Here is a 56821-nt window from a genome sequence, read left to right as displayed (position 1 = left end):
GCTCAGCAGCGACCTCCGGCTCGTGCTCCTGACCGGGGTCTGCGGCGGCCTGACGACGTTCAGCACCTGGAGCGTCGAGACGATCGACCTCGCACTCAAGGGCCGCTGGCGCTCGGCCGTGCTCAACCTCGTCGGCACCCTGCTTCTCGGCATCGCGGTCTGCGCCGCCGGCTACCTCCTCGCCCGCTGACCCTGCCCCCTCCCGACTCCCGCCCACGTCGCACCCGCCGTCAGGGAGGGTGCTCCGGGGCGAGCAGGAGGGCGGGTCAGAGCAGGGCGACGACCTGGCGGGCGATCACCCGGCCGGCCCGGTGCGCGCCGACCGTGCTCGCCTGCGGCCCGTACCCGGCGAGGAAGATCCTCGGGTCGGTCCAGCTCGCCCCTGATCCGACGACGAGCCCGCCGCCCTTGGCGCGGAGTTTCAGCGGGGCCAGGTGCCGCACCTCCGGACGGAACCCGGTCGCCCAGATGATCACGTCCGCTTCCGTGAAGCTGCCATCGGCCCAGCGCACCCCGGTCGGCTCGATGCTCGCGAACATCGGCCGGGCGGTGAGCACCCCGCGCTCGATCCCCGCGGCGATCCGGCGACTCACGGGCACGCCGGTCCCGCTCACGATGCTCGGCAGCGCGCGACCGGACCGGGCGGCCTCGTCCTGGGCGGCGACCGCGGCCGACGCCCCCTCGAGGTCGAGCTGATCGGTGTGCACCCAGTCGATCGGGCGCCGTGAGGCCCAGGTCAGTTCGGCGGCGACGTGTTCGAGCTCGAGCAGGAACCCGATGGCGGATGTCCCGCCGCCGACGACGACGACCCTCCGGCCGGCGAAATCCTCGGCCGCCCGGTAGCCCGAGGTGTGCAGCTGCTGTCCGGCGAAACTCGCTGCTCCCGGATAGTGCGGCACGAACGGGGCGCCCCAGGTTCCTGAGGCGTTGACGAGCAGGCGGGCGGTCGTCTCGTGGTCGCCGAACCCAGGCGACGCGCTTCGGATCACGAGGTCGGCACTGCGATTGAACACGGCGGTGACAGTGACGGGTCGAACGACCCTGAGGTCGAAGTGCTCCTCGTACCTGCGGTAGTACTCGGTGACGACGTCCCTGGCGGGGCGGTCACGGTCAGCCGTCGCAAAGCTCAGGCCGAGTTCGCTCATGCCGGGCAGGTCGTTCACCCGGTGCGCCGACCCGAGACGGAGTCCCGCCCAGCGGTGCTGCCACGCGCCGCCCGCGTCCGGGCCGCGGTCGAAGAGCACGAAGTCGCGCCCCGGGATCAGCTCGAATTTGCGCAGGTAGTAGGCGACCGCGAGGCCGGCTTGCCCCGCTCCGACGATGACGACGGGAACGCTCGCGTCACTCGACATCGCGTCCCCCCTCTTCACCAGCGTACGTCCGGCGTAAGATCACTGTGTGCGCCGCGGTTCGCCCTCCGAGCCACAAGCGGGCCTTCAGGCCCACCATGCTAAACTAGCGCCTAGTTTTCACCATTCCGTTCGGCAACTCCCGGGTGACTCATTCCTCACCTGGCCTGGCATCGTTAGGGGGTCTCGCATGGGGCGCGGCCGTCAAAAAGCAAAGCACACCAAGGTCGCCCGTGAGCTGAAGTATTTCAGCCCGGACACCAACTACAACGCGCTCGAACGCGAGCTCACGGGGCATCCCGTGGACGACGAGCGTCTCGACGAGGATCTGGCCAAGTGGCCGGAGTACGAGCCGGGTACCTCCGAGGAACCCGACCGATACGTCGACACCTACGCGACCGAAGACGAGCAGAAGCGCGCCTGACCGCCGTTCCCTGTACCGGGCGCCACTCTCGGCGCCCGTTTTGTCTGTGCAGGCATCCGCACCGCGCTGACCGCGCGGTACCCAGCGAGTTGGCAGCATTCGCTCATAGGCGCTGCGCGAAAGTGACCTTTCCGGTCGAGATTTCCCGGTCTACCGGTCGCTCTCGACCGGAAAGGTAACCCTCGGCACCGGCGGATGCCGCGGCGGATGCCGCGGCGCGGGCGCGTCAGGCCGCGTAGCCGCCGACCAGGCGCACAGCGCCGCCGTTGACGCCCTTGGCACCCTGCACGAAGCCGGTGAGGTCGTGCGGGGCCGTGGACACGCGTCCGGCGACCCAGGCCGGGATGCCGTCGGCCGCGAGGCTCGCGATGACCGAGGACGCGGCATCCGCTGCGACGACGGCGAACATGCCGACGCCGAGGTTCCAGGTGCCTTCAGAACTCTCCAGGGTGCTGCCCGCGAAGGCGCTCAGCACCCGGAACACGGGGGCGGGCGACCAGGTCGACCTGTCCACTTCGACCCACGCGCCGATCGGGAGGACCCTGGCGAGGTTCGCGGCGATGCCGCCGCCCGTGACGTGGCTGAGCGAGTGCACCGCGCCGGCGAGTTCGGGGTCGGCGAGCACGCTCAGCAGCGGTCCGGTGTAGAGCCGGGTCGGCTCGAGGAGTACTTCGCCGACGACCCCGCCGAGTTCGTCGGACGTGTCGGTGTAGCCGATGCCCCGTTCGGCGAGGATGTGCCGGACGAGCGAGAAGCCGTTGGAGTGCAGGCCGGAGGAAGCGAGCGCGACGACGACGTCACCCGCGCGAACGCGCTCGGCGCCGAGCACCTGGTCGCCCTCGACGACCCCGGTGGCCGCTCCCGCGACGTCGTAGTCGTCGGGGCCGAGGAGCCCCGGGTGCTCCGCCGTCTCTCCGCCGATGAGGGCGGTGCCGGTCTCGGCGCAGGCGCGGGCGATGCCGCCGACGATCTCGGCGATGCGCTCGGGCACGACCCGGCCGCAGGCGATGTAGTCGGTCATGAAGAGCGGGCGGGCGCCGACCACGACGATGTCGTCGACGACCATGCCGACGAGGTCCTGGCCGATGGTGTCGTGCTTGTCGATGGCCTGGGCGATCGCGACCTTGGTGCCGACGCCGTCGGTCGAGGTCGCAAGCAACGGGCGCTTGTACGCGGTGAGGAACGAGGCGTCGTAGAGCCCGGCGAAACCGCCGAAACCGCCGAGCACCTCTGCGCCGTGGGTGCGCGAGACGGCCGCCTTCATCAACGAGACGGCGAGGTCACCCGCCTCGGTGTCGACTCCGGCTGCCGCGTACGATGCGTTGCTCATTCTTGTCTTCCTGGATCGCCGATCATGAACTGTCCCTGGGTGCCGCGCACGGGGGTTCGCGTGCTCGCCCGCATCGAAGCCGGGTCGAGGAGCGGTTCGTATTCCGCGTCGGGGCCCGGGTCGCATCCGTCTGATGTGCGGGAGGCCTCTGCTGCGGCGACGGATGCGTCGCTCGCGACAACCGGCGACCCTGCGGACGCCGTCGACCGCGTCGAATCGGTCGACCCGACCGGGGCGGTGCGCTCGAGCAGGTTCTTGCCGAGGTGCAGGGCGTCGGGCAGCGGGATCGGGTAGACGCCCGTGAAGCACGCGGTGCAGAGCCGCTCGCGCGGCTGCTCGGTCGCGGCGATCATGCCCTCAGGCGAGAGGTAGCCGAGGGAGTCGGCGCCGATGGCCTGGCGCACCTCGTCGACACCGAGGCCGGTCGCGATGAGTTCGGCCCGGGAGGCGAAGTCGATGCCGTAGAAGCACGGCCAGGTGATCGGCGGGCTCGAGATGCGCACGTGCACCTCGGCGGCGCCGGCCTCGCGGAGCATGCTGACCAGGGCGCGCTGGGTGTTGCCGCGCACGATCGAGTCGTCGACGACGATGAGGCGCTTGCCCTTGATCACGGCCTTGAGCGGGTTGAGCTTGAGCTTGATGCCACGCTGGCGGATCGTCTCTGACGGCTGGATGAACGTACGGCCGACGTAGGAGTTCTTGACGAGGCCCTGGCCGAACGGGATCCCGGATGCCTGGGCGTAGCCGATCGCGGCCGGGGTGCCGGACTCGGGGGTCGGGATCACGAGGTCGGCCTCGACGGGGTACTCGGCGGCGAGGCGGCGGCCCATCTCGACCCTGGCCTCGTGCACGCCGCGGCCGGCGATCGTGGTGTCCGGCCTGGCGAGGTAGACGTACTCGAAGACGCAGCCGGCGGGCTTGGACTCGGCGAACCGCTGCGAGCGGAGGCCGTTCTCGTCGATCGTGATGAGCTCGCCGGGTTCGACCTCGCGGACGAAGCTCGCCCCGACGATGTCGAGGGCAGCGGTCTCCGAGGCGACGACCCAGCCGCGCTCGAGCCGGCCGAGGACGAGCGGGCGCACGCCCTGGGGGTCGCGGGCGGCGTAGAGGGTGGTTTCGTCCATGAAGACGAGGCAGTAGGCGCCTCGCAGGCGCGGGAGCACCTCGAGCGCGGTGGCCTCGAGGGTGTGGTCGAGGTCCCCGGTGAAGAGGGCGGTGATGACGGCGGTGTCCGTGGTGTTGCCGCGGGCGAGTTCGCCCTCGACCTTCGGGTAGCGCTCGTGCACGAGCTGGAGCAGCTCGGCCGTGTTGGTCAGGTTGCCGTTGTGGCCGAGGGCGACGGTTCCGCTCGAGGTGCGGCCGAGGGTCGGCTGGGCGTTCTGCCAGCTCGAGGATCCCGTTGTCGAATAGCGGGTGTGCCCGACCGCGATGTGACCGATGAGGGTGCTCAGCGCCGCCTCGTTGAAGACCTGGGCGACGAGGCCCATGTCCTTGTAGATCAGGATCTTGCTGCCGTCGCTCGTCGCGATTCCGGCCGATTCCTGGCCGCGGTGCTGCAGGGCGTACAGCCCGAAGTAGCTGAGCTTGGCCACCTCTTCACCGGGAGCCCACACGCCGAAGACGCCACAGGCATCCTGTGGCCCCTTCTCGCCCTGCAAGAGATCGTGACCGAGAAGTCCGTCGCCACCAGCCAAATCGATGCCTCTTAACTATCTTTACAGCGTATTAGCGCTGGATGTTGGGGGGTCGTCTGCCTCGGAGGGAGCGTTCGTCTCGCTCACGCCGTAGACGCCCAGTCTATCGACGACGACCGTCTGGACCGAGCGAACGGTGAATCGGTCGATCACGATCGCCACGAGCGCACCGAGCGCGAGGCCTACGACGACCCCGACGAGGAGGAGGAATCCGAAGACCTGGAGGAGTCCGAATTCGGCCGTCTGGGGGAAGCCGACGGTGAGGATCAGCGCGGTGACCGCCCCGAGGACGGCGCCGACGATCATGAAGTTGAGGTAGCGCGGGGAGCGACGTACGGTCGCCGCGGCCTGGCCGACGAGGACTTCGGGGACGGCCGCGCCCGGGGCGGGCTGCACGGGGGCGATGTCGTTCCCTGGCTGCTCGGTTGCGCTCATGGGGACATTCTCGCACGCGCGCCCCGGGAGTGCGCCGGGAGCCGGCACGGGGCGGGACGTGGCGCGGGTGCGACACTGGACGGGTGAACAGGATTGCGGTGCTCGGAAGCGCGAACATGGACCTCGTCGTGCGCCAGCCGCGACTTCCCCGGCCGGGCGAGACGATCTTCGGCCACGACTTCGCCCTTGTGCCCGGGGGTAAGGGACTCAACCAGGCGGTCGCTGCCGCCCGGCAGGGTGGCGCTGTCGACTTCCTCGGCGCGGTCGGACGCGATGCCTACGGGACGGAACTCCGGGCGCTGCTCGTGGCCGAAGGCATCCGCGTGGACGGTCTCGACACAGTCGACGGGCCGACAGGCACCGCGCACATCACGGTGCTCGATTCCGGCGAGAACTCGATCGTCGTCGTCTCCGGCGCGAACGCCGCCGTGACGGTACTCGACCCGGGGCAGCGCGCGGTGATCGCGGCGGCGGACTTCCTCGTGCTGCAGTGCGAGCTTCCGGTGTCAGCGCTCGTTGAGGGGCTCGCGGTCGCTCGGGCGTCGGGCACGTTCACGGTTTTCACGCCCGCTCCGGTCGTGCCGCTGCCTGCGGCGTTCCTCGCGGGCGTCGACCTGGTCGTGGCCAACCGTCTCGAGGCCGAGGAGCTCACGGGTGAAGCGGATGCCGCGCGCGCGGCAGAATCCCTGAGCGCGCGCCGCGGCTGGGCGATCGTCACCCTCGGCGACGAGGGGTGCGTTGTCGCCCGCGGCGGCGTCGCACTCGGGCTCGCGCCGGCCCGGCCGGTGCGCCCCGTGGACACCACCGGGGCCGGGGACACCTTCGTCGGCGCGCTCGTCGCCCGGCTCGCCGAGGGTTCCAGGGGTGCTGTGGCTGCTGCAGGTGCTGAAGTGGCTCCGGATGCCGCGGTCACGGGCGCCGCGGAATCCGGTACCGGGGGTGCTCGCGTCGGGGTTTCGGAGGAGGCGATGATCGACGCCATCCGCTGGGCGACGGTCGCGGCATCCGTTTCGGTCACCCGGGCCGGCGCGACGGCATCGATGCCGACCCGGGCCGAGGTGGCCGCGATCCTCGCCTGACCCCCTCGCGAGAAACGCGGGAGGCGCGGTTACGGGGTGAGGCGCAGCGGCAGGTGCGCGGCGAGGTCGGCGCGCTGTCCGCTCGCGTGGATGCGCCCACTCGCGAGACCGTCGGACCAGGCGAGCTCGCCGGTCGCGAGGGCGAGCCAGGTCGCGGCATCTGTTTCGACGACGTTGGGCGGGGTGCCCCGGGTGTGCCGGGGGCCCGCGATGCACTGCACGGCGCCGAACGGCGGAACGCGCACCTCGAGGGTGTTGCCGTTGGCCTCTTCGGAGAGCAACTGCAGGGTGTAGCGCACGGCGAGCGCACGGATGTCCCTGCTCGCGCCCGCCGGGTCCGCCGCGTAGCCGCGCACCGCGGCGCGGCCCACCCCGTCGTCGATCCTCGCCTTGGCCATCCCCCCATTCTGCCGGTTTCCCGGCCAGGGACGCCCCGCGCCTAGTGGCCTAACTCCAGTGACCGGCATCCGGTAGCCTGAACCGGTGAGAATTCTGGTCCTCGGTTCCGGTGCCCGCGAGCACGCCATCATCACCGCGCTGCTCCGCGAGGAGCCCCGCCACGAGGTCGTCGCCGCGCCCGGCAACGCCGGCATCGCCGCCGCGGTGCCCGTCGTCGCCCTCGACCCGAACGTGCCCGGCGCCGTCACGGAGTACGCGATCGAGCACGGCGTCGACCTCGTCGTCATCGGCCCGGAGGCTCCCCTCGTCGCCGGCGTCGCCGATGCGCTGCGTGCGCAGGGCATCCCGGTGTTCGGCCCCGGCCGCGCCGCCGCGGCCCTCGAAGGCAGCAAGACCTTCGCCAAGCGCATCATGGACGAGGCCGGCGTCCCGACCGGCCGCGCCGAGCGCGCCGGCACCCTCGCCGAGGCGACCAGCGCCCTGGACGCCTTCGGGGCGCCCTACGTCGTCAAGGCCGACGGCCTCGCCGCCGGCAAGGGCGTGCTCGTCACCGAGGACCGCCTCGCCGCCCTCGCCCACGCAGAGTACTGGCTGCAGCACGGCGGCGTGCTCATCGAGGAGTTCCTCGCCGGCCAGGAGGTCTCCCTGTTCTTCCTGAGCGACGGCCACACCGTGCTGCCGCTCTCCCCCGCGCAGGACTACAAGCGCCTCGCCGACGGCGACCTCGGTCCGAACACCGGCGGCATGGGCGCATACTCGCCGCTGCCCTGGCTCGACGCCGGCTTCGGAAGCGAACAGGCCTTCGTCGACGAGGTCCTCGACACGATCGCCCTGCCGACCGTCCGCAGGCTCGCCGCCGAGGACACCCCCTTCATCGGGCTGCTCTACTGCGGGCTGATTCTGACGGATGCCGGCATCCGGGTCATCGAGTTCAACGCGCGTTTCGGTGACCCCGAGACCCAGGTCGTGCTGCCCCGGCTGGTGACCCCGCTCGCGGGGCTGCTGCTCGCGGCGTCCACCGGCGGGCTCGGCGGGATGGCGCGGCCGGTGTTCTCGGCAGAGTCCTGCGTGACCGTCGTGCTGGCGAGCGAGAACTACCCGGAGACCCCGGTCACGGGGCGGGCGATCACAGGGCTCGATGCCGCATCCGCCGTCGACGGCGTCACGGTCGCGCACGCCGCGACGGCCCTCGTCGACGGAAGACTCGTCTCCACCGGCGGCCGGGTGCTGAGCGTTGTCGCGCTCGGCGACGGGTTCGCCGAGGCCCGCACCCGCGTGTATGCCGCCCTCGCCGAGATCGCCCTCGAGGGTGCGCAGTTCCGCACGGACATCGCCGCCCGCGTCGTCGCCTGACCTGTCGCTCCGCGAGACGGCCTCCCCGCAGGCACGGCCGGAGGGGCGGGTTTGGCGCGCGGGCGGGCCGGTGCGGGAGAATGGGGCCGTGACCGCACTCGACCAGCCGACCGCATCCACCCCTCTCGACCTCCCGGGCTGGCGCCACGCCTATTCCGGCAAGGTCCGCGACCTGTACGTCCCGGCCGATCCGGCAGCGGATGCCGCAGCCCCCGACCTGAACGCCGCCTCCCGCGTGCTCGTGGTTGCGAGCGATCGCGTCAGCGCCTTCGACCACGTGCTCGAGCCCGGTATCCCGGGCAAGGGCGTGCTGCTCACGACGCTCAGCCTCTGGTGGTTCGGGCAGCTCGCCGGGATTCCCAACCACCTGCTGGCGAATACTGCCACCGCTGGTACAGACGACGCCGCGGGCATCCCGGCCGCCGCCGCGGGCCGCGCCATGCTCTGCAGGACCCTCGACATGTTCCCGATCGAGTGCGTCGTGCGCGGCTACCTCACCGGCTCGGGCTGGAAGGAATACCAGGCCAGCCAGACGGTCTGCGGCCTGCCGCTCCCGGCGGGGCTGCAGAACGGCGACCGCCTGCCCGAACCGATCTACACGCCCGCGTGGAAGGCCCCGATGGGCGAGCACGACGAGAACATCTCCTTCGAGCGCACCGTCGAGCTCGTCGGCGCCGACGTCGCCGCGGAGCTGCGCCGCCTCTCCCTCGAGACCTTCCGCCGGGCATCCGCCATCGCCGAACAGAACGGGGTGATCCTCGCAGACACAAAGTTCGAGTTCGGCGCCGACCGGGCGACCGGAGAGATCACCCTCGCCGACGAGGTGCTGACGAGCGACTCGAGCCGCTACTGGGACGCCGTACTCTGGCAGACCGGCACGACCCCCGAACAGCGGATGTCCAGCTTCGACAAGCAGATCGTCCGCGACTGGCTGAGCGCGCACTGGGACCAGACCGGCACACCCCCGGCGCTCCCGGAGGACATCATCGAGCGCACCGCCGCCCGCTACCGCGAACTGCTCACCCGGCTCGCCGGGGACACCCCTGTCGCCTGACCGACGCGCGCGGTCACAGGACTCGGCGCCCGGCGCCGCCGAATGTTACGCTCCCGACATGCGAATCAAGATGTGCAGCGTCCACGTGAAAGACCCCGCCACCGCGTTCGATTTCTACACGTCCGTCCTCGGATTCGAGAAGCTTCTGGCCATGCCGGAGCACCAGCTGTACATCGTCAAGTCCACGGAGGACCCGGACGGCGTCGGCCTCCTGCTCGAGCCGAGCGACAACAAGGTCGCCGCGAAGTACGCCCAGGGCATCCGTGCCCTCGGCCTGCCCGCGATCGTCTTCGGCAGCCCCGACGTCCGCGCCGAATACGAGCGCCTCGGCCGTCTCGGCGTGCAGTTCACGAGCGAACCGTACACGGATGCCTTCGGCACCTCCGTCCTCTTCGACGACACCTGCGGCAACCTGATCCAGCTGCACCAGGACTGACTTCCCCCGCCCGTCGTGGGCGGAATACCGGGGCGGGGGCATCCGTTGACGCAGGTGTGACCAGATCTGCATCAGAACTCCTCCCCGCGGCGACCGGAATGGGCGCCGTCACCCTGCGCGTCGGCAACCTCGACCGCATGATCGCGTACTACCGCGACGCCGTCACGCTGAGCCTGCTCAGCCAGGACGGCCCCCTTGCCGTGATGGGGCGCGGCACGACCCCGATCGTGATCCTCCAGCACGCGCCGGAACTCGCAGCCCCCGAGCCCCGCTCGAGCGGCCTGTTCCACACCGCGATCCTGTTCGAGACCCAGGCGCAGCTCGCCGCGGCGGTCTACTCGGTCGCAACGAAGCATCCGGGCACCTTCACCGGCAGCGCCGATCACCTCGTCAGCCAGGCGTTCTACTTCACCGACCCCGAGGGCAACGGTATCGAGCTCTACTGGGACCGCGACCGCACCGAGTGGAGCTGGGCCCACGGCCAGGTCGAGATGGCCACCCTCGCCCTCGACCCCAACGTCTTCATCGGCGAGCACCTCACCGAGGAGGGCGTGTCCGATCCCGGTGCAGGCAACGCCATCGTGGGTCACGTGCACCTCTCCGTCGGCGACGTGCCCACCGCCCGCGCCTTCTACGTCGACCGGCTCGGCTTCGAGGCGACCGCGAACTTCGGCCCGTCCGCGCTCTTCGTCTCGGCCGGCGGGTACCACCACCACATGGCGATGAACACCTGGAACAGCGCCGGCTCGGGCAGGCGCCGCCTCGCCCTCGGCCTCGGCGAGGTCGACATCGTGCTGCCCGGTGCCGACGGCCTCGGTGCGCTCACCGAGCGGATGTCCCACTTCGGCATCGCGACCCGGCACGACGGGCAGACCCTCGGCTTCGACGACCCCTGGGGCAACCAGATCGTGGTGCGCACGGCGCTCCCCGCCTGACGAAGGCGGGCGCGCGGCCTACTGCTGGGGCTCGACCGGCGGATGCGCGCGGTCGCGACCCCAGAACTCGTCGAGCAGGTCGGCGGTCGCCTCCGGATTCTCGAGCTGCGGCGAGTGCGCGGCCTCCGGGATGATCGCATACCGGGCATCGAGCAGGCCGGCCATGCTCGCCTGCCAGTCCTGCGGCCAGGCCGGGTCGTCGACTCCGTGCGCGACGAGGTTGTCGAGACCGGTCGCGAGCAGCTCGCCGGTGGTGTCGTTCTCGTCGCTGAGGATCGCTGCCGCACCGAGCAGCTGGTCGTCGCTCGTTGCCCCCATCCGCAGACGGCGGAACGCTTCGTCGGCGGTCAGGGCTGCGTCCGGAAGACCGACGGTGTGCGGGTTGTCCTCGTTCCACCACGCCGCCGAACCGCGCTCGCGGACGATCGCCGCCTCGCGCTCCATCCGCCCCGCCCAGCCGTGCGGACCGGAGCAGAGCAGGGTGACGTCGAGGAAAGCCTCCGGCGCCAGGATCGCCGCGGCCCGGGCGACGACGCCGCCGAAACTGTGGCCGAGCAGGTGCACGGGCCCGCCACCGCCGACGAGCGCGGCCACGGCGACGACGTCCCTGGCGAAAGCTTCCAGCGTGTAGTTCTCGGCGCCGGCGGGGGCCGCGGAGTCCGCCTGCCCGCGCTGGCTGTACGACCAGGCGTCCCAGCCGCGCTCGGCGAGCAGCGGCAGGAAGCCGCCGAAGTCCTCCTTCGAACCGGTGAAACCCGGCACGAGCAGCACGACACCGCGAGCGGATGCCTCCGGCCGCGCATGCAGGGCCGTCACGCGCCCGACAGGAAGGTCGATGCCGACGTTCGCGACCGCATCCGCCAGCGGGACCGGCAGGGTGCCGAACCGCGGCACCCCTGGCCACCCGTCGAACGACCCGGCGGACGGACTCGTACCGCCCTCGGCCGAATGTCGCCCGGTCACGGACGGGCCGGCGGACGGGCCGGCAGTCGGGTCGATCGTGCTCATGGTGCGCTCCATTCCGGCCTGACGGCCGGGCTGCCGCCGTGCTGCCGCGGATTCCCAGCCTAGGCGACGCGGGTCAGGACGGGAGGGTGCCCTCCGAGCTTTCGCGGAGCAGGACCTTCACGGGCAGGCGCGCCGTGATCGGCGGCTGGTCGGGGTGCTCGATCCGGCTGAGCATCGCCCGGATCGCCGTCCGCCCGAGCTCGACCATCGGCTGGTACACCGTCGTGAGCCGCGGGGTCGACAGGCGGCCGGTCTCGATGCCGTCGAAGCCGGTCACGATCACGTCCTCCGGCACCCGCACGCCCGCCGGCACGAGCACGTCGAGCATGCCGAGCGCGGTCCGGTCGTTCGCGCAGACGAGGGCCCGCGGCATCCGCCCGGTGGTGAGCAGCGTTTCGGCGAGCCGGCGGGCACGGATGCGGGAGAAGTCGCCCTGCAGGATCGTGGCGGCGGCGGGGTCGAGGCCAGCCCCCTCGAGAGCTTCGACGAAGCCCTGGTACCGCTCGGAGCTGTCGGGTGAGTCGGCGGGGCCGGCGACGAAGGCGAGGTCGGTGGTGTCGCCGCTCTCCAGGAGGTGCGCGGTGAGCGCCCGCATGCCTTCCCGGTTGCTGACGCTGACGTGGTCGAAGTCCATCTCGGCGCATCGGCGCGGGCCGCCGATCAGTACGACGGGGATCCGCCGCGAGACGTGCTTGAGGAGTTCGTCAGGGACGCTGCCGGCGAGCACGGCCACCGCGTCGACCCGCCCGGCGATGTCCCGCAACATGTCGGCGGGATTGGCATCCCTGCCGACGCCGACCATGAGGGCGAAACCGTGGCGCCAGGCCTCGCGCTCGCTGCCGCGCAGCACCCCGTCGAAGGAGAGGTTCGGCGGGGCGACCTCGCTGCCGCCGGCCCTGTCGACGACCATCGTGACCGACAGGTCCTGCACGAACGGGGCTTCTCCCCGGTCGTCCTCGTCGTCGATGCCGGGGAAGAACAGGCCGAGGACGCCGGTGCGCTGGGCCGCGAGGCACCGTGCACTGGCGCTCGGCACGTAGCCGAGGGCCTGCACGGAGTCGAGGACCCGCTCCCGGGTCGACTCGCGCACGTCATGCGGACGGCGCAGCACCCGGGACACCGTCGCGATCGACACCGCCGCGTGGGCGGCTACGTCGTAGACGGTCGCAATCTTCACTCAGCGTCCGGAACCGGCACCGGATGCCGCGCGCTTGGCGCGCCGGGTGAGCCCGTGCACCGCGGCCTGGAACTCGCGGGCGGCGAGCGGCCGGCCGGGCAGCCGGGGCCGGTCCGTGGCCGGCAGCCGCAGGCCGTCGAGCACGATCGCAAGCTGCCTGCGCCACTGGCCGGTGTGGCCGCCGCCGTGCGTGCCGAGGGAACCGACCATGGTGACCAGAACCGCGAGATCGACCGCGTCGACATCCGCCCGGAGTGCACCGTCCTTCTTGGCGCGGGCGACGAGGCCGGCGATCACGGCCTGGAACTCGGTGCCCTTGCCGCTGCCCGGGTCGATGACCTCCATGCGCTTGAGAATGTGCGGGAGCGCCGGATCGGCGACAAGCCACTCGGCGACACGCTCCATGTAGAGCTCGATGCCGGCCCAGGCCGTCGGAGCAGCGGCGATCTCATCGCGGACGGTCGCGAGTTCGGCGAGCGCGATGTCGTAAAGAGCGCGCACGAGGTCGTCCCTGGTCGGGAAGTTTCGGTAGAGCGTGGCCACGCCGACGTCTGCGCGGCGGGCGATCTCCTCGAGCGAGGCGTCGACCCCGTTCTGCGCGATGAGAGCCCGCGCCTCGACGATCAGGCGCTCTCGGTTCTGCCGGGCGTCGCGCCGACGCGGTTGAGCGCCGTCCTGCGGGGTCGGTTCGGACGAAGTCATGGAGACGATTGTAAGTCCCCCAGCTATGACGAGTCGGAGGGAATCCTCCACGTCGCCTGTGCCTGCGCCCGGAATCCCTCGTCCGGGATAGAATCTCGCCGGAGAACCGGGTCTCACATGCGAACCCGTGAATCTCGCCGGAGAACCGCAGTGGTCCGACCGACGGCCCGCAGCATCCCTGAGAACCGAGGACTCCCGATGACGCCTCCCCCCGATCCGAGCCGCACCGCCGGCGAGGGCACGGATGCCCACCTCGTCTTCGCCCGCCGGATGGACCGGATCGACGGGCTGGCCCACTACCGTCGGCAGTTCGTGGGCACCGAAGCCGGCACAGCGGCGGGTGCCGCGGCCGATCCGTTCGTCTACCTCGACGGCAATTCGCTCGGCCGGCCGACCCTCGCGAGTGTCGGGCGGATCACCGAGTTCCTGACCCACAACTGGGGAACCCGGCTGATCCGCGGCTGGGACGAGGAGTGGATGGAGCTTCCGTTCCGGATCGGCGACGAACTCGGGCGGGTCGCGCTCGGCTCGGCGCCTGGCCAGGTCTTCATCGGCGACTCGACGACTGTACTGCTCTATAAGCTCGCCCGGGCCGCGGTGGACTACCGCAGGGTCGGCTCCGAACCGGCGCGCACCGAGATCGTGCTCGACACCGACAACTTCCCCACCGACCGGTACCTGATCGAGGGCATCGCCGCCGAGCGCGGCCTGACCCTGCACTGGATCCACTCGGATCCCGCAGGCGGGGTCTCACTCGACCAGGTGCGCGCGGCGATCGGCCAGCAGACGGCGCTCGTGCTGCTCAGCCACGTCGCCTACCGCTCCGGGTTCCTCGCCGACATGCGCCGGATCACCGCGGCGGCGCATTCTGTCGGCGCCCTCGTGCTCTGGGACCTCAGCCACTCTGTCGGCTCCGTTCCCGTCGAGCTGGACCTCTGCGACGTCGACCTCGCCGTCGGCTGCTCGTACAAGTACCTGAACGGCGGGCCGGGGGCGCCTGCCTTCGGCTACGTGCGCCGCGACCTCCAGGACGTGCTCACCCAGCCGATCCAAGGCTGGATGGGCACGAAGGACGTGTTCACGATGGGGCCGGGGTATCACCCGGCCGACGGCATCCGCCGGTTTCAGAGCGGGACGCCGCCGATCGTCGGCATGCTCGCGATGCAGGACACGATCGCGATGATCGGCGAAGCGGGCATCGAGGAGGTGCGGGCCAAGTCTGTCGCGCTCACCGAATTCGCGATCACCCTCGTCGACGAGTGGCTCGTGCCGCTCGGCGTGCGGCTCACGTCGCCGCGCGACCACACCCACCGCGGCGGCCACGTCACGGTCAACCACCCGGCGATGCGGCAAGTCACGACGACACTCTGGGAACACGACGTCATCCCCGATTTCCGCGGGCCGGAAGGCTTGCGGATCGGGCTGTCGCCGCTCAGCACGAGCTTCGTCGAGACGCTCGAGGGGGTCGCGGCGATCCGCGACGTGCTGCGCGGGGTCCTGCTCGGGCAGGCGGGCCTCGCGCCGGGGACCGGGATCGCGGCGGGGTTCGGGCAGAGTGGCCCCGGCAACGGGCGGTAACAGCCGACCCGGGCCCGGGCCGTGTGGACTGTAGAATCGAGGCATCCACGCCCCCGACGTCTCGGAGTGAACCATGCCAACCATCGTCGTTGAAGTTATGCCCAAGGCCGAGCTGCTCGACCCGCAGGGAAAAGCCGTCGCCGGCGTCCTCGGCCGCCTCGGCAAGACCCGCTTCACGAGCGTTCGCCTCGGCAAGCGTTTTGAACTCACCGTCGACGGGCCCGTCGACGAGGCCGTGCTCGCCGAAGTGCGCGAACTCGCCGACTCCGTGCTCTCCAACGCCGTGATCGAAGACGTCGTCGGCATCCACGTCGTGGGCGCAGACAGCACAGTCGGGGTCTCCGCCTGATGCGCATCGGCGTCGTCACCTTCCCCGGATCGCTCGACGACCGTGACGCGCAGCGCGCGATCCGGATCGCGGGCGCCGAACCCGTCGCGCTCTGGCACGGCGAGCACGACCTCCGCGGTGTCGACGCGATCGTGCTGCCCGGCGGCTTCAGCTACGGCGACTACCTGCGCGCGGGCGCGATCGCGAGCCTCTCGCCGATCATGGCCGAGGTCATCGACGCCGCGAACAGCGGCATGCCGGTGCTCGGTATCTGCAACGGTTTCCAGATGCTCACCGAGGCGCACCTGCTCGAGGGCGGGCTGATCCGCAACGACCACGGCTCGTTCATCTGCCGCGACCAGCAGCTGCGCGTCGAGAACACCGACACCGTCTGGACCAGCGGCTTCGCGAGCGGCCAGGAGATCACCATCCCCCTGAAGAACGGCGAGGGCGGCTTCATCGCCTCCGCCGAGACCCTCGCAGAGCTCGAAGGCGAAGGCCGCGTCGTGGTGCGCTACGTCGGACTGAACCCGAACGGCTCCCTCAACGACATCGCCGGCATCACCAACGCCCGCGGCAACGTCGTCGGCCTGATGCCGCACCCCGAACACGCGGTCGAGGCCGGCTTCGGTCCCGACACCGCGTCCGCGATGCGCAGCGGCACCGACGGGCTCACGTTCTTCACCTCAGCGATCGAGCGGATGCTCGCGAGCGCGTAACCCGCACCCCGCAACGCCCGGTCCCGCAACGCCCGGTCCCGCAACGCCCGGTCCCACGAAAGCGGGTGAATCGTCGTTTCCAGTGCCGCAGAACGACGATTCACCCGCTTTCGCGAACAGGGGCCTCGGTTTAGACGGCGGCGGATGCTTCCCACAGGTTGATACCGGCGTCGACGGCGTGAGCGTCGATCACGTCGAGCTCCGCGGCGGTGAACTCCAGGTTCTCCACGGCGGCGACGTTGGCCTCGAGCTGCGCGACCGAGGACGCCCCGATCAGCGCCGACGTCACCTCCGGGCGCCGCAGCACCCAGGCGAGGGCGAGCTGGGCGAGCGACTGCCCGCGCTCCCCGGCGATATCGGTGAGGGCACGGATGTGGACGAGCGTCTCGTCGCTGACCATGTCGCGTTTCATCGACCCGGCCCGCGCCGCCCGCGAGTCCGCGGGCACCCCGTGCAGGTACCGGTCGGTGAGCAGTCCCTGGGCGAGCGGAGAGAACGCGATGCAGCCGACGCCGAGGTCTTCGAGGGTGATCAGCAGGTCGTCCTCGACCCAGCGGTTGAACATCGAGTACGAGGGCTGGTGGATGAGCAGCGGCGTGCCGAGGTCGGCGAGGATCGCCGCGGCCTGCCGGGTGCGCTCTGGCGAGTACGAGGAGATCCCGGCGTAGAGGGCACGGCCGCTCGTGACGGCGGTGTGCAGCGCGCCCATGGTCTCCTCGAGCGGGGTGTCCGGGTCGGCGCGGTGCGAGTAGAACACGTCGACGTAATCGAGGCCCATCCGGCCGAGCGACTGGTCGAGGCTCGCGAGCAGCGACTTGCGGGATCCCCATTCGCCGTACGGGCCCGCCCACATGTCGTAGCCTGCCTTGGTCGAGATGACGAGCTCGTCGCGGTGCGGCCGGAAGTCCTGCTTCAGGTGAATCCCGAAGTTGCTCTCGGCGCTGCCGTACGGCGGGCCGTAGTTGTTGGCGAGGTCGAAGTGCGTCACGCCGAGGTCGAAGGCGCGGCGCAGGATCGCTCGCTGCGTCTCGAGCGGGGTGACCCCGCCGAAGTTCTGCCACAGCCCGAGCGAAACGGCCGGGAGCTTGAGGCCGCTCTTCCCGGTGCGGCGGTAGGGCATGGACTCGTATCTGGTGTCAGCCGGAAGGTAGGTCATCCCTTCATCGTGCCACGGTGCATCCGCTCGCGCAGGGGGTGCCCGCCGCGGAGGTCAGGACCCACCCTGTGCGTTGCCTCTTACGACGGATGCCGACGGTCCAGCAGCCGGAGCTGGGCCGCGGATCCGGTGAGCTCGCGTGCCACGAGGGCAGCAGCGCCGGCCTCCGGGTGACGCCCCAGTCTGCGGAGCAGCTCGGCCCGGGTCGCGTGGAACCAGAAGTAGTCGTCGAGGCCGCCGATCCGGTCGACCACGGCGAGCGCCGCGGCCGGGTCGCCGCTCTCGGCGAGGGCGGCCGCCCGGTTCAGCCGCACGACCGGGCTCGGGTCGAGGGCGAGCAGCACGTCGTACCAGGCGATGATGGCGTCCCAGTCGGTGGTCGCGGCATCCGCGGCCAGGGCGTGGCAGGCGGCGATCGCGGCCGTGACCGCGAACCGCTCCGGGCGGATGCTGCTGCCGCGGATCGCGGACGCGGCGAGCTCGATGCCTTCCGCGACGCGGGAGCGGTCCCAGAGACTCCGGTCCTGGTCGGCCAGGAGGACGATGTCGCCGTCGCCGTCGAACCGGGCGCGTAGTCGGGAGTGCTGGAGCAGCATCGTCGCGAGGAGTCCCTCGAGCACGGGTTCGCCCGGCATCAGCTCGACGAGCAGCCGCCCCAGCCGGATCGCTTCCTCTGCAACGGATGCGCCGGGCGGCCCGGATGGCGCGGTCGGCGGGGGCAGCGCAGCCGAGCCGGGCGGCGCCTGCGAGCCGGGCGGCACGGAGGACTCAGGCCGCGCCGACACGAGGGCAGGGGCATCCGCCGACCGGGAAGCGTAGCCCTCCGTGAACAGCAGGAACACGGTCGTCGCGACCGCGCCGAGCCGGCCAGGCAGTTCCCCCGCGTCGGGCACGCGGTAGCGGATGCCGGCGTCGGCGATCTTGCGTCGCGCCCGGGTGAGGCGCTTGGCCATCGTCGCCTCTGAAACGAGGAGCGCCCGGGCGACCTCTGCGACGCTCAAACCGCAGAGCACGTGCAGGCTGAGCGCAACCTGGGCCTCCTGCGCGAGCGCCGGATGGCAGCAGGTGAAGATCAGCCGGAGCTGGTCGTCGCGGACGATGCCGGGCGGGGTCTCGTCGGGTGCCCGTTGCACGGCCAGGATGATCGCCTCCCGTTCCTTGTTCGGCCGCGCGCCCTCCCGCCGGAGCAGGTCGATCACCCGCCGCTTGGCCGCAAGGGTGAGCCACGCGCGCGGATTCGGAGGCACGCCGAGCCGACGCCAGGTCTCCAGGGCGCTGATGGCGGCGTCCTGGACGGCGTCCTCGGCGAGGGCCAGGTCACCGGTCAGACGGATGACGGTGGCCAGCACCCGGCGCCGCTCCGCGACCAGGAGCGCGGCGAGGGCCCCGGCCGGGTCGGTGCCACCGGCATCCGTCGCCGTCATCACATCAGGGTCGGGACCGTCGGACGCACCTCGACGACGCCGTTCCAGGCGGCGGGGATCGCGGCCGCGTGCCGGATCGCCTCGTCGAGGCTGTCGCACTCGAGCAGGTAGAAGCCGGTCAGGGCCTCTTTGGTCTCGGCGTACGGGCCGTCGCCGATCACGACGTCGCCGCCCTTGCCGCCGGTGACCCGCACGGTCGTCGCGGTCTGGGTCGGGTAGAGCGCGGCACCGCCGCGGATCACCGCCTCGGCATCGCGGCCGAAATCGCGGTACTCCTGCATCTCTGCCGCCTGCTCCGGGGCGGTCCAGTCGACGTCACGGGTGTAGGTCAGGGCAACATAGCTGGGCATGGTGACTCCTTCATCGGGGATTTCATCGAATGACCCATCGGGAACGGTGGGATCTACTCTAGGAACGAACGGGGCGGTCCCGAAAGGACATCGGCGGCCGAATCTCCGACAACTGTTCCCGCTGCGGTGAGAGCGGGATCGGAACGGGGGGTGCAGGGGAGGCAACCGGTAGACTGGGCGCGCCAAGCATCCGCTATCTCTGGGAGAACGCCACGTGACCGCAGTTACCACCACCCCCTCCCGCGGCATCGCCGACACCGTCGCGAACGCGATCGCCACCCCGGACAAGGACCAGCCCTTCGGCGCCCTCGGGCTGACCGAGGGCGAGTACCAGGAGATCCGCACGATCCTCGGCCGCCGCCCCACGAGCGGCGAGCTCGCGATGTACTCGGTGATGTGGAGCGAGCACTGCTCATACAAGAGCTCGAAGAAGTACCTGCGCCAGTTCGGCGACAAGGTCTCCCCCGCCATGAAGAAGAACCTCATGGTCGGCATGGGCGAGAACGCGGGTGTGCTCGACGTCGGCGAGGGCTGGGCCGTCACCTTCAAGATCGAGTCGCACAACCACCCCTCCTACATCGAGCCGTTCCAGGGCGCCGCGACCGGCGTCGGCGGCATCGTGCGCGACATCATCTCGATGGGCGCCCGCCCGGTCGCCGTGATGGACGCCCTCCGCTTCGGCCGCATCGACGACCCGGACACGGCGCGCGTCGTGCACGGCGTCGTGTCCGGCATCTCGTTCTACGGCAACTGCCTCGGCCTGCCGAACATCGGCGGCGAGACCTGGTTCGACTCGGTCTACCAGGGCAACCCGCTCGTCAACGCGCTCTCGGTCGGCGTGCTCCGCCACGAGGACCTGCACCTCGCCAACGCCCGCGGCGTGGGCAACAAGGTCGTGCTCTTCGGGGCCCGCACCGGCGGAGACGGCATCGGCGGGGCATCCATTCTCGCCTCGGACACCTTCAGCGCCGACGGCCCGACCAAGCGCCCCGCGGTGCAGGTCGGCGACCCCTTCGCCGAGAAGGTGCTCATCGAGTGCTGCCTCGAACTGTTCCGCGACAAGCTCGTCGAGGGCATCCAGGACCTCGGCGCGGCCGGCATCAGCTGCGCGACCTCGGAACTCGCCTCGAACGGCGACGGCGGCATGTACATCCAGCTCGAAAAGGTGCTGCTGCGCGACCCGACGCTCACCGCCGAGGAGATCCTGATGAGCGAGAGCCAGGAGCGGATGATGGCCGTCGTCACGCCGGAGAAGCTCGAGGGCTTCCTCGCGATGACCGCCAAATGGGACGTCGAGACGAGCGTGCTCGGCGAGGTCACCGACACCGGCCGGCTCGTCATCGACTGGAACGGCGAAGAGATCGTCAACGTCGACCCGCGCACGGTCGCGATCGACGGCCCGGTCTACGACCGCCCGGTCGCCTACCCGACCTGGATCGACGCGCTGCAGGCCGACTCGGCCTCGGCTCTGCCCCGGTCGACGGATGCCGCGGACCTGCGCGCGCAGTTCCTCTCGCTGCTGGGCTCGCCCAACCTCGCAGACCCCAGCTGGATCACCGACCAGTACGACCGCTACGTGCTCGGTAACACCGCGCTCTCCTTCCCCGACGACGCCGGCATGATCCGCATCGACGAGGAGTCTGGCCTCGGCTTCGTCATCGCGACCGACGCCAACGGCCGCTACTGCCAGCTCGACCCGTACCGCGGCGCCCAGCTCGCCCTCGCCGAGGCGTACCGCAACGTCGCAGCGACCGGAGCGGTGCCGGTCGGCATCAGCGACTGCCTCAACTTCGGCTCCCCGGAGAACCCCGAGGTGATGTGGCAGTTCGAACGCGCCGTCACGGCCCTCGCCGACGGATGCCTCGAGCTCGAGATCCCCGTCACCGGCGGCAACGTGTCGTTCTACAACCAGACCGGCGACCAGCCGATCTACCCGACGCCCGTCGTCGCGGTGCTCGGCGTGATCGACGACGTCGCCCGCCGCGTGCCGAGCGGCTGGCAGGACGACGGCCACAACATCTACCTGCTCGGCATCACCCGCGAGGAACTCGACGGCTCGGCCTGGGCCGATGTCGTGCACGGGCACCTCGGCGGTGTGCCGCCGGTCGTCGACCTTCCCGGTGAGGCGCGGCTGGCCGGCCTGCTCAACGCGGCGTCGATCGAGGCGCTCATCGACAGCGCACACGACCTGTCTTCCGGCGGGCTCGCGCAGACTCTCGCCGAGGGCGTGCTCCGGTTCGGGGTCGGAGCCCGCGTGTGGCTCGGCGACATCTGCGAGCGGGACGGGATCGACGCATCCGTCGCCCTGTTCTCGGAGTCGGCCGGCCGCGTCATCGTCTCGGTGCCGCGCGAGGACGACGTGAAGTTCCTCGGCCTCTGCGAGGGCCGCGGGTACCCGGTGCTGCGCATCGGCGTCACCGACAACACCCTCGACGCTCTTGAGGTGCAGGACGTCTTCACGGTCTCCCTCGCGGACCTCCGCTCCCGCCACAGCTCCACCCTCCCCGCCCACTTCGCCTAGCCCGGGCCTCCCGCCCCCGCCGCTCCCCCCCCGGGAACGGGCGTGTCGTGCGCGAGAGTACGAAAATGGCCTCTTCACGACATCCGAAGGGGCCATTTTCGTACTCTCGCGGTCCCTGGCCGCCGGACTGTGGATAGAACGCGCGCTCGTTCGTGGGAATCGGCATCATCGGGGGATGAAACGACGTCGCGAACTTCCCCCCGCGTTGCGTGGCCGACACTTCACCACCCGCAGTGGACGCCACGAGGGCGTATCGCGGAAGCGAATGAGGGGCGCGGACCTTGAGCAGCCGTTTCACGGCATCCGCTCACCACGATTGGGACCGGCAACGATCGCGACGCTCATAGCGGCATACTCCGAGCGGATGTCGACGGCCCAGTTCTTCAGTCACGTGACGGCAGCGCACCTGCACGGTCTTCCCCTCCCCCGGAGGTTCGCGACGTCCGGCGTGATTCATATCTGCGTCGACGACCCGGCGGAACGGCAGAGAGTGAGAGGGACCGTCGCGCACCATGCGCGACCAGGCACCGTACGCCTAGTCGATATCGGCGGTTATCGCGTGGCCGCACCGGTCGATGTCTGGCGCCAGCTCGCTGCCGTGCTGAGCCTGGATGAACTCATTGTGATGGGAGACGCCCTGGTCGGAGGGAGGCGACCGCTCGCGACCATGGCCGAGCTGCGTACCGGCGTGGCGCGTCACGCAGGCAAGCGCGGCGCACGGCGGCTCAGAGAGGCGCTCGGCTGGGTCCGCCCCGGCGTGCTCTCACCGCGGGAAACCGAGATCCGGCTCCTCCTGGTGCGGGCCGGCCTTCCCGAGCCGGAAGTGAACGCTCCCCTAACGGATAGGTCGGGACGGAAGATTGCGACGGGCGACCTCGTCTACCGGGAATATCGAGTGCTCGTTGAGTACGACGGCGAGCAGCATCGAACGGACGAAGAGCAGTATCACTGGGACATCGATCGGCTCGATGCGATCATGGAAGCCGACTGGCGGGTGGTTCGCCTGAACAAGACACATCTTCGACTCAAGAGCGCGTCGGCCGTGCGCAAGGTCGACACCGCACTTCGGGACCGCGGCTGGCGCCCCTGACCCATCCGGCCGTCGCATTCGCGCCGACCCAGCCCCCGGCATCCCTCACCCCTCCCGCGAGAGCGGAGAAACGGCCCCTTGGTGCGCCCTATGAGGGCACAATTCGTACTCTCGCGGCTGGCTGCAGACCGCACGGGTCGTCAGGCGACAGGGTACAGGCGGGAGGGTCAGAGGGGGAAGGGGAGGGACAGGAGGCACTCGGTGCGGGACCAGAGGTGGGCCGCGACCTGCGGGTCGAGGCTCGTGGTCGTGGGGCGCTGACGAGTAGGCAGGCCGCGGGTCAGGAAACGGGGGCCGTAGTACTCGCCGCCGCGGGCATCCGTGTCGAGGGTCGCGCGCACCGTCGGCCAGGCGCCGCGGTCCTTGCCCTGGGCGCCGATCAGGCCCTGCAGGTTGTCGGCGAAACGCTGCGGCCGGCTCGGCTCGTTGACCCCGCGGATGCCCGGCGTCAGCCCCGACACCGAGTAACCGGGGTGCGCAACGAGGCTCTGCACCCCGCCGGGGCCGCCGAGTCCGGCACGCCGGAGCCGCCGGTCGAGCTCGAAGCCGAACACCTGCATCGCGATCTTCGACTGCGCGTACGCGACCCAGCCGCTGTACCCCGTCTCGAGCTGCAGGTTGTCCAGGCGCGAGGCGACGAGCCGCGTCGCGAGCGAGCCGAGCGCGACGACCCGGCTGCCTGGCGTGCGCAACAGGGCGGGCAGGGTGAGCGCGGTGAGGTGAAAGTGCCCGAGGTAGTTCGTCTCGAGCACGATCTCGTTGCCGGCCGCGCTCGACTCGCGGGTCCGGGGCGGGTGCACGATGCCGGCGTTGAGCACGAGTCCGTCGAGGCGGGGCAGCTCGAGCAGCAGCACGGCGGCCGCGCGCACACTGTCGGCGTCGGCGACGTCGAGGTTGATCGTCGAAACGGATGCCCCGGGTACCCGTCCGCGGATGGCCGCGATCGCGGCATCCGCCTTCACGGGATTGCGGCAGGCCAGCACGACGTGCGCACCGGTCGCGGCGAGTTGTTCGCTTGTGAAATAGCCGAGGCCGGCGTTGGCGCCGGTGACGACGAAGGTCTTGCCGGACTGGTCGGGGAGGTGGCGCGGGTCCCAGCTCACGACGCCGGGCCTGCGGGTTCCGCAGTCGCAGGCGCCGGTGCACCGATCGCCGAATCGGGCATGACCCCGATGGCAGCGCCGGGTGCCTGCCCGTCTCCTACGCCCGGCTGGCCGCCCGCGATCGCCACGTGATGGTGGATGACCTCGGCGACGATGAAGTTGAGGAACTTCTCGGCGAAACCGGGGTCGAGCCTGGCCTCCTCGGCGAGCGCGCGCAGCCGCTGGATCTGTTGCAGCTCCCGCGCGGGGTCTGCGGCGGGGAGACCGTGCCTGGCCTTGAGTCGTCCGACCTGCTGGGTGAACTTGAAGCGCTCAGCGAGCATGTGGATAAGGGCGGCATCGATGTTGTCGATGCTCTGGCGGATGCCGTTCAATTCGTCGATCGCATCCCGCCCCGCACCGGCGGGCAATTCCTCGTGTTCGGCCATGACTGAACGATACCGTGCGCACCCCGGCGCGAAAGCGGGTGAATCGTCGTTATGGCTGACGCAGACCGACGATTCACCCGCTTTCGCGGGCAGTGGTCACGCGGCTAGGCGAGGGCGCGGCGAGGCAGGGGCAAGCGGATGCGCTTCTGCGCGAGCAGGATGCCGAGCAGCACGAGGAGCGCGCCCAACGGCTCGTTCCAGGACAGCGTCTCGCCGAGCAGCAGCACCCCGAGCACGACGCCGACGACGGGCGTCACGTACGTCACCGTCGACGCGTTCGTCGGGCCCCAGGCGCGGAGCACGTTGATGTTCCAGATGTAGGCGAGCCCGGTGCCGAGGGCGCCGAGAGTGAGCAGGCTCAGGACGATCGCCGGGTTGAGCGACACCGGGTGCCAGGCCAGCACCGGCGTGAGCAGAAGCATGATCGCCCCGCCGAGCCCGATGTTGAGGAACGCGAACGTCGCCCCCGCGATCGGCCGCCCGCTCAGGAACCGGCGGGTGTACCCGAACGTGAAGCCGTAACACACCGCCGCGCCGAGGCAGGCGAGCTGGCCCCAGAGGTCCCCGGTGAGCGCCGCGTAGCGCCACGGCCCGATGATCACGAGCACGCCGGCGATGCCGACGACCACCCCGAGCACCTGCCCGCGCCCGAGCCGTTCGACGCGGAAGGCGAGGGTCGCCATCAGGGCCGTCATGATCGGTGTCACGGCGTTGTAGATGCTCGCGAGGCTCGAGGACACGTACTGCTCGGCCCACGCGAAGAGGAGATGCGGCACGACGCATCCGCTCACCGCGATCACGAGGAAGTGCAGCCACACGGCCGCTTCGCGCGGCAACACGGGGCCGTTGTTCACCCGGGGCCGGGTGATGAGCACGATCAGGCCGAGGGTGAGGCCGCCGAGCACGAGGCGCGACCAGGCGACCTGCCCGAAGCTCACTCCGGCGAGGGCGACCTTCATGAACAGGAAGCTCGAGCCCCAGACGACGCCCATGCCGAGGAACTGCAGCGCGACGACGGCGCGACGAGCAGGCTCGGCGGGAGCGGGTACTGCAGAAGTGGGGGCGTCGCGCGGGGCGGTGCTATCGGTCACCTGCCGACTGTAACGTGTGCGGCCGTCGGCGTCGGGCCTCTCTGAGCGCAACGTCTGGAACCCGCCGGTGAATGGCAGCATCCGCTCGTTCGAAGCGACGCGCGACGGCGTGAGACGACAAGAGACGACAAGAGCGGATGCGCCCCGCGCATCCGCTCTTCTCGGTTCAGACCCTTGCGGCCCGGCTCAGCTCAGCTCTCAGTTGATCAGGTCGTGGCGGGACACGATCGCTTCGCGGCCGGGGCCGACGCCGATCGCGGAGATGCGGGCGCCGCTCATCTTCTCGAGCGCGAGCACGTAGTCCTGGGCGTTCCGCGGCAGCTCCTCGAAGGTGCGGACGCCGGTGATGTCCTCGGTCCAGCCGGGGAAGTCCTCGTAGATGGGCTTCGCGTGGTGGAAGTCGGACTGCGAGACGGGCACCTCGTCGTGGCGGACGCCGTCGACGCTGTACGCGACGCAGACCGGGATGGCGGCGAGGCCGGTGAGCACGTCGAGCTTGGTGAGCACGAAGTCGGTGACCCCGTTGATGCGGGCCGTGTAGCGGGCGACGGGTGCGTCGTACCAGCCGCAGCGGCGCGGGCGGCCGGTCGTGGTGCCGAACTCGAAGCCCTTGGCGCGCAGGAACTCGCCGGATTCATCGAAGAGCTCTGTCGGGAACGGGCCGGCGCCGACGCGGGTCGTGTACGCCTTGACGACGGCGAGGACGCGGTCGATCCGGTTCGGGCCGATGCCGGATCCCGTGACCGCACCGCCGGACGTCGCGTTCGAGGACGTGACGAACGGGTACGTGCCGTGGTCGACATCCAGCATCGTGGCCTGGCCGCCCTCGAAGAGCACGGTCTTGCCCGCAGTGAGCGCCTGGTGCAGGAGCAGCGCGGTGTCTGCGACCATCGGGCGGAGGCGCTCGGCGTAGCTGAGCAGGTCGGTCACGATCTCGTCGACCGAGATCGCGCGACGGTTGTAGACCTTGACGAGCAGGTGGTTCTTCTGGGCGAGGGCGCCCTCGACCTTCTGGCGGAGGATGTTCTCGTCGAAGAGGTCCTGCACGCGGATGCCGACCCGGTTGATCTTGTCGGCATAGGTCGGGCCGATGCCCCGACCGGTCGTGCCGATCTGGCGCTTGCCGAGGAAGCGCTCGGTGACCTTGTCGACCGTGCGGTGGTACTGGGTGATGATGTGCGCGTTGGCGCTCACCTTCAGCCGGGACACGTCGACGCCGCGGGAGATCAGCGCGTCGAGCTCCTCGAAGAGCACCTCGATGTCGACGACGACGCCGTTCGCGATGATCGGCGTGACGCCGGGGGTCAGGATGCCGGACGGCAGCAGATGCAGCGCGTACTTCTCGCCGTCGATCACCACGGTGTGCCCGGCGTTGTTGCCGCCGTTGAACTTGACGACGTAGTCGACGCGGCTACCGAGGAGGTCGGTGGCCTTACCCTTGCCCTCGTCGCCCCACTGGGCTCCGACCAAAACGATCGCTGGCATTAGTTCTCTCCTCGGATGAAAAACGCCTCGGTGATCGGGGCCGGGTCATCGGCCCGATAGCCGTCTGGCGTGATGGTTTCCTGGTCGATGCGCGCGATCGCGGTCGGATCGGCGTCGTTCAGGAAGACGGTGAGGCGGTCGAACTCGTCCTGCTCGTTGATCTCGGCGGCGGAGCGGCGCAACGCATACAGGGCGCGCAGCACCCCGCGGTTGGGCTCGTGGGTCCACGGGATCGGGCCGTGTCCGCGCCAGCCGGCCTTGCGGAGGGCGTCGAGGCCGCGGTGGTAGCCGACGCGGGCGAAGGCATAGGCCTCGATGGTGCGGCCTTCGAGGTGGGCGACATCCGCCAGCACCGCCCAGGCCAGGGAGGACGTCGGGTGCGCGGCGACGAGGGACGGCAACGCGTGGCTTTCGGTACTCCGGAGCGCCGCGATCACCTCCGGTTCCGCGGGAAGGAGGGTCTCGGGCTGGTCGATCAAGTTTTCGCCGGTCACACTCGATCCTAACGCGGTGAGCACTCTGAGCCCCACGGAACCTGCCGCCACCCCCGGGCTGATGCCCGGAAATGTCCCGGTTTCGCCATCGCGTCGCCGCGGCCGGGAGTGCGACCCGGAGTGCGACCGGGTGCGGGATCAGGCGAGCAGGCCGCCCGAGAGCGACTCGAGGATGGCCCCGGAGACCTCGTCGCGGTCGCGGTCGGGATCGAACACCAGCCATTCGAGGCCTGCCATGAGCACGGCACCGAAGACGCTCGACGCCATCAACCCGCTCGTTCCCGCTGCCGCCGTGGCCGGACGGGCCTCGGCGATCGCCTCGGCGAAGACGGCGAGGGCCTCGTGCCGCAGGGCGAAGAGGGTCTTCTGCCAGGCCCGGTCGGTGCGGAAGATCTCGGCCGCCATGAGCTTGGCGAGTCCCGCGTTCGACTCGATCAGGTCGAGGAGCACCGCGATCAGCGCGACGAGCGCCTCCCGCCCGTGCAGCCCGTCACGCGCCGCCCGGAGGGAGTCGGAGAGCGAGCCGACCCCCTCCTCCAGCAGCGCCTCGAAGAGCTTGTCCTTCGAGCTGAAGTTGTAGTACAGGCTGCCCTTGGCCACGTGCGCGAGCTCGGCAACGTCGTCCATCGTGGTGCCGGTGATCCCGCGGGTGGCGGCCAGCTCCAGCGCGGCGTCCAGGATCGCCCGTTTTGTTCCCGTCGCACGTGGCATAGTCGGTCCCTTCGTCGCACTCGGTTCGGGTCGCAACCCTAGATGGTCAGTTCCGGGTGCAGCCGGGTGATCGTCCACATCCGCTGCCGAGACGCGCTCCAGGCGCTGATCGCGATCGAGCCGACCAGGATGCCTACGAGAACGAGCACGGAAAGCCACAGTCTAGAGTCGATCCCGCCCGTGATGAGCTGCCGCAGCCCGGTGACGACGTAGGAAGCGGGCATCCACGGGTGCAGGATCTGGAAGAACTCCGGCGTGGTCTCGACGGGATAGGTCCCGCCGGAGGAGCTGAGCTGCAGCATGAGCAGCACCAGGCTGATCACGCGGCCTGCCGCCGTGCCGAACAGGATGATGAACATCTGCTGCAGCGCCAGGAACGCGAGCGTTGTGAGGTAGATGAACGCGGACATGCCCAGCCAGTGCGCCGGGGTCAGCCCGATGCCGTAGACGAGCACCAGGACCATGATGATGACCTGGCTCAACCCGATCGCCATGGCCGGCAGGAAACCGGTCATCGTGGCACGCAGGCCCGAGGCGGCGCTGGCGAGCGCGCGGGTCGGCAGGGCACGCAGGATGAGCCAGGTGATGAGTGCACCGACGAAGGTGGCCAGGGCGAGGAAGAAGGGCGCGAAGCCCTCGCCGAAGCTGTCCGAGGCGTTCTCCCACCGTTGATTGAGGTCGACGGGGTTCGCGATCACCGCGGCCTTCTCGGAGATCTGCGCGTCGGTGAGGCTGGGTGCGTCCGCGGCTCCGGTCGCGAGGGCATCGGCCAGGGTGTGGCTGCCGTCGGCGAGTTGCACGGTGCCGGACTGCAGGGCGGTGCCGCCCGCGACGAGCTGGCTGCTGCCGTCGACGAGGGTGCCGGTTCCGGCGGCGAGGCTGTCCGCACCGGTGGCGAGCGTGGCCGACCCGGTCGCGGCGGTGGCCGCGCCGGTGGCCAGCTGGCCTGCTCCGGAGGCGAGGGCCGCCGATCCGGAGGCCACCTGCGCCGATCCGGCTGCCACCTGGGCGGCCCCGGGGGCGCCTGCGGTCAGCGCGTCGGAGAGCGTCCCCATGCCGGTGGCGAAGTTTCCGCTCAGCGTCGCGTATCCCGAAACCTGGGTGGCAGCGCCCTGCGTCTTCGTGTTGAGGGTGTCGGCTCCGGTCGCGAGCTTCGTCACGGTCGGCAGGAACGCGGATGCCGGCGTGCCGGCCGGGGCAGCGGCCATGGCCGCCTCCAGTTTCGCGAGGCCGTCGTCGAGGTCCTTCGTCCCGGTTGCGAGCTGTCCGGTTCCCGTCGCGATCAAGGTCGCCCCCGCGGCGAGCTGGTCTGAGGAGTCCGAGAGGGTGGCTGCCCCCGTGGCCGCCGAGGCGAGTCCATCGGACACCTTCTGGGTCCCCGCGGCGACAGTCGACGCGCCGTCGGAGAGCTTCAGCGAGGAAGAGGAGAGCGTTGCCGCGCCCGAGGACAGCGTGCCTATCCCCGCGGCCAGCGTCGACGATCCGTCGGCCACCTGTGCCGCGCCGTCGTCAAGGGTGGACGCGCCGGCGGAGAGGTCGTTCAGCCCGGCGACGAGAGTGCCTGTGCCGGATTCGGCCGTGCTGAGGCCGTCTGCGAGCGTTCCGGCACCGGCCGCGGCGGTGCGGATGCCGTCACCGGCCTTGTTCACGGCCACGAGCATCGTGTTGACGGTCTGGTCCCCGATGTTCAGGGACACGGCGTCCCGCAGCTGGATCATGGCCTGCTTGCCGAGGGTGGAGGCGAGGAAACTGTTGCTGTCGTTGTAGTCGACGAGCACCTCGGCAGCGGTCGGGGTGTCTGTGCCTGCGGAGATCGCATCCGTGGAGAAGTCTGCGGGGATGGTGACGGAGAAGTAGTAGTCGCCGTCGGTCACCCCGGTGGCGGCGTCGGCCGCGCTGGTTTCGACCCAGCCCAGGTCGTGACCGTCGAGGAGCTTGCCGACGAGGTCGTTGCCCGCGGTCACGTCCGTGCCGTCACGGACGGCGCCCGTGTCGGAGTTGACGAGGGCGACCGGGAGCTTGCTGAGTTCCTTGTCCGGCGCCCAGAAGGCCCACAGGTAGAGGGCGCCGTAGATCAGGGGAATGAACATCAACACGACGAGCGCGATCTTGGGCAGGGTGCCCTTGCCGAATCGGCGCAGTTCGGTGCCCGTGGATAGGAAGGCGAACATCTAGCGAATCTCCTGGTTCATGTACTGGACGGTCGGTTCGAGTCCGAGTTCCGCCCACATTTCGTAGTCCGGTGCGATGGCCGAGGCGATCACGGGAGTGCCGGCTGCGACGATCGCGCCGAGCCGGGCCCAGAGCAGGCGGCGTGCCTCCGGGGAGTGCACCTGCTCGACCTGGTCGAAGAACAGCACGCTGGGCCGACTCATCATGGCCAGCGACGCGCGGAGGAGCACCATCTCGACCTCGTCGAGGTCCCAGATCATCGTGCTCGCGGCCGGAACCGGGATATCGCCGAAGACCGGCGCGCAGACGCGGACGACCTCGGCGTCGTCGACCGCCCGGATGAAGGACCACCAGGGGGCGAGCCAGGCGTGGCGCTCGCGGATGGCCGCCCCGACGGTGACCGACTCTTCGAGGGAGTCGATGCCGTGGAACCCGGACACGCCGGTGCGGCGCTGGACCCGGCGGGCGCGGCGGGGAAGGTCTTCGCCGAGCACCGACAAGGTTCCGGAGGTTGGCCGCATCCGCCCGGCGAGGGTGAGGAGCAGGCTCGTGCGCCCACTGCCGGCCGGGCCGCAGATGACCGTGAGGCCGTCATCGGCGCTGAAGCTGATCGGCCCGTAGACCAGGCCTCGTTTGTAACTGACAGTCAGTTCGTCCGCTACCAGTGTCGCCTGCACGTCGTTCCTTTCGTGGCGGTACTCGTTTTGTACCGACTAGTCAGTATAGATCCGTCGAACGCCCCGCGCAAGCAGGTCCGGCTTCGTCCACCTCGATCACCCGACGACCCCGCGTCTGACCAGAACTGACTAGTCAGTAAAAATCTCGTGCTGGTGAATTAGAGTGGCCTCAGTCCCAGCGCCGCGATGCCTATTCCTTCCCCCCGGAACCCGTGCCGACGTCGTATGGGTTTCCTCTCACCTCCGGAGGCGCTCGCATGCGCGTTAACCTCTCGTCCGTCACCAAGGGCCCGAGAGACTCTGCCCTTCCGTCGACGACCCTGGAATTCAGCAGTGGCGCCGTCGCCTTCGCCCGGGCCGAGACCGAACGCCGTCCCACGGTCCTCGGCCTCATCGCCTCCGGCCGGATGCGCCCGGACAGCGGGACCGTCACGATCGACGGTCACACCGACTACGCCGCACTGCGTCGCCAGATCGCTCTCGTCGACGCCCTCGGCGTCTCGGAGCCCGCCGCGGACGTCATGGTCGAAGACGTCGTCGCCGAAGAGCTCATGTTCGCCGGCCTCCGTCGCAAGTCCACCCAGCACCTGCTCGCCGGGCTCGGCCTCGCCGACCGGGCGCGGAGCGACATGGGCGACCTCGCGCCCGACGACCGCATCCGATTGTTGACCGAACTGGCCGTGCTGCGCGACGGCGTGCTGGGGCTTGTGCTCACCTCTCCCGACCGCCACGGCGGCGATCCGCTCGGCTGGTGGGACATCGCCGGTGGACTGGCGGCGCGTGGCTATGCGGTGCTCGTCATCGCCGGCGACGCCTCGGCGCACGCCATCGCTGACCTCGAGCTCGCCAACCTGGAGCCGGACGGCATGCTGCCCGCCGGACTCACCCGCTTCCCCGTCACCATCCCCGGAGCCGATGTCCTGTGAAAGTTTTCGCCATGATTCGCGCCGAACTGGCGCGACTGACCGCAACCGTGATGTCCCGGGTCGCCCTCGCCGCCCTGCTGCTCGTGCCCGTGCTCTACGGCGGCCTGTACCTGTGGGCCAACCAGGACCCGTATGCGGGTCTCGACCGCGTGCCGGTCGCCCTCGTCGTCGCCGACACGGGGACGGTCATCGACGATGTGAGCCACAACTACGGCGACGACATCGCAACGCAGCTCACCGACGCCGGAGCCTTCCAATGGCACCGTGTCTCCGCGGCCACGGCCGCGGCCGGCGTCGCCGACGCGAGCTATGACTTCAGCGTGACCATTCCGGCCGACTTCTCCGAGGGCATCGCATCCTCGGCCACGTCGACACCGCGGAAGTCGGTGATCACCCTCACCACGAACGACACGAACAGCTATCTCGCTTCGACGATCGGCGGCCAGGCCGCGACGAAGATCCGGGAGGCCATCGTCTCGAAGGTCAATGAGGAAGCGGCCGACCGGCTCCTGATCGGCTTGTCCGACGTGCGCTCGAGCCTCGTCACGGCCGCGGACGGCGCGACCAAGCTGACGGATGGCGCGACGACCGCATCCGACGGGAGCGCAAGCCTCGCAACCGGTGCCGCCCGGCTCTCCAGCGGCGTGGGCGTGCTCGCCTCCGGCCTCGGCCAGCTCGCGACCGGAACGAGCCAGCTCTCGAGCGGGGCAACGAGCCTTGCCACCGGGACTGCGACGCTCGCGACCGGCGCCAGCCAGGTGTCTGCAGGGGCGACGAAGGTCTCCGGCGGCGCTGCAGACCTCGCGGCCGGAACGAAGAAGCTTGCCGACGGGACAGTCCCGCTCTCCACAGGAGCGGCCTCCGTGTCGGCAGGGACCAAGGCGCTGCTTGAGAAGGGCGTGCCTGCCCTTTCCGCGGCTACTGGCGATGCAGTCACGACACTTAACGCGACGACGACGACAGCTCTCGAATCGAGTCTGACCGCTATCAGGACACAGCTGACGTCGGCCAATCTCAGCACCGCCGATGTTGACGCTGCGCTCCTCCAGTTGACAACCGTCACTACCGGTATGAAGACCGCCAGCGCGCAGGCAGCCGGAGTCCAGGCCGGCCTCGACGGCCTCATCACGAAGGACGGAAAGCTCACGGCCCTCAACGCGGGTGCGGGTGGCGTCGCCACCGGCGCGGCAACCGTCGCTGCCGGCGCCGCCGCCGCCGCAACCGGTGCGGCAACCCTCGCCGCCGGCGCCGCGCAGACGGCCGCCGGTGCAAGCAACGTCGCGAGCGGCGCGACCGACGCCGCTACAGGGGCCGCAACGCTTGCGGCCGGGGCCGGAACGGTCAACGACGGTGCAGCATCCGCCGCCACCGGCGCGAGTACCGCGGCGACCGGCGCCGAAAGCATTGCGACCGGCGCGACGAGCCTCAACAGCGGGCTCGTCACCCTGCAGTCCGGCGCGGGCGTACTGCGCGACGGCCTCGCGAACGGGGTGACGAGCATCCCGAATTCGGACGCCCAGACCCGCACCCTGCAGGGCTCGACGATCGCCGACCCGGTGTCGCTCACGACCGCTGCCGTCACCTCCGCCGGGACCTACGGCGCCGGCATGGCCCCGTTCTTCGCAAGCCTCGCCGGCTGGATCGGCATCTACGCGCTGTTCCTGATCGTGAAACCGGTGTCACGCCGGGCGATCACGGCCCTGCACTCCCCGCTCAAGATCACCCTCGCCGGCTGGCTCACCCCCGGCCTCCTCGGCCTCGTGCAGATGGCGGCGCTGTTCGGCATCCTCGCCGGAATCCTGCACTTCGAGGTGCACAACCCGGTCGGCACCTACGGGATGATGGGGCTCGCCGCCCTCGCGTTCGCGGCGATCATCCTCGCGCTCAACGTGTGGCTCGGCAGCGTCGGCCAGTTCGTCGGCCTCGTGCTCATGGTGATCCAGCTCGTCACCGCCGGCGGGACCTTCCCGTGGCAGACCCTGCCGGCGCCGCTCGCCTGGCTGCACCACGTGGTGCCGATGAGTTACGCGGTCGACGGCATCCGCCAGTTGATGTACGGCGGCAACCCGGCCACGGCCTGGGCGGATGCCGGGGTGCTGCTCCTCTGGGTCGTCGGCGGCCTCGTGCTGGCCGCGGTCGGCGTCACCCGGATGACGCACTTCCGCACCCTGCGCGACCTGCGCCCCAGCCTGATCGGCTGACCGGCCGGCTCAGTGGGTCGAGAGGGTCGACCAGCGGAGCAGCGCGGCGGCCCCGCTCCCGCCGGGCAGCTCCCCCGGCGACACCACGACCACGCGCGCGTCGGTGAGCAACGCGGCACGGACGAGCGCGTCTGCGGCAGGCACGGCTCCGAGAACGGCCGCGCCGAGGGCATCCGCTTCCGTCGACGCCACCCAGGGCTCACGGTCGAGCGCGAGCAGGGTCGCCTCGGGCAGCGCTCCCGAAGCGAGCAGCAGCACCTCGACCTGGCCCTGCTGCAGCTCACGCACGACGGCGGCGAAGTCGACCTCGGCGAGGCCTTCGCCGCGCCCGGTGTCGAGACGTTCGAGGGCGTCGTACTCGTCCTGGGCGAGGATCGCGGCAAGGTGCCGGTCGAGGTCGGCTTCGAGCTCATCGGTCGTAGCGCCGCCGGGGCGGGTGTTGGTCGGCACCACGGCGAGGATATCCCTGCTCGCGGGGGCGAGCTGGGCGACCAGCAGCTGCCGCGCGCGCACGTCCCCGGTGAGCATCAGCAGCTCCGCACCGCTCGTGCGCACCATTTCGTCGATCGCGTCGGCGATCTGGCCCTCGTTGCGCTTCCAGATCTCCTCGGTGTCGCGCTGGTACCGCGAGTTGGACAGGAATCCTCCCTGCACCTTGGTGATGTACTCGGTGTCGCCCTCGATCTCCTCCTCGGCGACCGCGCCGGTGCGGCTGAGCCGGAACTGCCGGATCTCGCCGCCGTCGCGCCCGACCTCGGCGATGATGTAGGTCAGGTCGCGCGGACGCTGGATGAGCAGCGGCAGCAGGCACGGCACCGGCCCGTGCGAGACGATCAGCTCGCCGAGCGGTTCACCGGGCAACAGCTCGTCGAGTTCGATGAGGCCGTCCCGCACCACGAGCAGCCGACTCACCTTGCCCGGCCTGCCGGGCGGTTCCTCGATCCGGTCGATCACGACGTCGGCGTCGGCCTCGGGGGCACCGGCATCGGCCAGCGCCTCGCGCACGGAGCGATGACGCAGGCTCGAGGTGCGTCTCGGATCCTCACGATCCTGGGTGACGTCGACGTAAACGGTGGATGCGCTTCCGGGCCGGCGGTAAAGCTCCGCGAGGCCCTCGTTTCCAAAGTCAGCCATTGACCCGGGTCCCTTCTCGCTACCCGGGTTCCCCCACATGCGGGAACCCTGTCTCGTCACGGTAGACCCGCCCCCGTGTACCCACAAGACACCCGGCATCCGCTCGCGAAAGCGGGTGAATCGTCGGTCTGGGCAGGCGTAACCGACGATTCACCCCCTTTCGCGGACGGACTTCGGGGCTAGACGGGGCTTTGCTGGTGCAGGGCCACGCACCAGCCGCCGTTCTGGAACACGTAGGTGGTCGCGGCGGACGTCTCGACGGTTTCGTCGCCGCGGCGGGTGACGAGCCGGTAGACGAGGATGCCCGCGCGATCGTTGATCCGGATCACGGCGGGGTCGTGCAGCTCGTAGCTGTCGAGCGGCGCGAGGGCCTCGAAGAACGCGGCCACCGCGTCCCTGGCGACCACGTTCCCCGGGAGCACCAACAGGGCATCGCGCGTCATTGTGCGCCAGTAGTAGTCCCCGGCGCGGCGGGCAAGGATCGCGTCCCAGCCCTCGTGCTCTTCGTGCAGCAGGCGGGCGGGCAGATCGTCAGTGATCGCAGTCATACTGCAACGCTAGCCCCTATTCGGCACGCTGGGCGCGGCGTCGTCGACTCGTGAGGACGAGCGCGGCACCGAGCAGGAGAGCGAGGAGGGCGAGCAGGGCGAGGAGCTCAACCGGAAGGTCGATTCCGGTGTGCGCGAGGGCCTTCAGAACGGTCGCGGAGTCGCTCGCCTGGGCCGCCGGGGCAGCCGGGTCGGCGTAGAGGCTGTGCGCGGTGACCGTGTTGACCACGGTCGGGAACGCAGTGGCCAGCACTGACACCGTGATCGTGACCGTGCGGGTCGCCCCGACGGCCAGCGCGCCGGCGAAGGTGCACGTGACCAGCGCCGCGTCGGACCCTGCGGCGCAGGTCACGGCGTCGCCGTGGCCGGAGACGTAGCTGAGCCCGGCCGGGAGCACGTCGACCACGGTGAATCCACCCGGGTCTGCCGTGGCTCCGGTGTTCGTGACCGCGACGAGGTAGTCCAGGTTCGATCCGATGATGGCCTGCCCGGTGTGGTGCTTCGTCACAGCGAGACTCACCAGCGGGGCGACGACGAGGGGATCGGTCGCCGAGTTGTTTGCCGGGTCCGGGTCGGGGGTGACCGCGGTGACGGCGGCGGCGTTCGTGACCGTCGGGAACGACCGTGCGTCGACGAGGGCGTTCACGACGAGGGTCGGCGCGTCCGCGCCGGCGGCGACGGGCGTCGCGAGGGCGCACGAGACATCCGTCGAGCCGACGGGGGTCGACGCCGCAGCCGAGCACGACCACGCCGGGTCACTACCCGCGCTGTCGACCCAGGTGAGCCCGACCGGGAGGGTGTCGACCACCCGGACCCCGACGGCGCTGGACGGTCCCGCGTTGGAGACCGTGAGGGTGAAGGGGGTCGGAGCGCCGATCGCGCCTGAGCCGATGTGGGTCTTCACGAGGGACAGGTCGGCGCTGCGGGCGAAGAGCACCCGCACGGGGCTCGGGTTGTTGACGAGCGTGGACTCCGTTGTCGGTGTCGCGGCGATCGCGGGGTTGTCGAGCGTGACGGCACCGAGAGTCGGGTCAGTGCTCACCGTGATCGAGAGCGCGGTCGCCGTGCCGCCGGCGGCGAGGCCGGTGCTCCCGTCACCGAGGGTGCAGGTGACGACCTGCGGGGCGCTGGCGGCAACGGCACTCGCGACACAGGTCCAGCCCACCGTGTTCGAACGGAACCGGAGCCCGGCCGGCAGGGTGTCGGTGATCGTGATCGGACCGATGGCGTCCGAGGTGCCGACGTTACGCAGCGCGAAGTCGAAGACGACGTCAGCGCCCGCGAGGGGGGTCGCCGTCGCGGTCGACTGGTTCAGCTCGAGGTCGGCGATCGCGACAACGGTCACGGGCACGGTGTCGGTGTCGGTGTGGGCGGATGAGCGGCTGTCGGTCCAGCCGACGGTCGCGGTGTTGACCGCGCGGGTGCCGTCAGGCACCGCTGCGGCAACGGATGCCGTGACACTGATCACGGAGTTCGTCACGCCGAGCTGGGCGCGGGTGCAGCTGAGGCTGGCCAGGACGCAGGTCCAGCCGGCACCGCTGATCGCGGTGGCGGTGAAACCGGCCGGCAGAGTGTCGGCGACCGTGAGCGCATCCGCGGTCGACGGACCGGCGTTGGTGACCGTCAGGGCGTAGCCGATGCTGCCACCGGCGGTGACGGTGCGAGCGGACGGCACGATCGTCTTGACGATCGTGACGTCGGCGTGCGTGGTCACGTCGGTCGGGTCGCTCGCGGTGTTGGGGTGCGCGTTCGGCGTTGGCTCGTCGAGAACCCCGGTCACGTCCGCGACGTTGGTGAAGCCGGCGGGCCCGGCGTTCGCCGGGATGCCGACGGTCACGGAGACGACGCCTGCCGTGGCTCCCACGGGAAGGATGCTCGTGCTCGTGCACGTCACATCCTGTCCGACGGGTGCAGCGCAGGTCCAGTCGGCGCCACCGTCCGCGCCCTGGGCGACCAGCCCTGCCGGGATGTGGTCGGTCACGACGGTGCCTGCCGGGGCGTCCGACGGACCGTAGTTGGTCACCGAGAGGGAGTACGTCAGGTCGGTGCCTGCCGTCACGGCGCCGGCGGGGTGGGTCTTGGTGATTCCCAGATCGGCCTTGCCGATCAGTCCCGTGTTGGTGTTGTCGCTCGCGTCGGGGGCGTTGTCTGCTCCTGCGGTCGCGGTGTTGACGACGGAACCGGTGAGGCCGCTCGGCACCGCGACCACGACGTCGACGGTCTGGGTGGCCCCGGCGCCGGGCTTCAGGGTGCCCGTGAGGACGCACCCGATGGTCGAGGGAGTGGTGCTGGTCTCGGTGCAGGTCCAGGCGCCGGGGGTACCGGCCGCGAGCCGCACGAAGGTCAGGCCGTTGGGCAGCGCGTCAGCGATCCGCACGTTACGGGCGTCGGCGCGGCCGGTGTTCGCGACGACGAAGCGGTAGGTCGCATCCGTTCCGGGCACGAGCTGGGCATCCTGCAGGGTCTTCGCGATCGAGAGCGTTGTTGCGCTCCCGACCGGGGTCGTCGGTGCGGAGCTGTTATTGGCCGGGTTCGGGTCGGGCGTCGTCCCGGTGACGGCAACCGTGTTGGTGAGGCTGCCGGTGAAGTCGGAGTCGATCGTGGCGGTCACGGTCAGGCGCGAGGTCGCGGAGAGCGCGAGGCCGCCCGCGGAGACACAGCTCACCGGGGTCGCTGCGGTGGTGCAGGTCCAGCCGGTTCCCGTGACCGAGACGGCGGAGAGGTGCCCGGGCAGGGTGTCGGTCACGGTGATCGGTCCGACAGAGGTCGACGGACCCGCGTTGGTGACGTCGATGGTCCAGGTCGCCGTGTCGCCGGCGGCGAAGACGCCACTGGCGAGCTTCGTGATGCCGAGGTCGGCGCTCGTGGTCACCGTGTTCGTCGCGCTCGCGGTGTTGTTGCCGAGGAGCGGGTCGAAGGTTCGGGCGGAGACGGTGGCGGAGTTGACGACGGCCGTGCCATTCGGCACACCGGATCCGGCGAGCATGGCGACCGTGATCGCCGGGAATGCGGCGTTTGCGGCGAGGGTTTCGTTCGCGTTGACACGTTCACAGCTGAAGGCGCCGGTCACGGCGTTCGGAACCGTGCAGCTCCAGCCGGTGCCGGTCGCCCCCGTGACGGTGATGCCGGTGGGCAAGGGCTGGGTGGGGGTGTCCGTGACCGTGAAGTTGTGTCCGGCGACGGCCCCGACCGCAGTGTCCGGTCCGGTGTTGCTGACGGTGATGCTGAAGGCATCCGGCGTGCTGCGCCCGGCGACGAGGGCCGAGCCGGCCGTCTTGGCCAGGGTGACGTCGGCCGCATCGATGTGCGCGTCAGCGGTCACCGGGCTCGCCGCGTACGGGGCGGGGCCGGCGTGACCGGTCGCACCGGTGGCATCCGTCGCGGAGGCCGAGAGGGTGTTGGTGTGGCGGATGCCCGCCCCGGCTCCCGGAGTGACGGTTGCCGCAGCGGTCGGCTGCGCGCTGTAGCGGATGCTGATGACGGTTCCGGGGGCCACGGCCGTGAACGCGGGCCAGGCCAGGGTCTGCACTCCGCTCGCGGTGGTCACCGTCGGGTCGCCGAGGGGCCCGGCCGCGCCGCTCCCGATCGAGACCGTGCCTGAACCGGCGAGGTACACCCAGTTCGCGGGAAGGACATCCGTCGGGGTGACGGTCGCCGCGGTGCCCGCTCCGGTGTTCGTGAGCGTCAGCGTCCAGCCGAACGGGGTGTTCACGTATGCGGTCGCACCGTTGGTCGCGGTCTTGGCGAGGTCAATGTGCGGGAAGCGCGGGGTGACCGCCGCCGTCGCCGTCGGCGGGTTGGCCGTGTAGACCCGGCCGCCAGCCGCCAGGGAGGCGTAGCTCGTCACGCTCACGCTGTTCACGATCGCGCTGCCGGTGAGGCTCGGTGACGCGGCCAGCCTGGCGTCGAAGGTCAGGGTGACGGACGCGTTCTTGGCGATGGTCGGCATCGTCCAGGTGATGGTCGTGCCGGAGAGCACACCATTGCCGGAGATATTCGTCACGCTCGCAGGGTCGATCCCGGCGGGAAGGGTGTCGACGATGGTCACGGCGAACGCGTCGGACGTCGTTGCTGTGTTCGCGTTGGTCGCGGTGACGGTGTACGTGAAGGCCTGGCCGGGTTCCGGAGTGGCGTTGGAGACGGTCTTGGCGATTCTGAGCACCGGTTCGAGCACGGTGACGCCCGCGGATCCGGCCGGGCCGGTGCGGTCGAAGCCCGCTGCGGCATTGGACGGATCGGACTTGGCCGTGTCGTTCCAGCGCGGAGCGGCCGTGTTGGTCAGCAACGTTCCCGCGGTGTTGGCGGGCGCCGTGGTGACGGTGCCGGTGACCGAGACGGTGACGGTGCGGTCCTCGGTCGCAGCGACGACGTCCCCGAGGAGCCACCCGATCTTCTGGCCGGACGGGGCGAGGGTGAAACCGGGGCCCTTGGGCAGCGTGGCGATGCAGTCGACGGCGGTGGCGGTGCGGCAGGTGACCGTGGCGGAGCCTGCGTTCGCGGTCACGCCGGCTGGCAGGGTGTCGATGATGGATGCGTTGTAGAAGTTGACGTTCTTGGGCAGGGTGACGGTGATCGTGTATGCGACCGCGCCGCCGACCGCAACGGCATTCGGGGTGGCCGTCTTGACCGTCGTGGCGCCTTCGACCGTGACGACGGCCGACGCGGCGGCAGAGACGACGCGCTCGACGAGGGCGTTGTTCGCCCCGTTGCTGCTCAGGGTCGAGCCGGTAACGCTCGCCGTGTTGGTGTACGTGACGAGCCCGGCGGAGTTGGGTGCGACCCGTGCCGAATAGGTGAGCACGGTGGTGGCGGGGGCCAGGAGTGCACCGGTGCCGGGGAGCACCCAGCCGAGCCTGGTGGTTCCGGTGGCGCACCCGTTGGTGCCGTCCCCGGGCACGCTCGTCGTCGTCGGCGAAGCGGCAGGGGAGAGGAAGGCCGTCAGGGTCAGTCCCGCGGGCAGGCAGTCGACGACGACGGAGTCGTAGGCTGCGGGGCGGCCGGCGGTGTTGCCGGCCGTGAGAGTGAAGGTCACGATGTCATTGCCCTGGGCGGTGGGCTTGTCGACGATCTTGGCGAGGGTCGGCAGTGGAGTCACGACCGTGATGGCCTTGGCCGCCGTGCGCGGGGTCACCGCGGTCCCGCCGAGGGTGGCGTTGCTCGCGAAGGTCGCGGTGTTGGTGAGCGTTCCGGAGGCCAGACCGACGCCGACGAGCACGCCGGGCAGCGTCACCGTGAAGACCTGGTCCACGGCGGTGGTGTTGTCGAAGGTTGCAGGGAAGGTCAGGGCGCCGTTCGTCGGGTCGAATGAGCCGCCGGCCGGCACGCTCGACACTGTCGCGACGGTTCCGACCGGAATGGTCAGTCCGGCCGGGAGCGCGTCGGAGAGCTTTCCGTTGTACACGGTCGTATGAGCAGGCACCGTGACGGAGAAGGTGTAGTCGACGAGCTCCCCCGCGACGGCCTGGTTGGCGGTGTTGCCGGTCGCCACGATCCGGGACACGCCGGTCTTGGCCACGGCGGCGTCGGCGAGGCGGATCTGCGCGGTGCTGTTGGCCGGGAGCGCATTCCCGTCGGTGTCATGGGCAGGGTTCAACGAGCCCTTCGGGAAGTAGACCGTGTCGCCGCCCGCGGTGTTCGGCGAGGTGAAGGCGACAACGGATGCCGTATTCGGGAACACCGTCGACACGCTCACGCCGGTGGGAACCGTCACCGCATAGCTGAGCCGGGTAGCTGCCGCTCCTGGGGCGAGTGGACCCGGAACGGTCCAGACGATGACGCTGCGAGCGTTGGCCGGCACGGCATTTGTGGTCGGGTAGCCGGAATCACCGGGATTCAGACAGCTGCCGGCGGGTGTGATCGACGCGACGATCCACGTGGTGCAGGTGTAGCCGGCGGGGAGGGCGTCCCAGACCTGTACGGCAGCGACCGGCACATCGGTGCCTGCGGCGGCCGTTCCGGTGCTCGCGACGTCGAGGGCGTACGTCACGACGTCGCCCTCTTTGACCTTGACGTCTGTTGCCGGCGCGGCCGGGGCTGCACCGTTGACGGCGGAGATCTTCTTGGCGAGGGAGACGGTGGGGGCAGGGGCGATCGCGTAGTCGACCTGGTCACGGAGTGCGAGCACGGCCCCTGCCGTGGATTCCTGGCGGTACTTCATCAGGTTCGCGGTGATGTCGACGACGGCGGTCGGCGACGTCGACGTGACGATGGCGCTCACGAAGAGGGTCAGGGTTGCGCCCTTGGCGACGTAGAGGTCGGTCGATCCGTTGTCCGGCGTGCCGAGGTTCCAGGCGGCGGGCAGGGTGCCTGCCGGGGTTGCCGACTCTGTGCCGGTTGCGGGGTTCACGGCGACGGTGCTTCCTGACGCGGGCGCGAAGCCGTCGAAGCTCGTTCCGACCGGGGTGAAGTCGGTGATGCGGGCGTTGCGGGTGCGGGTTGAGCTTGCGAACGCCACGGTCAGCTGGAAGCAGACCTTGTCGCCGAGGTGGTAGGTCGGCACCTGGGTGTCTGTGTAGTTGGGCGCGTTGACCGCGGCGGCGCAGTCAACGGCGGTGCCACCGGCGGCCGGGCGGGGAAGCACCTTCTTGGTGATGGTCGGGCTGGATGACGCGAGGCCGGCCGACGAGTCGTCTGTGACCGGCGTGCTGCCGAGGCCGGCGGTGACGTCGGTTGTCGTGCCGGTGATCCCGACGGTGTTGAGGAAGCTGTCTCCCGCGACGGTCGGCCCGCTTTGGCTGTCTCCGGCGTAGGTCGAAGACATCAGGGCGTCGTAGCCGATCGTGCGACTCGTGTTCACCGGGAGGCTCGTCGGGTTCGGCGTGAGCACGACCGTGAAACTGCCGTCGGCGTTGGCGACGACGCTGTTGACGGTGGCGCCCGTCACCGTGCCGCCTCCGGTGCAGCCGGCCGGAAGCTGACCGGCCCGCGGACCGGTCACCACGACGGAAGCGGGCATGATCGGGCAGAGCCCGTTGGGAACGACGTCGGTGATCGTCATCGCGGAATCGGTGGTGTACTCACTCGATCGAAGCAGCAGGGTGAAGTGCGCGATGCCGTCGGCCACGAAGTCCGAGGAGTCCACGGATTTGACGATCGACAGGTCCATGGCTTTGACGGTCACGGAGTCGCTCGAGGTTGCGGCAGCATCCGCGGGAGTGGCGACGGGGCCGGTGTATGTGCCGGTGGCGACTGCGGTGTTCGTGAGGCCCTGGCCGGCGGCGGCTGGCGCCTCCTGGCGAGTCGATGCCCCGGTGTTGTTGTCCAGGTTGGCCGCCTGCAGGCGCGCGGCGGCGTTGGGCACCTGGCCGGCGGGCCACATCGTGTTGGCCTTCAGCGGGATCGCGGCCGAATAGGTGATGGTGCGGGTGGACCCGGCCGTGAGGGTGCCGAGGTTCCAGGTGACCTTCGTGAAGACCTGGCCGAGGAAGCCTGCTCGGTCGTTGACCGTTTCGACGAGCGCGGGAGTCGCGCAGGAGGGACCGCCGGTGGAGGAGCCGAGCGGGCCGCTGCCCGGGTACTCCTCTGTGCCTGCCGCACTGTTGTCGACACTGCCGCAACCGAGGAATTCGAGGCCGGCCGGGAGGTAGTCGACGAGCACGACGCCGGTCGTGGCGGCGACCCCGGTGTTCTTGGTGGTGATTGTGTAGACGGTGGCCTGGTCCTGTGCGCCGCGCATGAGTTCATGCTCGGGGCTCGGTTCGGTCTTGGTGACCTTGAGGGCGGCGACCTTCGTGGAAACGGGAGTGACGGCATCCGTGAATGCGAAGCTGCCTGCGACGACGACGCCGGTTGTCGGCGTGAACTTGGCGAGCAGTCGAGGGTCGGTCTGACCGTAGACGGCGGCATTGCCGGGGATGGGAGATCCGACCAGGAAGACGGAGGGGTCTGGCGTGATCCCGAAGGTGAGGCCGGTGGTGCTTCCGTGCACGAGGTCGGCGATGTTCGGCCAGATCAGCACCTGGTGGGTGACCGCCGGCGGCCCCACGACGTCGGTGATCGTCACGATCGTCGGGTCAGGGAGGGCCGGGCCGCTTGCCCCCGCCGTACTGCCGGGGACGTAGCTCGCGCCGGCGGGCAGCTGGTACCGGAATGCGAGGTTGTAGTAGTCCGTTGTGCCGCCGGCAGGAGCCGTCGCGGTGAGGCTCACGGTCGCGTTTTCGCCCGCGAGGATGGTCGGCGTGCTGCTGGCCGTGAGGGTGACGATCCCGGCAGCGGTCGCCGGGGCGACAATGGCGCCGACGGTCAGGCCGACGGCGACGAGCAGGCCGGCCAGGACGCTGGCCGTGATCCGCATGTGCGCCCGGGCCGGGGCGAGGAAACCGTGGTCGAAGAGGATCTGACGCTTTTTGTGGCGCGGCACGATGGCAGGGCGGAAAAGCGGCATGACGGGTACTCCAGGGTAAGCAATGCGAGCAGCGATGTTTCGGCGTACGCGGGGCATTTCGGGTGCCCGGGTACGCAGAAGCGTCCCTGTTGAGTACGTTTCCTAGAAGCTACCGGTTGCGCATCGCGCCGGTCAATCCCTCGGACGACCCCAGTGCGCGGCGGAGCCCACCCCAGAACGGGGCGGCACCGGTTCCGGCTCCGGCTCCGGCTCCGGCTCCGTGAGCGGGCTACTTGAAGCGGTGCTGAAGCACCCAGTCGTGCATTGCGACGGCGGCGGCAGCAGAGGCGTTGATCGAGCGCGTCGATCCGAACTGGCTGATCTCGAGCACGGCATCCGCCGCGGCGATCGCCTCGTCGGAGAGGCCGGGGCCTTCCTGGCCGAACAGGAGCACGCAGCGCTCCGGGATCGCGAAGGTTTCGATCAGCACGCTGCCGGGCACGTTGTCGATCGCGATGATCGGCAGGCCTTCGTTCGCCGCCCAGAGCACGAACGTGGCGACATCCGCGTGATGCAGCACGTGCTGGTACCGGTCGGTGACCATGGCACCGCGCTTGTTCCAGCGCTTGCGCCCGATAATGTGCACGGTGTCCGCGCCGAAGGCGTTGGCGCTGCGCACGATCGAGCCGATGTTCATGTCGTGCTGCCAGTTCTCGATCGCGACGTGGAAGGGGTGGCGCTTCTCATCGAGATCGGCGACGATCGCGGCCATCGACCAGTACCGGTACCGGTCGATCACGTTGCGGGTGTCACCGTGCTCGAGGAGCTCGGGGTCGTAGAACGCCTCCTCCGGCAACTCGCCCTGCCACGGCCCGACCCCGTTCGTCGACAGCTCCACGGTCGGTGCGGCGGTCGGTACGGAAGCGGGGAGCAGCGGTTCAGTCACCGCTCCACCGTATCCCGCGCAGCGCCTGCCCCCGCCTCGCGCGCGTGCTCGTGCCCAGGGCAGGGCGAGCGCGCGTATAATTTCGGTATGCCTAAAAATGCTGGCGGCACGGTAGCGGATGCGGCGCGGACGCCGGCAGCACCCGCCCGGCTGGCGATGTTGCTCGGTCCCGCCATGGTCGCCGGCGTTGCCTACCTGGATCCGGGCAACGTGGCGAGCAATATGACCGCGGGCGCCCGGTTCGGGTACCTGCTGGTCTGGGTGGTGCTCTCGGGCAACCTGATGGCGTGGCTGATCCAGTACCTCTCCGCGAAGCTCGGGATCGTGACCGGGCAGAGCCTGCCGGAGATCCTCGGCAGCCGGTTCAAGCATCCGTTTCTGCGGCGGTTGTACTGGCTGCAGGCGGAGCTCGTCGCGATGGCGACCGACCTCGCGGAGATCATCGGCGGTGCGGTTGCGCTCTACCTGCTGTTCGGGCTGCCGCTGCTGCTCGGTGGCGTGATCACGGGCACGGTCTCGATGCTCGTGCTGACCGCGCAGGCCCGGCGTGGGGCACAGAGCTTCGAGCGGGTCATCGTCGCAATGCTGTGCGTGATCACGATCGGGTTCACCGCCGGGGTGTTCTTCGCCCCGCCGGACCCTGCGAGCGTGCTCGCCGGCCTCGTGCCGCGGTTCGAGGGCAGCAACTCGGTGCTGCTCGCGGCGTCGATCCTCGGTGCGACGATCATGCCGCACGCGATCTACGCGCACTCCGCCCTCGCCCGCGACCGGTTTCCCGGTGCCCACGACCGGCCGACCACGCACCGCCTGCTCTGGGCCACCCGCTGGGATGTGACCCTCGCGATGATCCTCGCCGGCACCGTCAACGTGGCCCTGCTCGTCGTCGCCGCCTCTGCGCTGCAGGGCATTCCGGGAACCGACTCGCTTCCGGGCGCGTATGACGCCCTGAAGTCGAGCCTCGGGCCGATCGTCGCGACGGTGTTCGCGATCGGCCTGCTCGCATCCGGGCTCGCCTCGACCTCCGTCGGCGCGTACGCCGGTGCCGAGATCATGCACGGGCTGCTGCAGCTGCGATTGCCGCTGCTCGTCCGTCGCCTCGTCACGCTGATCCCGGCGCTCATCATCCTCGGCCTCGGCCTCAACCCGACCGAGGCCCTCGTGCTGAGCCAGGTCGCGCTCTCCTTCGGGATCCCGTTCGCGCTGATCCCGCTGGTTTGGCTGACCTCGCGGCGGAGCCTGCTCGGCGAATACACCAACCGCTGGTTCACGACGCTGGCCGGGATCATCACCGCCATCCTGCTGGTCACGCTCAACGTCGTCCTGCTCGTGCTGATCTTCACCGGAGCATAGGGAGCGGCTCATGAAACACAACGGCACGAGCACCCCGGCGTCTGAGGACTACCTCAAGACCATCTATGCGCACACCGAGTGGCAGCCGGAACCGATCACCCCGTCGGCTCTTGCAGCCCGGCTCGGGATCGCTCCCTCCTCGGTCACGGAGATGGTGAAGAAGCTCGCGGCCGCCGGCCTCATCACGCACGTGCCGTACGGGCCTCTCTCCCTCACCCCCGTCGGGCTGCTGCGCGCGAGCGCGGTCGTGCGACGGCACCGCCTCATCGAGACCTGGCTCGTGCGCGAGATGGGCTACGACTGGGATGAGGTGCACGACGAGGCCGAGATCCTCGAACACTCCCTCTCGGACCGGCTGCTCGACGCCATCGACGAACGCCTCGGCCGGCCGGCGGTCGACCCGCATGGCGACGCGATCCCCGCGGCTGACGGCTCCGTCACCGCGCGCGCCGGGCTCGTCGCGGCCGAAGCCGGCCCCGGCCTCGTCGGCGTCGTCCTGCGGATCAGCGACCGGGATCCCGTCGTGCTCCGAGGCCTCGCACGCGACGGCATCGGGCCGGGAACCGTGCTCGCGCTGCTGGGACCGGGCGTCGTGCGACTGCTGAACGGCAGCATCCGCCACCTGACCGATGCGGAGGCCGCGTCGATCTGGCTCGATGCGGAGCCCACCGACGAGCCCCGCGCGGAATCGAAGCGATGACACCGACCAAACCCCGGAACGCTACTCTGGAGGGGAACCCGAGGAGCGCCGAATGACACGCCGTGACGAGATCGAATGCTGGCTCACCGACATGGACGGGGTGCTGGTCCACGAGAACAGCCCGCTGCCCGGGGCCGCCGAGCTTCTGCAGCAATGGAGCGACGCGGGAACGCCGTTCCTCGTGCTGACCAACAACTCCATCTTCACGCCGCGTGACCTGAGCGCCCGGCTGCGCGCCTCAGGACTCAACGTGCCAGAGGAGCGCATCTGGACCTCGGCCCTCGCGACCGCCGACTTCCTGAAGAGCCAGATGCCCGGCGGAACGGCCTTCGTGATCGGAGAGGTCGGCCTGACGACGGCCCTGCACGAGGCCGGGTTCATCATGACGGAGACGAACCCCGACTACGTCGTCGTGGGCGAGACCCGCAACTACTCCTTCGAGGCCATCACCAAGGCCATCCGCCTGCTGCTCGCCGGTGCGCGCTTCATCGCGACGAACCCGGATGCGACGGGGCCGAGCGCGGACGGTCCGATGCCCGCGACGGGCGCCATCGCCGCTCTCATCTCGAAGGCGACCGGCATGGAGCCGTACGTCGTCGGCAAGCCGAACCCGATGATGTTCCGCTCGGCGATGAACAAGATCGGCGCGCACTCGGAAAACACCGCGATGATCGGCGACCGGATGGACACCGACATCGTCGCCGGCATCGAGGCCGGCTTGTACACGCTGCTCGTGATGACCGGGATCAGCGACGAGGCCGAGGTCAGCCGTTACCCGTTCCGCCCGGACGAGATCATCTCCGGCGTCGACAAGCTCGTGTCCCTCGAACCCGTCGAGTCCGACGAGATCTAGCCCACCCGCGTCACCCCGCGTCGCCCATCCGGTTGGCGCGTTCCGAATTCAGGAGTTGAGCGCGTCCCCACCCGGACAGGCCGGATACGCGGCGCTCGTCTGGGGCCCTGCCTCGGCTCGCAGGGCTCGACTCCTGGATTCGGCACAGCGACGAACGAGGAGCCGGGAGTTCCTGCGGCTAAGCGGTCGGGCCGGGGCCGGCGAGGCTCCCGGTGATGCCGTCGCCGGAGGACCGGCTCACGAAGCAGAAGTACTGGTGCGGGGCATCCGCCCACTGTGCAGCAGTGATCGGGTAGCTGCCCTGAACCTGCACATCGGGATACGCCGCCGCAGCGGTGAGGTCGATCACGCCGGGCGCGCTGCAGAGCAGGTTGATCTGCGCAGCAAGCGCCGCCTCGCCGGGGAACGGAGTCGTCGCGTCCCCGGGGAACAGACCGCGATAGACGAGCTGCGCCTGGTGCGGGGCCGCGCAGTCGGCGACCGTGAAGGTCTCCTCCCACGGGGAGACGTAGGGCTGCAGGCATTCGCCGCCGAACAGGGTCTGCCAGGCGTGCACGCCGACCGGCTGCGCGGCGGTGGGCGCCGGGGTCGGCGTGGGGGTCGGCGTCGGGGTGGGGGTCGGCGTCTCCGAGGCTGTGGCGGCGACGGTTGACGCCGGGGAGCCCACGAGGCGCTGGCCGAGCAGGAAGAGGCCGACGAGAACCACGAGGACAAGCAGGCCGACCGCGGTCCAGATCAGGGGTTTCGGCAACCCGCTGTGCCCGGCGGATGCCCCGCCGGGGCCATGCCCTGAACCACCGTTCCCGGAGCCGCCCGAACCGGAGCCCCCGTTCCCGGAGCCCCCGTTCCCGGAGCCGCCGACGGTGGGACCATTCGTTCCGGGCCTCTTCGGTCCGGAACCAGGTGTCGTCTCTGAACCGTTTGTCCCTGATCCGCCCGTGCCTGCCGCGGCTGTTCCTGGGTCGCCGGGGGGCGTTCCCTTCGAGCGACGCGAAAAGAAGCCGGCAGCGGAGGCTGCGGGGGCGGGCGCATTCGCGACGCCCGGTGCAGCGAGAACCGTCGTCGGGGCAGCGGCCGTTGCGCCGGCGGCGGTGTCGGCGGCGGTGTCGGCGGCGGTGTCGGCGGCGGTGTCGGCGGCGGTGTCGGCGGCGGGCTGGAACAATGCATCGAACGCGCTCAGCGCCCCCGCCGTCTCGCCGCCGACGACAGCCGGAGGGTCGGCCGGGTGCCCGACAGAATCGGCGAGCGGAGCCTGAGGAGTGAAAACCTCGGTGTGGGCGAGTCCGGAATCGGCCCACGGGTCGCTCTCGACCGGGAAGGGAACGATCGGAGCCGGGAGCAGCGGCAGCGCCGCAGCCGGAGCCGCACTCGCTGACGCGACAGACGCCGCGGCAACCGCGGCGGCGGCACTCGCGGCGGCGGCCTCGAACACGGCGCGCTCGGCGGCGACCTCGGTCTCGATCTCAGCTCGGGCCGCGGATGCGACGGCGTCCGCACGCTCGGCGGCAGCTTCGGCAGCAGCATGCTCTGCGGCGGCGGCGGCGGCAGCGGCAGCTCGCGATGCGGCTTCGACTTCGGCGGCACGCTCGGCGGCCTCGGTCCCCGCGCGCGCGGTAGCTGCGGCAGTCGCGGCGGTGAGGGCTGCGGCGGCACGAGCAGCAGCGGCAGCTGCACCGGCGGCGGCGGACGCACCGGCGGGCGGCGTGATGACGGGTGCCTGGGCGGCGGCGCGACGCCCGCGGAGCCGGAAGTGCGACGGCGCAGGCACCACGGGCAGGGGCTCGGGGATGGGCTCCGGCTCGGGCAGGTTGCGAGCCGGGTACAGGGTGCCGCGTCCGTCGGCGGTGGCGGCGCGGTCCGCGGCGACTTCTTCGGGCGTGAGCACGAGCGGCGACCGCGCGGGTGTGGTCCACCAGGGTTCGAGCGGTGCGTCCGGCCGGATGCCCCGGTCGGCCCCCACGACCGGCGAGCCTTCGGTGGGGCCCGGGTTCGGAGTCGCGGCAGCGCCGCCGGTCGTCGCGAGTGGGCGAGCGGACGGATAGAAGATGTCGCCGGGGACGTAGCCGGCGGAAGCAGCAGAGCCTGCGGACGCGGAGGCTCCTGCCGCTGCCGGACCGGCAGGGACAGAACCGGAAGAGGGCTCGATACCCGCAGGAGACCCTGTCGTCGAGGCCGCAGGGGCCGGCGGGGTGATCGGGGCAGGAGTCAGGCCGGCCCGTGCGGGAAAGGACGTGGCGCCGGCAGCGCGCGGCCGGAACACGGCCCGCTCGACCACAGAAGGCTCGCCCGCGGGCTCCGGCGAGTGCACGGCAGGCGTCGGGGCGAGCGGCGGAGCGAGCGGCGGAGCAAGAGAAGGAGCAACCGGCGGCGCAACCTGGGCGGATGCCGCCGGCTTGACCACGGTCACGGCGGCGGTCGCCGTCGTCGGCTTGAGTCCCCACAGGAACGCGGGCGCCGGAGTTTCAGGATCCGATGTCGTAGCGGCACCAGAGGCGTCGCCGGAACGGGAAACCCGGCCGGGGTCATCCGCTGGGGCACCCTTCGCCCGGCGCGGGCGACGCATCACGAAGTCGTCCGGCAGGGTCGGCTTGGTGCCGTCGCCGAGCTGGGAGGCGAGCCAGTCGATTCCTTCTTCGCCGCTCCCCGACTGGTCTGGCATTAGTTCAGCCCCAGGTCCTCAAGGCCGATGGCGGCGAAGTAGGGGTAGCCGGCCGCTTCGATGACTTCGCGGGCGCCGGTGTTTCGGTCGACGACGACCGCGACGCCGGCGATGATCGCGCCGACCTTGAGCAGGGCTTCGACGGCCGCGAGCGGGGATCCGCCGGTGGTCGAGGTGTCCTCGAGCACGATCACGCGCTTGCCGGCGAGGTCGGGGCCCTCGACCTGGCGGCCGCGGCCGTGGTCCTTGGGCTCCTTGCGCACGACGAACGCGTCGTAGGAGAGGCCGCGGGCGACACCCTGGTGCAGGATCGCCGCGGCTACGGGGTCTGCGCCCATCGTCATGCCGCCGACGGCGGTGACGTCGGGCACACCGGCGATGAGGTCGATCATGACCTGGCCGATCAGCGGGGCGACCCGGTGGTCGAGGCTCACCTTGCGGAGGTCGACGTAGTACGTCGCCTTCTTCCCGCTCGTGAGGGTGAAGTCACCGTGGAACACGGCCTCAGCCGAGATGTAGTCAATGAGCTGCTGCCGAATGTCCGTCACGGATCAACTGTATGCCATTCGGGATTGGCGACGCCTGCCCCGGCCCGGGGGACGGGGAGGCGTCACGCAGGGGTCAGAAGCCGCGAACGAAGGTGCGCTGTTCGGGCATGTGACGGTAGCCGTCATTCTGCACATCGACAACAACGCCAACGATGGACGCGACAACGATCAGGGAGAGCACGGCAATGAGAACGAACACGAGGGGGCCTTTCAACCAGGGGTGGATGTCGGTGATACGGAGGCACTGCTGCACGTGTTCGACGTATTTATTTGACCACCTCTAACCATGCAGCACAATCGCATTGTCCTGTACTCATTGTGTAGCGTAGCTACATGGACATTCAGCGGCTCGAACTGCTCAGGGAACTGGCCGAACGCGGCTCGATCACCGAGGTCGCGCGGGCGACGCATCGCACGGCATCCGCCGTCTCCCAGCAACTCAAAGTGCTCGAGCGCGAGGCCGGGGTGCGCCTCACCGAGCGCCGCGGGAGGGGCATTGTTCTGACGGATGCCGGGCGCGCGCTCGCCCGCAGCGCCACCGATGTGTCGGTCGCGATCGCCCGCGCCACCGCCGTCTGGCACGAGTTCCGGAACGACGCCTCCGGAGGGGTCAGCGTGGTCACCTTCCCGACCGCCGGCGAGATGCTCCTGCCCGGGGCCATGCTGCAACTCGCCGACCGGCCCGGCCTCGTGGTCACGTGCACCGACCTCGACCCGGAGCTCCGGGACTTCCCTGCGCTCACGGCCGACTACGACATCGTGCTCGCGTACAGCCTGAGCGGCCAGCGGTCCTGGGGCGGGCGCGGCCTGACGGTCGTTCCGCTCATGACGGAGCCGATCGACGTCGGGCTGCCCGCCGATCACCGGCTCGCCGGCCGCTCCTGGCTCGCCCCGGCGGACGTGATCGACGAGACCTGGATCGGGGTGCCGGACGGGTATCCCTTCGAGCGGATCCTGGACGAGATCGAGGAGCGCACCCCCGGCCACGTCACTGTCGCCCAGCGATTCGCCGACATGAGGCTCATCGAGGCGTTCGTGACGGCAGGCCTCGGGATCGCCCTCGTGCCGCGCTACACGTGGGGAGGCGGCCAACCGGGGCGGGTGACGCTCAAGCCGTTGCGCGGGGTGGACGCCGAGCGGCAGATCGTTGCGCTGATGCGCCCGGACCGCGCCGAGCGCCTCGCCGTACGCACGGTCGTCGACGTGCTCCGCACCCAGGCCGCCAGCGTCCAGCAGGCCCACGCCCCCGCATCAGCCCCCACTCCCTCTCCCTGAGAAGCCGCGCCCACCCCTCACGCGAGAGTACGAAATGTGCCCGTATTCGCGCCATTTCGGGGCACATTTCGTACTCTCGCGGAAGAGCGGACGCGAGCAAGCGGGAGGGGAGGGGCTAGGGGAGGGAGAGGACCTCGTCGTAGATCGCCAAGGCTTCGGCTGCCTCGGCGTCGGTCACGACGCACGGGGGTACCACGTGGATGCGGTTCTCGGCGATGAAGGGCAGCAGTCCGCGGGCGAGCAGCCCGGCCTTGATCTTCGCCATCACCCCGGCTCCCACCGGTTCCCTGGTCGCGCGGTCCGCGACCAGTTCGAGCGCCCAGAACACGCCGACGCCGCGCACCTCACCGATGATCGGGTGCCGCTCCGCAAGCTCCGCGAGCCCCGGCGCGAGCACGTCCCTCCCTATCCTGGCCGCGTTGTCGACGATCCCCTCCGCCTCCATCGCGTCGAGCGTCGCCACGATCGCGGCCATGGCGAGCGGATGCCCGCTGTAGGTGAGTCCGCCGGGGAACACGGTCGTGTCGAAGTCGTTCGCGATCGAATCCGGGATGATCACCCCGCCCGCGGGCACGTACCCCGAGTTGACGCCCTTCGCGAAGGTGATCAGGTCGGGCACCACGTCGTAGAGATCGAGGGCGAGCCAGCTGCCGGTGCGGCCGAAGCCCGCCATCACCTCGTCGAGGATCAGCAGGATGCCGTAGCGGTCGCACAGGGCGCGCACCCCCGGCAGGTACCCGGGCGGCGGCAGCAGCACGCCCGCGGTGCCCGGGATCGTCTCGAGCAGCACGGCGGCGATCCCGCTCGGCCCCTCGCTCTGGATCACGCGCTCGAGGTGCCGCAGGGCGCGCTCGCACTCCTGCTCCGGGGTCGTGGCCCAGAAGTCGCTGCGGTAGAGGTACGGGCCGAAGAAATGCGCGTGCCCGCGCGCGAACTCGTTCGGTACCCGGCGCCAGTCCCCCGTCGCGACGATCGCGGCCCCGGTGTTGCCGTGGTACGAGCGATAGGTCGAGAGGATCTTGTCGCGACCGGTGTGCAACCGGGCCAGCCGGATCGCGTTCTCATTCGCATCCGCCCCGCCGTTGGTGAAGAACACCTTGTGGAAGCCGTCGGGCGCGCGGGCGACGATGCGGCTCGCGGCCTGGCCGCGGGTGAGGTTGGCCGTCGCGGGCGCGACCGTGGCGAGCAGGCCGGCCTGTTCGACGATCGCGCGCACGACGGCCGGATGCTGGTGGCCGATGTTGAGGTTGACCAGCTGGCTGGAGAAGTCGAGAAACGTGGTGCCGGAGTGGTCCCAGACCCGGGTTCCGAGCCCGCCGGCGAGGACGAACGGGGTGCGTCCGCCGCCCTGGGCCGACCAGGAATGGAACACGTGGGCGAGGTCGAGGTCGACGGTGAGTTCGTCGAGCCGATCGGTATCAGTCACAGCGGTTCTCCTTGTTCTCGCACCCGGGCTGCCATTCTCAGATCTTCGCGGCGGGCGCTGTGTTGAGCGCCGGGATGATGCTCTCACCGTACACACGCAGGGTCTCTTCCTTGTTGTCGTGCTGCAGGTACCCGGCGAACTGGTCGACACCCAGCTCGCGGAGTGCCTCGAGCTTCCTGATGTGATCCGCTTTGGTGCCGAGCACGCAGAACCGGTCGACGATCTCGTCGGGCACGAAGTCGGCGTGGGTGTTGCCCGCGCGGCCGTGCTGGTTGTAGTCGTAGCCTTCGCGCCCGGCGATGTAGTCGGTGAGGGCGCGCGGGACCGCGGAGTCGGCGCCGTACTTGGCGACGATGTCGGCGACGTGGTTGCCGACCATGCCGCCGAACCAGCGGCACTGGTTGCGCATGTGCTCCCAGTCCTCTCCGATGTACATCGGGGCGGCGACGCAGAATTTCACGGATGCCGGGTCCCGGCCTGCCGCTGCCGCCGCCTTCCGCACCGTGCTGATCATCCACTCGGCAACGTCGAGGTCGGCCATCTGCAGGATGAATCCGTCCCCGACCTCTCCCGTGAGCTTGAGCGCGAGCGGCCCGTACGCGGCGACCCACACCTCGAGGGAGCTGCCGAAGCTCCACGGAAAGCGGAGGGTGGCGCCGTTGTACTCGACGGCGCGGGAGTTGCCGAGCTCGCGGATGACGTGGATCGCCTCCCGCAGGGTCTTGAGCGTCGCGGGGGCGCCGTTCGTGACGCGCACGGCGGAGTCGCCACGCCCGATGCCGCAGATCGTGCGGTTGCCGTACATCTCGTTGAGGGTCGCGAAGGTCGATGCGGTGACGGTCCAGTCGCGGGTGGACGGGTTCGTGACCATCGGCCCGACCATGATCTTGCGGGTCTCGGCGAGGATGCGGCTGTGGATCACGTACGGTTCCTGCCAGAGCAGGTGCGAGTCGAAGGTCCAGACGTGGCTGAAGCCGTAGGCCTCTGCGAGCTGCGCGAGCTGCACGACCCTGGCCGATGGCGGGTTGGTCTGCAGCACTGCTCCGAAGTCCATGGGGTTCCCTGCGCTCTGTCGGTGGTGGGCGGTGGGTGGCGGATGCCTGGCCGGCGCGCCTAGATCAGGTACTGGCTCAGGCCGCGCGGCAGGTACCGCCCGTCGCCCTTCGCCCCGAGGTAGCTGTTGCCGTCGACGATGACCTTGCCCCGGCTGAGCACCGTGTCGACGTGCCCGTCGATCTCGTACCCTTCCCAGGCGGAGTGGTCCATGTTCATGTGGTGGGTCTTGCCCAGCCCGATCGAGGTGTGCCCGGCCGGGTCGTAGAGGACCACGTCGGCATCCGCCCCCGGCTGGATCACGCCCTTGGTGCCGTAGAGGCCGAACATCCGCGCCGGGGTCGTCGAGGTCAGCTCGACCCAGCGTTCGAGGGTGATCCGCCCCTCGACGACGCCCTGGTAGAGCAGGTCGAGGCGGTGCTCGACCGAGCCGATCCCGTTCGGGATCTTCGAGAAGTCGCCGAGGCCGAGGTCTTTCTGGCCCTTCATGCAGAACGGGCAGTGGTCGGTCGAGACGAGCTGCAGTTCGTTGGTTCGGAGGCTCTGCCAGAGCTCCTCCTGGTGCCCCTCCGCGCGGCTGCGCAGCGGCGTGGAGCACACCCACTTCGCGCCCTCGAAGCCCGGGGCGCCGAGGTTCTCCTCGAGGGAGAGGTAGAGGTACTGCGGGCAGGTCTCCCCGAAAACGTTCTTGCCGCGGGAGCGGGCCGCCGCGAGCTGCGCGACGGCCTGCTTCGCGCTGACGTGCACGACGTACAGTGGCGCCCCGGTCAGGTCGGCGAGCATGATCGCCCGGTGGGTGGCCTCCTCCTCGAGCTGCCAGGCCCGCGCGATGCCGTGATAGTACGGGTCGGTCTTGCCCTCTGCGAGGAGTTGACCGACGAGCACGTCGATCGCCGGCCCGTTCTCGGCGTGCATCATCGTCATGAGCCCGGTCTCCGCCGACTTCTGCATCGCCCGGAGGATCTGCGCGTCGTCGGAGTAGAAGACGCCCGGGTAGGCCATGAAGAGCTTGAAGCTCGACACGCCCTCGGCGAGCAGCCCGTCCATGGCCTGCAGCGAGTCCGTGTTGAGGTCGCCGATGATCTGGTGGAAGCCGTAGTCGATGGCGCAGTTCCCCGCCGCCTTGTCGTGCCAGGTCGCGAGGCCGTCGAAGACACGCTGCCCGTAGCTCTGCACGGCGAAGTCGATGATCGTCGTCGTGCCGCCCCACGCGGCCGCGCGGGTGCCGGTCTCGAAGGTGTCTGAGGCCGCGGTGCCGCCGAACGGCAGCTCCATGTGGGTGTGCGCGTCGATGCCGCCGGGGATCACGTACTTCCCGGTCGCGTCGATCACCGTGTCGGCGGATGCCGCGACGTCGAACCCGAAAATGGCGGAGCCGGGGGCGAACACCGCGACGATCTTCTCGCCGTCGATGAGGACATCCGCTTCTGAGCGGCCGGTCGAGCTGACCACAGTGCCGCCCCGGATCAGGGTGCGCCCCACCCGGGCGCTCATGCGCGGGCGATCGGGTCGTAGGAGTCCGGCCTGCGGTCGCGGTAGAACTGCCAGGAGTTGCGCGTCTCGCGGATGAGGCCCAGGTCGAGGTCGCGGATCACGATCTCGTCGGTGTCGGTCGAGGCGATGGCGCCGACGTAGTTGCCGCGCGGGTCGACGAAGTAGGAGCTGCCGTAGAAGGTGACGGCCTCGTCGCCGAATTCCTCGGTTTCGGTGCCGATCCGGTTGTTGGCGCCGATGAAGTACTGGTTGGCGACCGCCGCGGCCGGCTGTTCGAGTTCCCAGAGCCGGTTGGACAGGCCGGGCTTGGTGGCCGAGGGGTTGAAGACGATCTCGGCGCCGTTCAGGCCGAGGATGCGCCAGCCCTCCGGGAAGTGCCGGTCGTAGCAGATGTAGACGCCGATCTTGCCGACCGCGGTGTCGAAGACCGGGTAGTCGAGGTTGCCGGGACGGAAGTAGAACTTCTCCCAGAACTGCGGGAGGTGCGGGATGTGGTGCTTGCGGTACTTGCCGAGGTAGCTCCCGTCGGCGTCGATCACGGCGGCGGTGTTGTAGAGCACGCCTGCCTGCTCCTCCTCGTAGACCGGAAGCACGATCACGATGTGGTGCTCTGCGGCGAGCGCCTGGAACCGTTCGACGAGGGGGCCCGGAACGCTCGTCGCGTAGCCGTAGTACTGGGGGTC

The 56821-nt window shown here is 70.2% G+C and carries 48 protein-coding genes (2 of these 48 only partly in view); 19 read left to right on the top strand and 29 right to left on the bottom strand.

Annotation, left to right across the window (positions count from 1 at the left end; genetic code table 11):
- Positions 1-190, top strand: the 3' portion of a protein-coding gene (gene crcB, locus E3O46_RS14690; RefSeq protein ID WP_134446238.1) for a fluoride efflux transporter CrcB. It extends 179 nt beyond the left edge of the window; the window shows 190 of its 369 coding nt (coding positions 180-369); the start codon falls outside the window, past its left edge; its stop codon occupies positions 188-190.
- A 76-nt stretch (positions 191-266) separates the two neighbouring features.
- On the opposite strand, the gene E3O46_RS14685 is transcribed toward crcB, so the two are convergent.
- On the bottom strand, positions 267-1352 hold the full coding sequence (locus tag E3O46_RS14685; protein WP_134446237.1) for an NAD(P)-binding domain-containing protein: 1086 nt from the start codon (positions 1350-1352) through the stop codon (positions 267-269).
- A gap of 187 nt (positions 1353-1539) precedes the next feature.
- Here E3O46_RS14685 and E3O46_RS14680 point away from each other — a divergent pair, with 187 nt between their 5' ends.
- The gene (locus E3O46_RS14680; protein ID WP_134446236.1) at positions 1540-1773 is read left to right on the top strand and encodes a DUF3073 domain-containing protein; all 234 of its coding nucleotides are present in this window, start codon (positions 1540-1542) and stop codon (positions 1771-1773) included.
- A gap of 226 nt (positions 1774-1999) precedes the next feature.
- Here E3O46_RS14680 and purM read toward each other — a convergent pair whose 3' ends face one another.
- The 3 genes from purM to E3O46_RS14665 are packed head-to-tail and all read right to left on the bottom strand — an operon-like array spanning position 2000 to position 5232.
- Positions 2000-3103 (bottom strand): phosphoribosylformylglycinamidine cyclo-ligase, encoded by a 1104-nt coding sequence (gene purM / locus E3O46_RS14675; RefSeq protein WP_134446235.1) that lies wholly within the window; start codon positions 3101-3103, stop codon positions 2000-2002.
- The gene (purF, locus tag E3O46_RS14670; protein WP_241975368.1) at positions 3100-4797 is read right to left on the bottom strand and encodes an amidophosphoribosyltransferase; all 1698 of its coding nucleotides are present in this window, start codon (positions 4795-4797) and stop codon (positions 3100-3102) included. The genes purM and purF overlap by 4 nt, the downstream gene beginning before the upstream one ends.
- Positions 4798-4818: 21 nt before the next feature.
- On the bottom strand, positions 4819-5232 hold the full coding sequence (locus E3O46_RS14665) for a hypothetical protein (protein ID WP_174775136.1): 414 nt from the start codon (positions 5230-5232) through the stop codon (positions 4819-4821).
- An 83-nt stretch (positions 5233-5315) separates the two neighbouring features.
- Between E3O46_RS14665 and E3O46_RS14660 the strand changes: the two genes are divergently transcribed.
- The gene (locus E3O46_RS14660) at positions 5316-6311 is read left to right on the top strand and encodes a ribokinase (RefSeq protein WP_134446234.1); all 996 of its coding nucleotides are present in this window, start codon (positions 5316-5318) and stop codon (positions 6309-6311) included.
- 29 nt (positions 6312-6340) lie between these two features.
- Here the strand turns inward: E3O46_RS14660 and E3O46_RS14655 are convergent, their stop codons facing one another.
- A complete protein-coding gene (locus E3O46_RS14655; protein ID WP_134446233.1) occupies positions 6341-6709 on the bottom strand; it encodes a sterol carrier family protein in 369 nt (122 codons plus the stop codon).
- A gap of 85 nt (positions 6710-6794) precedes the next feature.
- Between E3O46_RS14655 and purD the strand changes: the two genes are divergently transcribed.
- From purD to E3O46_RS14635, 4 genes are all read left to right on the top strand, one after another.
- Positions 6795-8063, top strand: a complete 1269-nt coding sequence (gene purD, locus E3O46_RS14650; protein WP_134561965.1) for a phosphoribosylamine--glycine ligase — start codon at positions 6795-6797, stop codon at positions 8061-8063.
- Between the two features lie 88 nt (positions 8064-8151).
- Entirely contained in the window at positions 8152-9117 is a 966-nt protein-coding gene (locus tag E3O46_RS14645; protein ID WP_241987436.1) for a phosphoribosylaminoimidazolesuccinocarboxamide synthase, read from the top strand.
- 58 nt (positions 9118-9175) lie between these two features.
- Positions 9176-9553, top strand: a complete 378-nt coding sequence (locus tag E3O46_RS14640) for a VOC family protein (RefSeq protein WP_134446230.1) — start codon at positions 9176-9178, stop codon at positions 9551-9553.
- A gap of 98 nt (positions 9554-9651) precedes the next feature.
- Positions 9652-10488, top strand: a complete 837-nt coding sequence (locus E3O46_RS14635) for a VOC family protein (RefSeq protein ID WP_134561978.1) — start codon at positions 9652-9654, stop codon at positions 10486-10488.
- Between the two features lie 18 nt (positions 10489-10506).
- Here the strand turns inward: E3O46_RS14635 and E3O46_RS14630 are convergent, their stop codons facing one another.
- From E3O46_RS14630 to E3O46_RS14620, 3 genes are all read right to left on the bottom strand, one after another.
- Complete coding sequence (locus E3O46_RS14630; RefSeq protein WP_166791088.1) at positions 10507-11496, bottom strand: alpha/beta fold hydrolase; 990 nt, start codon at positions 11494-11496, stop codon at positions 10507-10509.
- A gap of 73 nt (positions 11497-11569) precedes the next feature.
- Positions 11570-12673 carry a LacI family DNA-binding transcriptional regulator gene (locus E3O46_RS14625; RefSeq protein ID WP_134446228.1) on the bottom strand — a complete coding sequence of 368 codons (1104 nt, stop codon included), beginning with the start codon at positions 12671-12673 and terminating at the stop codon, positions 11570-11572.
- Positions 12674-13375 carry a TetR/AcrR family transcriptional regulator gene (locus tag E3O46_RS14620; protein WP_134446227.1) on the bottom strand — a complete coding sequence of 234 codons (702 nt, stop codon included), beginning with the start codon at positions 13373-13375 and terminating at the stop codon, positions 12674-12676.
- Between the two features lie 198 nt (positions 13376-13573).
- Between E3O46_RS14620 and E3O46_RS14615 the strand changes: the two genes are divergently transcribed.
- From E3O46_RS14615 to purQ, 3 genes are all read left to right on the top strand, one after another.
- Entirely contained in the window at positions 13574-14953 is a 1380-nt protein-coding gene (locus E3O46_RS14615; RefSeq protein WP_134561962.1) for a kynureninase, read from the top strand.
- Positions 14954-15026: 73 nt separating this feature from the next.
- Positions 15027-15302, top strand: a complete 276-nt coding sequence (gene purS, locus E3O46_RS14610; RefSeq protein WP_134446225.1) for a phosphoribosylformylglycinamidine synthase subunit PurS — start codon at positions 15027-15029, stop codon at positions 15300-15302.
- Positions 15302-16000 carry a phosphoribosylformylglycinamidine synthase subunit PurQ gene (purQ, locus tag E3O46_RS14605; protein ID WP_134446224.1) on the top strand — a complete coding sequence of 233 codons (699 nt, stop codon included), beginning with the start codon at positions 15302-15304 and terminating at the stop codon, positions 15998-16000. Before purS ends, purQ begins: the two co-directional genes overlap by 1 nt.
- A 130-nt stretch (positions 16001-16130) precedes the next feature.
- On the opposite strand, the gene mgrA is transcribed toward purQ, so the two are convergent.
- From mgrA to E3O46_RS14590, 3 genes are all read right to left on the bottom strand, one after another.
- Positions 16131-17156 (bottom strand): L-glyceraldehyde 3-phosphate reductase, encoded by a 1026-nt coding sequence (gene mgrA, locus E3O46_RS14600; protein ID WP_134561961.1) that lies wholly within the window; start codon positions 17154-17156, stop codon positions 16131-16133.
- 80 nt (positions 17157-17236) lie between these two features.
- Positions 17237-18580, bottom strand: coding sequence for an RNA polymerase sigma factor (locus E3O46_RS14595; protein WP_134561960.1), 1344 nt, complete (start codon positions 18578-18580; stop codon positions 17237-17239).
- Positions 18580-18930, bottom strand: a complete 351-nt coding sequence (locus E3O46_RS14590; protein ID WP_134446221.1) for a YciI family protein — start codon at positions 18928-18930, stop codon at positions 18580-18582. The genes E3O46_RS14595 and E3O46_RS14590 overlap by 1 nt, the downstream gene beginning before the upstream one ends.
- A 214-nt stretch (positions 18931-19144) precedes the next feature.
- Here E3O46_RS14590 and purL point away from each other — a divergent pair, with 214 nt between their 5' ends.
- Both purL and E3O46_RS14580 read left to right on the top strand, forming a co-directional pair.
- Positions 19145-21451, top strand: coding sequence for a phosphoribosylformylglycinamidine synthase subunit PurL (gene purL, locus E3O46_RS14585; protein ID WP_134561959.1), 2307 nt, complete (start codon positions 19145-19147; stop codon positions 21449-21451).
- Between the two features lie 364 nt (positions 21452-21815).
- A complete protein-coding gene (locus E3O46_RS14580) occupies positions 21816-22541 on the top strand; it encodes a hypothetical protein (RefSeq protein ID WP_134561958.1) in 726 nt (241 codons plus the stop codon).
- Positions 22542-22708: 167 nt separating this feature from the next.
- Here the strand turns inward: E3O46_RS14580 and E3O46_RS14575 are convergent, their stop codons facing one another.
- From E3O46_RS14575 to E3O46_RS14540, 8 genes are all read right to left on the bottom strand, one after another.
- A complete protein-coding gene (locus E3O46_RS14575) occupies positions 22709-23644 on the bottom strand; it encodes an SDR family NAD(P)-dependent oxidoreductase (RefSeq protein WP_134561957.1) in 936 nt (311 codons plus the stop codon).
- Entirely contained in the window at positions 23641-24072 is a 432-nt protein-coding gene (locus tag E3O46_RS14570; RefSeq protein WP_134446217.1) for a chorismate mutase, read from the bottom strand. Before E3O46_RS14570 ends, E3O46_RS14575 begins: the two co-directional genes overlap by 4 nt.
- Before the next feature lie 104 nt (positions 24073-24176).
- A complete protein-coding gene (locus tag E3O46_RS14565; RefSeq protein ID WP_478213400.1) occupies positions 24177-25079 on the bottom strand; it encodes a DMT family transporter in 903 nt (300 codons plus the stop codon).
- Positions 25080-25361: 282 nt separating this feature from the next.
- Positions 25362-26648 (bottom strand): adenylosuccinate synthase, encoded by a 1287-nt coding sequence (locus tag E3O46_RS14560; protein ID WP_134446216.1) that lies wholly within the window; start codon positions 26646-26648, stop codon positions 25362-25364.
- A complete protein-coding gene (locus E3O46_RS14555) occupies positions 26648-27142 on the bottom strand; it encodes a DUF3151 domain-containing protein (RefSeq protein ID WP_134446215.1) in 495 nt (164 codons plus the stop codon). The genes E3O46_RS14560 and E3O46_RS14555 overlap by 1 nt, the downstream gene beginning before the upstream one ends.
- Positions 27143-27280: 138 nt before the next feature.
- Positions 27281-27853 (bottom strand): TetR/AcrR family transcriptional regulator, encoded by a 573-nt coding sequence (locus E3O46_RS14550; RefSeq protein ID WP_134446214.1) that lies wholly within the window; start codon positions 27851-27853, stop codon positions 27281-27283.
- A 38-nt stretch (positions 27854-27891) separates the two neighbouring features.
- On the bottom strand, positions 27892-30024 hold the full coding sequence (locus tag E3O46_RS14545; RefSeq protein ID WP_134561956.1) for a YhgE/Pip family protein: 2133 nt from the start codon (positions 30022-30024) through the stop codon (positions 27892-27894).
- The gene (locus E3O46_RS14540) at positions 30025-30702 is read right to left on the bottom strand and encodes an ATP-binding cassette domain-containing protein (RefSeq protein WP_134561955.1); all 678 of its coding nucleotides are present in this window, start codon (positions 30700-30702) and stop codon (positions 30025-30027) included.
- Positions 30703-30959: 257 nt separating this feature from the next.
- Here E3O46_RS14540 and E3O46_RS14535 point away from each other — a divergent pair, with 257 nt between their 5' ends.
- The gene (locus E3O46_RS14535) at positions 30960-31628 is read left to right on the top strand and encodes a P-loop NTPase family protein (RefSeq protein WP_174775135.1); all 669 of its coding nucleotides are present in this window, start codon (positions 30960-30962) and stop codon (positions 31626-31628) included.
- 11 nt (positions 31629-31639) lie between these two features.
- Entirely contained in the window at positions 31640-33829 is a 2190-nt protein-coding gene (locus E3O46_RS14530) for a YhgE/Pip domain-containing protein (RefSeq protein WP_241987435.1), read from the top strand.
- 9 nt (positions 33830-33838) lie between these two features.
- Here E3O46_RS14530 and E3O46_RS14525 read toward each other — a convergent pair whose 3' ends face one another.
- From E3O46_RS14525 to E3O46_RS14510, 4 genes are all read right to left on the bottom strand, one after another.
- Positions 33839-34963, bottom strand: a complete 1125-nt coding sequence (locus E3O46_RS14525; RefSeq protein ID WP_134561953.1) for a baeRF2 domain-containing protein — start codon at positions 34961-34963, stop codon at positions 33839-33841.
- Positions 34964-35142: 179 nt separating this feature from the next.
- Complete coding sequence (locus E3O46_RS14520; protein WP_134559075.1) at positions 35143-35511, bottom strand: DUF4440 domain-containing protein; 369 nt, start codon at positions 35509-35511, stop codon at positions 35143-35145.
- Between the two features lie 16 nt (positions 35512-35527).
- On the bottom strand, positions 35528-43894 hold the full coding sequence (locus tag E3O46_RS14515) for a beta strand repeat-containing protein (protein WP_166791087.1): 8367 nt from the start codon (positions 43892-43894) through the stop codon (positions 35528-35530).
- Positions 43895-44123: 229 nt separating this feature from the next.
- Positions 44124-44780: a TrmH family RNA methyltransferase gene (locus E3O46_RS14510; RefSeq protein ID WP_416172965.1), complete on the bottom strand. Its 657-nt coding sequence runs from the start codon at positions 44778-44780 to the stop codon at positions 44124-44126.
- Between the two features lie 87 nt (positions 44781-44867).
- On the opposite strand from E3O46_RS14510, the gene E3O46_RS14505 reads away from it, so the two are divergent.
- From E3O46_RS14505 to E3O46_RS14495, 3 genes are read left to right on the top strand one after another with little or no spacing between them, the layout of a single operon-like run.
- The gene (locus tag E3O46_RS14505; protein ID WP_134446207.1) at positions 44868-46130 is read left to right on the top strand and encodes an Nramp family divalent metal transporter; all 1263 of its coding nucleotides are present in this window, start codon (positions 44868-44870) and stop codon (positions 46128-46130) included.
- 10 nt (positions 46131-46140) lie between these two features.
- Positions 46141-46830 (top strand): metal-dependent transcriptional regulator, encoded by a 690-nt coding sequence (locus E3O46_RS14500; RefSeq protein WP_134561951.1) that lies wholly within the window; start codon positions 46141-46143, stop codon positions 46828-46830.
- Between the two features lie 52 nt (positions 46831-46882).
- Positions 46883-47683: an HAD-IIA family hydrolase gene (locus tag E3O46_RS14495; protein WP_134446205.1), complete on the top strand. Its 801-nt coding sequence runs from the start codon at positions 46883-46885 to the stop codon at positions 47681-47683.
- A 178-nt stretch (positions 47684-47861) separates the two neighbouring features.
- Here the strand turns inward: E3O46_RS14495 and E3O46_RS14490 are convergent, their stop codons facing one another.
- A complete protein-coding gene (locus E3O46_RS14490; RefSeq protein ID WP_134561950.1) occupies positions 47862-50342 on the bottom strand; it encodes a hypothetical protein in 2481 nt (826 codons plus the stop codon).
- Positions 50342-50890 carry an orotate phosphoribosyltransferase gene (pyrE, locus tag E3O46_RS14485; protein ID WP_134446203.1) on the bottom strand — a complete coding sequence of 183 codons (549 nt, stop codon included), beginning with the start codon at positions 50888-50890 and terminating at the stop codon, positions 50342-50344. Before pyrE ends, E3O46_RS14490 begins: the two co-directional genes overlap by 1 nt.
- On the opposite strand from pyrE, the gene E3O46_RS14480 reads away from it, so the two are divergent.
- Together E3O46_RS14480 and E3O46_RS14475 are read left to right on the top strand one after the other, a co-directional pair.
- Positions 50880-51164, top strand: a complete 285-nt coding sequence (locus E3O46_RS14480) for a hypothetical protein (RefSeq protein ID WP_134561949.1) — start codon at positions 50880-50882, stop codon at positions 51162-51164. The genes pyrE and E3O46_RS14480 overlap by 11 nt on opposite strands.
- Positions 51165-51223: 59 nt before the next feature.
- A complete protein-coding gene (locus tag E3O46_RS14475; RefSeq protein ID WP_134560357.1) occupies positions 51224-52165 on the top strand; it encodes a LysR family transcriptional regulator in 942 nt (313 codons plus the stop codon).
- Positions 52166-52280: 115 nt separating this feature from the next.
- Here the strand turns inward: E3O46_RS14475 and E3O46_RS14470 are convergent, their stop codons facing one another.
- The 4 genes in view from E3O46_RS14470 to E3O46_RS14455 are tightly spaced (at most 59 nt apart) and all read right to left on the bottom strand, a layout consistent with a single transcriptional unit that may run on beyond the window.
- On the bottom strand, positions 52281-53591 hold the full coding sequence (locus E3O46_RS14470) for an aspartate aminotransferase family protein (protein WP_134446200.1): 1311 nt from the start codon (positions 53589-53591) through the stop codon (positions 52281-52283).
- Between the two features lie 37 nt (positions 53592-53628).
- Positions 53629-54645, bottom strand: coding sequence for a TIGR03842 family LLM class F420-dependent oxidoreductase (locus tag E3O46_RS14465; protein WP_134446199.1), 1017 nt, complete (start codon positions 54643-54645; stop codon positions 53629-53631).
- A 59-nt stretch (positions 54646-54704) separates the two neighbouring features.
- On the bottom strand, positions 54705-56126 hold the full coding sequence (gene hydA / locus E3O46_RS14460; RefSeq protein WP_134561976.1) for a dihydropyrimidinase: 1422 nt from the start codon (positions 56124-56126) through the stop codon (positions 54705-54707).
- A gap of 8 nt (positions 56127-56134) precedes the next feature.
- On the bottom strand, positions 56135-56821 hold the 3' portion of the coding sequence (locus tag E3O46_RS14455) for a nitrilase-related carbon-nitrogen hydrolase (RefSeq protein ID WP_134446198.1). 225 nt of this gene lie beyond the right edge of the window; the window shows 687 of its 912 coding nt (coding positions 226-912); its start codon lies off the right edge, out of view; it ends in the stop codon at positions 56135-56137.

Origin of the sequence: Cryobacterium glucosi, from assembly GCF_004402235.1 — a bacterium.
GTDB classification, from domain to species: domain Bacteria; phylum Actinomycetota; class Actinomycetes; order Actinomycetales; family Microbacteriaceae; genus Cryobacterium; species Cryobacterium glucosi.
The sequence above is the reverse complement of the archived record's forward strand: the minus strand, read 5'-3'. Positions and strand labels throughout refer to the sequence as shown.

What these genes read in the sequence shown, in the direction of transcription:
- E3O46_RS14560 (WP_134446216.1), bottom strand. Translation starts at nt 26,648, where the DNA reads ATGCCAGCGATCGTTTTGGTCGGAGCCCAGTGGGGCGACGAGGGCAAG.
- E3O46_RS14655 (WP_134446233.1), bottom strand. Translation starts at nt 6,709, where the DNA reads ATGGCCAAGGCGAGGATCGACGACGGGGTGGGCCGCGCCGCGGTGCGC.
- E3O46_RS14590 (WP_134446221.1), bottom strand. Translation starts at nt 18,930, where the DNA reads ATGCCCAGCTATGTTGCCCTGACCTACACCCGTGACGTCGACTGGACC.
- E3O46_RS14615 (WP_134561962.1), top strand. Translation starts at nt 13,574, where the DNA reads ATGACGCCTCCCCCCGATCCGAGCCGCACCGCCGGCGAGGGCACGGAT.
- E3O46_RS14640 (WP_134446230.1), top strand. Translation starts at nt 9,176, where the DNA reads ATGCGAATCAAGATGTGCAGCGTCCACGTGAAAGACCCCGCCACCGCG.
- E3O46_RS14580 (WP_134561958.1), top strand. Translation starts at nt 21,816, where the DNA reads ATGTCGACGGCCCAGTTCTTCAGTCACGTGACGGCAGCGCACCTGCAC.
- purS (WP_134446225.1), top strand. Translation starts at nt 15,027, where the DNA reads ATGCCAACCATCGTCGTTGAAGTTATGCCCAAGGCCGAGCTGCTCGAC.
- E3O46_RS14595 (WP_134561960.1), bottom strand. Translation starts at nt 18,580, where the DNA reads ATGACGGCGACGGATGCCGGTGGCACCGACCCGGCCGGGGCCCTCGCC.
- E3O46_RS14550 (WP_134446214.1), bottom strand. Translation starts at nt 27,853, where the DNA reads ATGCCACGTGCGACGGGAACAAAACGGGCGATCCTGGACGCCGCGCTG.
- E3O46_RS14530 (WP_241987435.1), top strand. Translation starts at nt 31,640, where the DNA reads ATGATTCGCGCCGAACTGGCGCGACTGACCGCAACCGTGATGTCCCGG.
- E3O46_RS14520 (WP_134559075.1), bottom strand. Translation starts at nt 35,511, where the DNA reads ATGACTGCGATCACTGACGATCTGCCCGCCCGCCTGCTGCACGAAGAG.
- E3O46_RS14480 (WP_134561949.1), top strand. Translation starts at nt 50,880, where the DNA reads ATGTCCGTCACGGATCAACTGTATGCCATTCGGGATTGGCGACGCCTG.
- E3O46_RS14635 (WP_134561978.1), top strand. Translation starts at nt 9,652, where the DNA reads ATGGGCGCCGTCACCCTGCGCGTCGGCAACCTCGACCGCATGATCGCG.
- E3O46_RS14545 (WP_134561956.1), bottom strand. Translation starts at nt 30,024, where the DNA reads ATGTTCGCCTTCCTATCCACGGGCACCGAACTGCGCCGATTCGGCAAG.
- E3O46_RS14500 (WP_134561951.1), top strand. Translation starts at nt 46,141, where the DNA reads ATGAAACACAACGGCACGAGCACCCCGGCGTCTGAGGACTACCTCAAG.
- E3O46_RS14505 (WP_134446207.1), top strand. Translation starts at nt 44,868, where the DNA reads ATGCCTAAAAATGCTGGCGGCACGGTAGCGGATGCGGCGCGGACGCCG.
- E3O46_RS14620 (WP_134446227.1), bottom strand. Translation starts at nt 13,375, where the DNA reads ATGACTTCGTCCGAACCGACCCCGCAGGACGGCGCTCAACCGCGTCGG.
- E3O46_RS14680 (WP_134446236.1), top strand. Translation starts at nt 1,540, where the DNA reads ATGGGGCGCGGCCGTCAAAAAGCAAAGCACACCAAGGTCGCCCGTGAG.
- purQ (WP_134446224.1), top strand. Translation starts at nt 15,302, where the DNA reads ATGCGCATCGGCGTCGTCACCTTCCCCGGATCGCTCGACGACCGTGAC.
- E3O46_RS14535 (WP_174775135.1), top strand. Translation starts at nt 30,960, where the DNA reads ATGCGCGTTAACCTCTCGTCCGTCACCAAGGGCCCGAGAGACTCTGCC.
- E3O46_RS14630 (WP_166791088.1), bottom strand. Translation starts at nt 11,496, where the DNA reads ATGAGCACGATCGACCCGACTGCCGGCCCGTCCGCCGGCCCGTCCGTG.
- E3O46_RS14525 (WP_134561953.1), bottom strand. Translation starts at nt 34,963, where the DNA reads ATGGCTGACTTTGGAAACGAGGGCCTCGCGGAGCTTTACCGCCGGCCC.
- E3O46_RS14495 (WP_134446205.1), top strand. Translation starts at nt 46,883, where the DNA reads ATGACACGCCGTGACGAGATCGAATGCTGGCTCACCGACATGGACGGG.
- E3O46_RS14685 (WP_134446237.1), bottom strand. Translation starts at nt 1,352, where the DNA reads ATGTCGAGTGACGCGAGCGTTCCCGTCGTCATCGTCGGAGCGGGGCAA.
- E3O46_RS14490 (WP_134561950.1), bottom strand. Translation starts at nt 50,342, where the DNA reads ATGCCAGACCAGTCGGGGAGCGGCGAAGAAGGAATCGACTGGCTCGCC.
- E3O46_RS14665 (WP_174775136.1), bottom strand. Translation starts at nt 5,232, where the DNA reads ATGAGCGCAACCGAGCAGCCAGGGAACGACATCGCCCCCGTGCAGCCC.
- E3O46_RS14465 (WP_134446199.1), bottom strand. Translation starts at nt 54,645, where the DNA reads ATGGACTTCGGAGCAGTGCTGCAGACCAACCCGCCATCGGCCAGGGTC.
- purM (WP_134446235.1), bottom strand. Translation starts at nt 3,103, where the DNA reads ATGAGCAACGCATCGTACGCGGCAGCCGGAGTCGACACCGAGGCGGGT.
- mgrA (WP_134561961.1), bottom strand. Translation starts at nt 17,156, where the DNA reads ATGACCTACCTTCCGGCTGACACCAGATACGAGTCCATGCCCTACCGC.
- E3O46_RS14570 (WP_134446217.1), bottom strand. Translation starts at nt 24,072, where the DNA reads ATGGCCGAACACGAGGAATTGCCCGCCGGTGCGGGGCGGGATGCGATC.
- E3O46_RS14475 (WP_134560357.1), top strand. Translation starts at nt 51,224, where the DNA reads ATGGACATTCAGCGGCTCGAACTGCTCAGGGAACTGGCCGAACGCGGC.
- E3O46_RS14515 (WP_166791087.1), bottom strand. Translation starts at nt 43,894, where the DNA reads ATGCCGCTTTTCCGCCCTGCCATCGTGCCGCGCCACAAAAAGCGTCAG.